The following is a 57,671-nucleotide window of genomic DNA, read 5'->3' on the forward strand; positions in this document are numbered from 1 at the left end:
GATAGCGCTCGGCATAGGGGGTGAGCTGCACCATATCGAGGGCGCGCGCGACACGGCGCGTGATCTCGGATTTGGCGATCTTGCGCATCTGCAACCCGAAGGCCAGATTCTGCGCGACCGTCATATGCGGGAAAAGCGCATAGGACTGGAACACCATGCCGATATCGCGTTCCTCGGGCAACTTGCGCGAGATATCACGCCCGTCGAACAGGATCTGCCCGCCGGTGATATCCTCGAACCCCGCGATGCAGCGAAGCGTGGTGGATTTACCGCATCCCGAGGGGCCCAGAAGAGAGACAAACTCGCCATCGCCGATCTCGAGCGAAACGGATTTGAGGGCGGGTGTCTTGCCATAGGTCTTCACAAGAGACTGGAGCGTTACCTGGGTCATCTGTTACCGGGGTCGGAAAAGAAAAAGCCTGCCCCAACGGGGTAAACCCGAAGGGACAGGAGAGGGGAAGGGGTCAGGCGCCGAAGATCTCGTTCCAGCGGCGCGCAATTTCTTCGGATCTGGAGTTCATCAACTCCCAGTCCCATTCGATAAACTGGTCCATGGCCGCCCCGAAGACAGGCACATCCTTTTGCAGGTCTTCCGGTACTTCAACGGTCTTGTTGACTGGCGAGACGAAGAATTCGCGCATCAACAGATCCTGACCGATAGGACCCAAAACGAAATCGAGATATTTATAGGCCTCTTCACGGGCAGGCGTATTGGCGCAGATACTGAAGGTCTGGTCCCACATCATCAGGCCCTCGTCGGGGATGATGCAATCGACCGGCAGCCCCTGCTCGCGCAGCCGCGCGATCTCGCCGAAATCGAACGGCGCGACGGCAATCTCGCCGGTAGCCATGGCCGTGCTCATGTTGAAATCTGTCTGGTAGACAGGACCCAACTCTTTCAGCTTGGCAAAGCCGGTTTCCAGATCGTCGATGCCCGAACCATAGATCTTGGACGCCAGCATCAGAAACATCTTACCCGCGGAGTTGACGATATTGTAAAGACCGAGGCGGCCTTTCAGCTCCTCGTTCTCCCACAGATCCTTCCACGAGGTCGGCGGGGCCGAAATCATATCGGTGCGGTAACCGATCCCGATAGGCGAGATCAGACCGACCGCGCCATAACCGTCGGAGGCCTTGGTCGCGACCGGATAGAGGTTCTGGTAGTTCGGCAGCAACGACTGGTCGAGCTTCTCGAAGAACCCCTCCTTGCGCAGCACCTGCGCATAGATCTCGTTGAACATCAGGCAGCCATAGGGCGGATCTTCCTTGCCAGCGGCCCGCATATTGGCGGTATAGACCCGGCCAAGCCCGATATCGAGCTTGGGGGTGATCCCGGTCTCCTTGGTGAAACCGGGGATCAGCGTATCACGCCAGAACTTCTCCCAGGAGCCACCATAGGTGGTGATCACCAACTCGTTGGTGGCCGCGTAGACGGCCGGAATATTGAGCACGGAGGCCCCGCCCAAGGCAACGAGCGCCGTGAGCAATTTGCGACGATTCAGATCAGTCATGGTCATGTCCCTATTGGTGCCTTGGTGGGTGCCGGATCTTGCCGCCCGGATCGCCTCAGGAGGCTTTTTTGCGGTAGTCGTAATTCTTGTTCAGACGTTCAAGCAAATAATCGCCATAGAGCACCGGCTCCATCTGCGCGGTCTCGCCTGCCTCGAGCATCGCCTCGGGGCATTCCACCAGCGCGCGCATCGACGGATCGTAGAAGAAGGGCTGCGAATAGCGGTCCTTGCGCGAGAGGTTACGCACGCGGTGGGGCGTGGACACAAACCGCCCATTCGACCATTTGGACAGGATGTCGCCAACATTCATGACAAAAGTGCCCTCGATCGGCGGCGCGGGGATCCAGTCGCCACGCTTGTTGCGCACCTCGAGCCCGCCGACATTATCCTGCTTGAGAAGCGTGATGAAGCCGTAATCGGTATGCGGAGCGGAGCCGAAGAGCTCTTCCTCATCGGGCTGTTCGGGATAATGCAGCAGGCGCAGGAACAGCGTCGGAGTGTCGAAATACTTCGCGAACCAGTCGCGCTCGAGGCCAAGCGCCTCGGCCAGCGCCTCGGCGATCCGCTCACCCAACCCCGTCATCTCGCGCATATAGGCCAGCGCGGTCTCCTCGACTTCCGGCAGGGAAGCGGGGAACTGGTTCGGGCCATGCATCGGCTCGCCTGCATAGGACGCATCCTCGGGCACATCATGCATTACCATGAGGCTCTCGGAACGGTTCGGCTTGGTGACCTTGGCCACCGAGGAGGTCACGATAGTCGAGGACGACATCGGCATATAGCCACGGTGGAACTCGTTGATCTTGAGCGCCATTTTCTCCTCCATCGGAAGATCATGGAAGGCCATGTTCATCTGGCGCATTTTCTCGACCAGATCCTCGGACACGCCATGGCCGGACAGATAGGCAAAGCCCGACGTCTCCAGAGCCGATTTGAGCGCCGCAACCGTCTCGGCGCGCGCCTCGGGGGTGGCACTCGCAGCCAAGGCGCTCAGATCCACGATCGGAATATTGTCGAATTCGCCCTTCATACTTTCCTCCAGTATTTTCTGTATACAGTATTCGAGACTTGATCTTTTGATGGAAGTGGTTTGCGATGGCATATCGCAATTTTCGGTATACCAATCCGGATATGCCCAAAGATGCATCACATTTATACCATCAATGCCGGAGTTCCGGTCACAAGGAGTATTCCATGGCGCTTCCCGTCATCATCGACACCGATCCGGGCCAAGACGACGCCTTTGCAATCCTGCTCGCTCTCGCGGTGCCCGAGCTGGACGTTCTGGGCCTGACGACGGTGGCCGGAAATATGGGGCTCGAGCAGACCACCGATAATGCGCGCCGTATTGTCGAATTGGCTGGCCTGCCCAAAACACCGGTCCATGCGGGCTCCGCCCGCCCGCTGATCCGCAAGCCGCGTCCCGTGCCCGAGATCCACGGCGAGACGGGGATTGACGGCTGGGACTGGGCCGAGGCCCGCTTCCCCCCCGCCAAAACCCATGCGGTGGATTTCATAATCGAAACCATCCTCGCGCATCCGCAAAAGGTGCAGATGATCTGCCTCGGCCCGCAGACCAATCTGGCGCTGGCCATCCGTCGCGCCCCCGAGATCTTGCAGAACATGGCAGGGATCAGCTTCATGGGGGGCGGCTTCTTCGAGGGCGGCAATATGACCCCTGCCGCCGAATACAACATCCTCGTCGACCCCGAGGCCGTGCGGATCGTGCTCTCCTCGGCGGGGGAGGCCGGAGTGCCGGTCACCGCCGTGCCGCTGGACTGCACCCATGCCTGCGCCGCACCTCTGGGCTGGTCCACGACCCTGCGTGAGACGGGCACGGAGGTCATGCAGGCCTGTGCCGGCATGATGGAATTCTTCGAACAATACGGGAACAAGAAATACGGCACAAAGACGCGGCCGCTGCATGATGCGGTGGCGATTGCCGCCACGATCTGGCCCGATCTGTTCCCCGGCAAGCTCTGCCCCGTCGATGTGGAATGCGCAGGCGAGCTGACCACCGGTATGACCGTCGTCGACTGGCTGCGCCAGACGGGCCGGCCCGATAACTGCCTGTGGCTCAATGGCTGCCATGATGCGGCGGAGGTCTATGCCCGTATGGCGGCGGCTCTTGCCACCCTTCCGGGCAACGTGCCCGCCTGAACGCAAAGGCCCTCCCCAAGGTGGGGAGGGCCAACACCCGATGGGCCTCGGGCGTATAACTCAGGCGAATTGCGGACAGTCACGCTTCATCTTGCGCACCATCGCGTCAAACAGCAGCGTCGCGAAGGACGAATTATCCTTCAACCGCTGTGCATCCTCGGCACATTTGCGTTTGATCCCTTCGGGCAGGGTGCTGTCCGGCCCCGGAATACCGGCGGTCGCGCATTGGATCTCGGCGGCACGCTGGACCGTCCACAACAGGAAGAAGGTCAGCGGAATATCGGCCTCGCAGACTGCGATCCCGTGATTGCGCAGAACGAGCACATGTTTGTCGCCCAGCGAGGCCAGCATCCGCTCGCGCTCGGTATCGTAGATCGTGATCCCCTCGAACTCGTGATAGGCCACGCGCCCATAAAGCTGCGCCCCGTTGAAATTGTCATGCGAGATCGGGGCCATCTTGCCCACGATGGCCGAGATCGGCGTGGTATGGGTATGGGCCACACAGCCCACATCGGGGCGATGCTCGTGGATCACACCATGCAGGGCGAAACCGGCGGGGTTGGGCTTATAGGGGCTCTCGCGTTTCAGCTTGCCATCCACGCCCACCACCAGCAGGTTCTCGGGCGTAACCTCGTCGTAATGCAGCCCCATCGGGTTCACCAGATAGGCATGCTCATCGCCCGGCAGACGCACCGAGATATGGTTGAAGATCAGCTCGGTCCAGCCCATGTAGCTGACAAGATGGTAGAAATCGGCAAGCTGCACGCGCAGCTCCGCTTCGGTCATTTCGGCAAGCGGCTTATGGATCGGGGTCAGGTCGTTCATGTCAGATCCTTTCCAGAGAAATGGTGTTCATGAGGGAATGTCGGGCGATCTGCGCCTCGGAGCCCGAGAGCGGCAAAGTGCAGTGGGTGTCGAGTGCGGCGAGAATGGCGGCGAGCGCGGGGTTCGGATGGCCTGCCGCCTCCGCCATCGCCATGGGCGCCCGGGCAATGGCATCCAGCTCGAGGGCGCGGCCCGCTCGGGCATCCTGCAGCATCGAGGTCGGGAAATCTCCGGCATCCACAATGAGGTCGATCAGCCAGTGGTTATCGGGTAGATCATAGCCCAAGCCCCGCGCCCATGCGCGGAACGGATCGGCCACGGCCGAAGCCAGCGCCGCGAGTTCGGGGGTCTGGCCGATAGTTGCCAGATGGTCTCCCAACAGCGCCGAGAGCGGGTTGGTGGTAATATTGGCCAGAAGCTTCACCAACACCTTCTGCCGGATGGTGGGCGTCACATCGGTGCGAATGCCCCCCGCCTCCAGCACACGGGCCAGCCGCGCGATCGCGGGGCGGTCATGCGCCCCCATCGCGGGTCCGAGCGACAGCGTCGGCGTATTGGAAGACAGCGCCTCGCCCGCCTCCATCCGCACGGTCATCAGGAGCACCGCCCCCAGCACCTGCTGCGGATCGAGATGGCGGGCCAGTATCGCCTCGGGATCGACGAAGGGCACCTCGGCCCCGCCCGCAAAAAACCAGAAGGGCAGACCATTGACCATCGGGATAACGAGCGTGTCCGGCCCGATCCCAGCGATGTTCTCGGCCACCGCCTGCGGCAGGGCTTGCGCCTTCACACAGAAGAACACGGCATCCTGCACCTGCTCCAGCGCCTGTTTCGCCTGCGGGCGGGCGCGGTGCCATGTGCCACGGTCACATAGCGCCACCCCTTGGGCGCGAATCTGCTCGAGCCGAAGCCCGCGTGCCGTAACCGTGACCTCGGCGCCGGAGCCTCCCAGAAGGGCGGCCATCGCCGTGCCGATATTGCCGGCCCCGATCACCGCGATTTTCATCCTGCTTTCCATGGTGCCCCCTCAGGTCAGGATCAGAACAAGCGTCGGGAAAATGGTCAGGATCGCGACCCGCACCACATCCATCGCCACAAACGGCCCGAGCCCGCGGAAGATCGTGCCCAACCGCACATCCGGCACCACCGAGCGCAGCACGAATGCGTTCATGCCCACGGGCGGCGTGATATAGCTGATCTCGGTGACCATCACGACGAAGATCCCGAACCAGATCAGGTCGATCCCCTGTGCCGCGACAATCGGATAGAAGACCGGCACCGTCAGCATGATCATCGACAGGCTTTCCAGCACACATCCCAGCACCAGATAGATGCACAGGATCACCAGAATGGTCACGATCGGCGTGGTGCCGAACAGGCCGAGGAAGCTCTGGATATCAGTCGTCATGCCCGACATGTTGACGTAATTGGTGAAGGTCAGCGCGCCGAACAGGATGAAGAACATCATCGCGGTGGTTTTCATCGTATCATAGAGCACATTGACGAGCCCCGCCCATGTGAAGCGCCCCGAGAGCACCACCAACAAAAGAGCACCAGCCGCCCCCATGCCCGCGGACTCGGTGGGGGTGAAAACGCCCAGATAAATGCCCCCCATCACGAAGACGAAGAGGACCAGCGCGCCTGCCGTGCCCTTGAGCGCGCGGATCCGCTCGCCCAGCGGCAGCTTTTCCTCGACCGGCAGATCGATGCCTTTGAGCGCGATGGTGATGCGCACGGCGATGGCGTAGCCGATGATCCCTAGAATACCCGGGATCAGCCCCGCAAGAAACAGCTTGCCGATATCCTGCTGGGTCATGATGCCATAGAAAACCAGTATGACCGAAGGCGGGATCAGGATGCCCAGTGTGCCGCCTGCCGCGATGGAGGCCGTCGAGAGTTGGTCGGGATAGCCGAAGCGCCGCATGGAAGGCAGCGCGATCCGCGTCATGGTGGCGGCGGTGGCCATGGACGAGCCGCAGACCGAGGAGAACGCGCCACAGGCCACCACGGTCGCCGTGGCCAGCCCGCCCTTGCGGTGGCGCAGCCATGCATAGGCCGCGTAATAAAGCTCTGTCGCGATCCCCGATTGCACCACGAAATTGCCCATCATCAGGAACAGCGGCAGCACCGAGAGCGAGTAATCACGCCCATTGTCGAAAAACGCCGAACCCATAAGCGAGAGCGCAGGCGTCCAGCCGATGATCGAGGCAACGCCCACGACCCCCACACCTGCCAGCGCAAAGGCGATCGGCACGCCACAGAGCAAAAGCCCCATCACCACCGCCATACCAATTGGCCAATATTCCATACTCTATCCCTTCGTGGCGCGCGTGATCAGCGCCTGAAATGGCACATAAACCGCCATGATCATCCCCACAGCGGTGCAAATGGCGCAGAAATAGCCCAGCGGGGCGATGGGGAGCAACAGGTTGGTCGTGGCGCCGCCATAGCCCGCGATCTGGTCCGCATAGACCCAGATCCGCCATGTCACGACCCCCAACACCACCGCCGAGAAAATCCCGCAGGCCATGCGCCGCCATGGCTGCCATCGGTCGGGCATCGCGTCGGTGACCAGATCGACCGTCACATGCTCGTTGCGCAATGCCACCGCCGGCAGGCCGAGGAAGATTGTGGCGCACAGCAGAAGCTCGGTGAGCTCTGCCGCCCCCTTGAGCGGCGCGTTGAACAGATAGCGGCCCACCACATCGACCACCGTCAGTCCCATCATCGCCATCAGCAGGATACCGCCAAGGACCGCCAGAACGGTATGGGCGGAGGGGAGCCCTGCCCCCTCCCCCGCCTGTTCGCCACTGTCCCGAAGGCTCAGATCGGCCGGTTTCATTGCGCGGCCTTCATCTCGGCCGAGACCGTCTCGATCTGGGCCTTCATCTCGTCATAGGCGGCCTGACCATCGACGCCCGTGCTCGAGACTTCGGCGATCTTGGCATCGATGATCGGCTGCAGCGCCTCATGCCACGCGGCCATCTGCTCTTTGGTGGCGGGCGTCACATCGATCTTGCCCTTCATCGCCTCGATGCCCTGCGCATCGGCACGGTCCCACATCTTGCCCGCCATACGCGCAAGCGCCTCGCCGGTCACGCTATCGATCTCCTTCTGCTGCTCGGAGGTCAGGCTCTCCCATTTCTTCTCGTTCATCACGACATAGAAGGAGGTGTTATACAGCCCGCCCGGCACGGAGATGCCTTCCGAGAGCTGCGGGATCAGCTTGAAGAAGTTGACCGATTCATAGGGGAAGAAGATCCCGTCGGCCACGCCCTGGCTCAGCAGCTCGTAGGATTTCGAGGACGGCCCTTCCACCGAGACCGCGCCCAGCTTGTTGGCCACCTCGTTGATGATGCCGCCGCCCACGCGCATCTTCTGGCCTTTCAGGACATCGGTTGCGCCCGCATCGCCCTCTTTCAGGAAGATCTCGCCCGGACCATGGGTAAAGACACCCAGCACATGCACGCCCTTATATTCGCCCGCAGCCTCCAGCTTGTCCTTGAACACGCGCCAATAGGCGACCGAATTGGCCTCGGCGCTATCGCCCAGGAAGGGCAGTTCGGCGATATTGGTGGTCTTGAACCGCCCCGCATTATAGCCCTGCACCCCGAAGGTGATATCGGCCACCCCATTGACCGCAAAGTCGAAATGCGCGGCAGGCGGCCCGAGCGGCGCAGGCAGGATATTGGCCGTCACCTCGCCATTGGTCGCTTTGGCGATCTCTTCGGTCAGCGGTTTGATCACCTCCGATACCAGCGGATGCGCGGGCGGTAGCCAGTTGGCCACGGTCAGCACGGTATTGGCCTGTGCGATGGCGGTGCCCGCCAGCAGAAGGCCCAGTGAAGTCAGTCCAAGTCGCATATTCATGTCGCGTTTCCCTGTGAAAAGTGGATGGCTTTGCCCCTCTTGGGCGGAGGCTTGCAGAATTATACGCGGCCCTCAGGAGGCCATCGCCAGCTGGTGGAAGTCGCGGTTGCACCAGACGAGCGTCTCGCAGGGGCCTTCAGCCAGCGCGATATCGCGGATCTCGCAGAAGAAGACCGAATGTGTGCCCACTTCCTGCCGCGCGCTGATCACGCAATCAAAGGCGGCAACCGCATCACCCAAGACCGGCGCTCCGGTGGCATGGGTGGACCAGAGCGTGCCCTCGAAGCGGTCCTCGAGCCCTGATCTGGCAAACCGTCCCGACAGATCGCGATGCTGCCCGCCCAGCACGTTCACACAAAGCGTGCCGTTCTGGACAAACATGTCATGGCTGCGGTTCGAGCGGTTGACGCAGACCAGAAGCGTGGGCGGCGTGTCGGTGACCGAGCAGACGGCCGAGGCCGTCATCCCGTGGCGGCCCGCCGGACCATCAGTGGTCAGCACGGTGACCGACGCCCCCAGACGCGACATGCCTTCGCGGAAAAGATCCTTGAGTTCCATGATGATCCCTCAGATGTCCAGCACGATACGTTTGCCACAGGCACGCGAGCAGCAGGCACAGATCTGGTCGCCCTCCTCGCGCTCCTCTTCGGTCAGGAACTGGTCGCGGTGATCGATCTCGCCCGCGATGACATCGGTGACACAGGTGCCGCAGATGCCCTCTTCGCATTTCACCTCGATCTTGATCCCTCCGCGGGCCAGCGCCTTGACGATGGTATCCTCGGGGCCGACCGTCACGGTGATACCGGAGGCCGCACATTCGACCTCGAAGCTGTCGCCCGTCACATCCACATCCGCCGAGAAATATTCGCGGTGGATGTTGGCGGGGGCGTAGCCCGCAGCCTCGGCACCCTTGATCACCCACTCCATGAAACCCTGCGGGCCGCAGACATAGATATGGGTGCCCACGGCCGCTTCGGGCAGATCACGCGCCAGATCAACCGGGCCCGCACCTGCGCCATCATCATGATGTAGAACGATTTTCTCGGCAAACGGGAAGCTCTTGATCTGATCGAGAAACGCGGTGCGATCTTGCGATCGCGTCGCGTAATGCAGGATGAAATCGGCCCCCTTGGCAGAGAGCTCCCACGCCATGGCCAGCATCGGAGTGATCCCGATCCCGCCTCCGAAGAGCACCGAGAACGATGCCTCGGCCAGCGGGAAATGGTTGCGCGGGCCTTCCACATGCACGCTTGCACCGGTTTTCAGCGTGTCATGCAAGGCCACCGAGCCGCCCCGCGAAGCCGGATCGCGCAGGATGCCAAGACGGTAGGCAGAGCGGTCCGAGGGATCGCCCGCCAGCGAATATTGCCGCCAGACGGGGCCTTCTGCGGTCTCCACCAGAAGGTCGATATGGGCGCCTGCGGTGAAGGCGGGCAGATCGCCCGCGCCGCGCAGCGTGAGCTGCATGATATCGCCCCGATCATCTAGGCGCTCGGCCACGGTCAGAACGAGGGCGTTAGACTGCATGTCCTTCATTGTCCTTACCTCATGAACAGGCCGCCATTGACGTCCCAACAGGCGCCAGTGACGAATTCGGCCTCGGGGGAGGCCAGCATGGTGACCATCTTGGCAACAAACTCGGGCGAGCCGAGCCGCCCGACAGGGATGTTATGCAAAAACCCCTCCATCCGGTCCTCTGGCACGATCCCATGCACCATGGGCGTATCCATCGGACCCGGAGAGATGGCGTTGCAGGTCACGCCAAACGCCGCCAGATCACGGGCAAAGACCTTGGTGAGCGTGAGGATCGCGCCTTTCGAGGCCGCGTAATGCGCCCCTGTCGCTGTGCCGCCATTCTGGCCCGCTAGCGAGGCCATGTTGACGATGCGCCCGTAGCCGCGTTCCTTGAAATGCCGCCCGAAGGTCTGGCATCCGGCAAAGACACCACCGGCATTGGTGGCCATCACCTCGTTGAACACATGCGGATCGATCTCCAGCACCGGTTTGGCCTCGGTGCGGGCGGCATTATTGACCAACACCTCGGCCGAGCCCCAGCGCTCGATGACCTTAGTCAGCACGGTCTGGAAATCTTCCGGTTTCGACACATCAAGCGTGGCTGTTACGGCGGTTTCCCCCGCCAGATCCAGCTCCAGCGCCAGAGCGCCTGCCGCCTCCTGGTCGAGGTCGGTGATCACAACACGGAAGCCCGCCGCATGGAGCGCACGGGTGGCCACCGCGCCAAAACCGCTGGCACCGCCCGTGATCACAGCCGTCTGGATAATATCAGGCAAAGGCTTCCCCATCAGAACAGATAGCTGATCGAGGTCAGCATTCCATCGGAATTGAGCAGGCGGATCACCTTGTCGCGGATCATCAGCCCCTCATCGGTCACCTTGAGCACCCATTCGACATTGGCGGCGAAGACGCGCTGACGACCGAATTTATCCTCGACGACATGCTGCGCCGCGCGGACCTTGAGCGTGGTCTCGTCGACCTCTTCCATCACGAAGCGCGAGAGCGTGCGCACCGATTCCGCAGGCGGAGCCGCAGAAATCGAGAAGCCCCCCTGCAGCCGGCGCACGCGCATCTCGCGCATGGTGGCATCGTCATAGGCGATGTTGAGCTGGTTGGCGAAATCATCGCCCTCCTTCTCGACGGGGATCACATAGTGACCCCCTTCGGCCCAGAGACCCAGTCAACGGTCATAATCGCGGGCGTCCAGCATATCGGCCTCGGCCCAGAGATACTCGGTCACCGCTTGCAGCGTGACTGTTTGGGTTGCGGGGAGATCCTTCATTGGTCCATCACCTTTTTCCACATTTTATAGGCCGAGCGCATGCCGGTTTCGGCGGAGATATCGCCCACCGGCAGACCGTTCTCCGAGGTCTTCTCGAGGCCCAGACCACGGTTGACCATCACATCCACATCGCCCGCACCGGCCGAGCCGCGCTGCACGCGCTCCCAGACCTCGGCATCATCGGGCGAGCCGAAGCCCATCGGCCCTTGGAAATGTTCGTGCAGGCGCAGACGCATCTGGTTGGCGGCCTCGGGACCGCCCTGCATGCCAAGCGCGATATGGCGGATCTCGGTCTCATGGACCGAGACAGGGCGCAGCACGCGGAAGAACGAGAGCGAGCAGGCCACATTGGGGAAGAGGTTGAGGTTGAAGCCGCAGCCGCCCACGGCGCGCACGATCCGCTTGACCTGCGCCTCGTCGTAATCGGCACGCAGGGTCTCGGCCAGTTCCTTGAACCGCTCGGGGATCGGCGCATCGGGGTCTTGGTCCAGATCGACGAGTTCCGGCATCATCACCATGACCGAATGGCCATTGCCCAGATCCTCCACATAGCCATCGTCGTCATCCATGAAGGAGAAGGTCTCGTTGGCCTCGCCGTCGAGCGATTGCAGGAAGGATTTATGCACGATCGGGAAGTGATAGGCGTCGGTGGTGTTCTCGAGCTGGATTTTCCAGTTCATCGGCACCTTGAACTGGTGCTCGCCCAGCGTCTTCACGGGGAAGCCGCCGCCCTGTTTCATGAAGAGGCGGATCCAAGGTTTGGCATTGCCGAGGAAATCCTCGAGCGGCTCGACATCCATGTTGAAGGAGGCAAAGATCATGCCTTCGAAAATCCCGACCTTCAGCTTTTTCAGACCGTAATTCTGCTTGTCGAAATCGGTCGAATAGCCTTCGGTATAGGGGATCGCGCGCAAGCTCCCGTCAAGGCCGTAGCCCCAGCCGTGATAGGGGCACTGGAAGGAGGATGTCTTGCCCTTTTTTACCTCGCAGACGGTCGCGGCGCGGTGGCGGCAGCGGTTCACGAAGACATGGACCTCGTCCTTGCGGTCGCGCGAGATGATGACCGGCTGCGTGCCGACCCAGCTGAGTTTGAAGTTGCCCTTGCCCGGCACTTCGGAGACATGGCCGACCCAGACCCAGACACGCCCGAAGATCTTCTCCATCTCGGCATCGAAAATCGCGGGATCCTCATACATGGGCGTGGCGACGCGGTCGCCTTTCATCAGCGCGTCCGTATCCATCGGACCGGCGGGAAACGTATCGAGAGACATGGTCTATCCTTTCACTGACCGACCGCCACGGGGCGGGGTGCGGGAATTTGCATGGGCGCGGTCCAGTCGCTGACCGGGCGCGCATAGAGGTTGCGGGTCGAGAAGCGGTGCATGCGCCATGCGCCTTCCTCCTGCCGGAAATCGATCTCCAGACGAGCGGCCATCAAAAAGCTCTGCCCGTCATGGAAGGTGGGGGTCTGCGCCATGATCCAGCGCCCCGTCACGCCCTCATCCGTGTGGTGGAGCGCCTCGGAGGAAAGGAAATGCGCGTTCATCGCGAAATGCGGGGGCGTGCAGAAGGTGGCGAGCCAGCCCACGATGGCCGCCCGCCCCTGATGCGCGCCGAAATCTTTGGCGTAGCGGTCGCCCGCCCCGCCCCAGACCGCATCACGGGTAAACAGCGCCCCCAGAGCCTCGAGATCTGTCGTCTCGTCCAATCGGTCACAGAGTTCCATGTAATCCGACAGGCATTTACGGCAGGCGCTCTCGGCCTCGAGGCGCTCGAGGCGTGAGGCAAGGGCGGCGAGATCGCTCATAGGTCGGGGATCTCCAGCGCGCGGCCCATACGGGCCTCGACGGTCATGTATTTCCACAGCCGGTCATTGCCCTCGCCCACCACGATGGTGCGAAGCAGGTTGCACGCGGCCTGCACATCGGCGCGGGTCGGGAAATCGGCCATGATATACCAGGTATAGGGGAAGCCCTGCGTCGCACCGACCAGCGTCTGATCGTCGTCAAAGGTGCCGACGATCTCGACGCCTTCCATCTTGTTGATGCCCGACATCAGTTCTTGGGTCGCCTTCCATACGGGGCCGATCTGATCGAAGGGGAGCGAGAAGAAGGTCGGGTGGTTGTTGAAGCACAAAAGGGTGCGGATTTTGGGGGTATCACTCATGTCACTGTCTTTCTTCGGGAATTTTGTTTGATTACGGGAAGCCGGGAGGCGTGTGCTGGCCAAACATGGCCGCCCCCGCAGCCGTCCATGTGCCCTCGCCCATGAAGGCATGCTGGGCCACACAGGCCGCATCGACCATCATCCGGCCCAAGGGGTGGCCCTGCATCATCGCGCCCGCCCCGCCCATCACGAAGGCCTCGCGGGCGACGGCCGCCCCATCATGGGCCGCCGAGGTAGCCGCCAAGCGCAGCTTCACATGCGTCTCGGGGGTAACGGCCTCATTATGGGCCAGCTCGTCCCAGGCCTGGGCCGTGATGTCATAGAATTGCGCGCGCGCACCGGCGAGCGTGGCCTCGGCGCGGGCCAGATGGGCTTGCACATAGGGGCGCTCGCCGGGATTTGGGGCACCGGTGATCGAGGCTTTCTGTGCCGCATCCGAGCGGATGAAATCGAGCGCCTCGCGCGCGGCCCCCAGCGCCACCACCGCCAGCACCTGCGCCGCCAGCGCCATGGCCGGATAACGGAAGATCGGGTCGGTCATTTCCGAGCGCGCGCCTCGAATAAACGTCCAGTCCTCCGGCACGATAACCTTGTGGGCTACGAGATCATGGCTGCCCGTGGCCTTGAGGCCGATCGTGTGCCACGTCTCGTCGATGGTCACCTTGTCGCGCGGCATGACGGCGGTGCGCGGCAGGGGCGTGGCATCGCCTTCGACCTTGATGCCGCCGCCCAGCAAATCGGCCCCCATCGAGCCCGAGCACCAAGACCAGCGGCCACTCACCTCGATCCCGCCCGCCACACGGGTGGCTTTCTGCGGCGGGAAAAGACCGCCTGCAAAGACCGTATCGGGGTTCTCGGTGTAGATATGCGCGAAGGTCTCGGGGGGCAGCGCCGCGAGATAGGTCGAGGACACGCCGAAGCTTGCCACCCAGCCCGCCGAAGGGTCGGCCGCCGAAATAATCTCGAGAAGGTTGAGGAATTCCATCGGGCTGATCGCATCGCCACCAAAGCGCGTGGGCACGAAAGCGCGATAGATGCCGATGCGCTTGAAACCATCGACGATATCCCGTGGGATATGGCGCAGCGCGTCGAATTCGGCACGGCGAGAACGGATATCCTCGCACAGCGTGGCCAGTTCGGCGGCCTGCGCGAGTTCGGGTTCGAAACGGGTCATGAAAGCATCTCCGGCATGGAACGGGCGGCCAGGGCCCGCGACAGATGTTCGGCAATGGCGCAGAGCGTGGCCTCGGCTCCTTTGCGACCCACCAGTTGCAGACCTGCGGGCAGGCCGTCTTTCGTGGTCAGCGGAAGGGTCAGCGCCGGATGGCCGGACAGGTTGAACGGGCGCACAAGGCGGGTCAGAGGCAAAAGCGCGCGCGGATCGGTGGCGTCGGCCAAGGTTGGCGGCACGCAGGGCATGGTGGGCAGCACGAGCGCATCCACCCCCTCAAGCGCCGCATCGACCTCGCGGGTGAAGACCGCCCGCACCGTTTCTGCTTCCGCCAGCGCCTCGGGCGTCACCGAAAGCGCCGCCTGGATGCGTGCCTTCACATCCGCCCCAAGCGAGGCATCCGAGCGCGCAAGTTGCCCGAATTCGGATGCGAGTTCATAATTGATGACGGTCAGACCCGCCTCATAGGACGCCCTGAAGCTTGGCAGGGAAATCGCCGGCACGTCATAACCCACGAGCGCATCCTCGAGCGCCGCCAGAATATCGGTATCTGTCTCAACATTGATCTGCTTGAGCTTCGGGGTATCGAGTTTGACGGGTGCGAAACTGGGTAGCATCATTGCTGCCGCACGGGTCAGGGCTTCGGCACTCGCGGCAAACGGCCCGATCACGTCGAGCGAGGAACCGCGCGGAATGGCGCCGCGCCGGTCGATTGCGCCGTAGGTCGGTTTGAGCCCGTAAACGCCACAGCAACAGGCCGGTTGGCGCACCGAGCCGCCCGTATCTGTGCCAACGGCAAAATCGCAAAGCCCCGCCGCAACGGCCGAGGCCGACCCCGAGGACGAGCCACCCGGAATACGGTCGGGCCAGTTCGGGTTGAGGGCCGTGCCTGCGAAGGTGTTCACGCCTGTTACCCCGAAAGCCAGCTCGTGCATCGTGACGGTGCCGGTGATGGCCGCACCCTGCGCAAGCAGATGGGCGACGATTGCGGAATGCTCCGTCTCGGGCGGCGCATCCTTGAACCCGCGCGATCCGCAGCGCGTGGTGAGCCCCGCAATCCCGAGACATTCCTTGATCAGAACCTGCGGCGCATCCCGACCCTGATCCCCCAATGCAAGCGGGGTGGTCACGGCGTTTATCGTCTTTTTATCAGACATCTGGCGTCCCTTGGGGTTGCTATCTTCAAAAGATCTTCTGTGCCGGAGCGCCCTTTTCCGCGATGGATGCTGGAGGGGCTGGCCGGTCCGGCTGGCGAGTTAATATGTGAAGATTACCGTAAATATTACGGCTGACCATAGGGTATATCGCGGCGCGCGGTGCATTTTGCGGGAACGGGCCTGTTCCGGCACGATTCCCGAGAATATAATCCATTATCACCAGTTATTTAACATATGATGCGTGAAATTTACGCAATTTATGTCTGGGAAATCCGTTTCCGGAATCGGTCCGCCCGGCGGATGCCGAGCCTTACCCCGCTTCAGGACAATCGCTCCAAAATGCGGAAATATACTATGTTGTTTTTACTATATTTTTATTTCTGACTTCACCGCAAGCACCCTGAGTCGCCTCGGCTTTTCGTCCTGCTTCATCCCTACGCGCAAATACCCATAGCCGCAGCGCAGCAATAGTCACATTACGTGAGTTTTTATATGATAATTCATCTAAATATGCCAAAGATTCATTCTTTAGGTGAATTTTCATGCTTCTTATTTGACCAAACCGTGTTTCCGCATCCCCGCAGGCACGATGGAGGATGCACCTCATGCCGAGATCACGGCATGAGTAGGGGGGTATTGACCCCTCTGGATCGGGTGGCAAGCGCCACAAAGACCCGCAACCGGATCATCGGACGATCCCGAGGCCCCCTATCCCTTCGAATCAAAAGGCCCGCCATGTTTCTCCGCTTTCCGCCCTTCGTGACCGCAGCGCTCGGCGCTCTGATCCTGACCGCCAGCCTTCAGCCCGCCGCCGCCAAGGAGGCCAAACTGGACCTCCAATCGGCATGGACGCTGACCCTGCCCGCCTCCGGCCAGAACGCCCAGCACTTCACCGACGAGATCAACGCCATTTCCGGCGGTCAGGTCTCGGTCAAACTCTATGACGCGGGCAAGCTGGTCCCGCCGCTGCAGATTTTCGATGCCGTCCAGCAGGGTACGCTCGATATGGGATATACCTCGCCGCTCTATGTGGCGGGCCGCTTCCCTGCCGTGCAGCTGTTCGGCGGCGTGCCCTTCGGGCCGGATGCGCAGGATTATATCGGCTGGATCTACAATGGCGGCGGGCTCGAAATCTGGCGCGAGATCTATGCCAAACAGGGCGTGGTCACCGTGCCTTGTGGTGTCATGGATGCCGAAGCCGGGGGCTGGTATACCTTCCCGATCGAAAGCGTCGAAAGCCTGAAAGGCAAGAAAATCCGCTTCGCAGGTCTTGCAGGCGAAATCATGAAGAAGATGGGCGCTTCGGTTGTGCTGCTGGCGGGGGGCGATATCTATCCCAATCTCGAACGCCATGTGATCGATGGCACCGAATTCTCGATGCCCGCCATCGACGAGGCCATGGGCTTCGAGAAAGTCGCCAAATACTACTATCTGCCCGGCTGGCACCAGCCCGCCGCGATCAACGAGCTGATCATCAACAAGGCCAAATGGGACAGCATGGATGATGCCCAACGCGGGCTGATCGAGACCACCTGCCGCGAAACCAATATCTGGTCGCTGACCTCCACCGCGCAGGCCAATGCCGCAGCCGTCAAGAAATTCGAGGCCGCCGGCACCGAGATCCGCACCTTCCCGCCGGAAGTTCTGGCCGCCTTCAAACAGGCGACAGACGAGGTGATGGCCGCGCAATCCGAACAGGATCCCGACTTCGAGCGCACATGGAACTCGCTGCAGGCCTATCGGGCCTCGGTGCAGGACTGGACCGAGCATAAGGAATAAGGCCGGAGGGCGGGGTCATACCCGCCCTTCCGTCTGAAAGGTGATCCATGATCCAATTCATCGACCGTTTCTGCGCCACGATCGGCAAGATAGGCGCCTTCTTCCTGCCGCTCCTGATCGTGACGATCCTCGTCAATGTCACCCTGCGTTATGTGTTTTCCATGGGCATGATCGAGCTCGAGGAATTGCAATGGCATCTCAATGCCGTAGCCGTCCTGCTGAGCCTCGCTTGGGCCTATCAATGCGAGGATCATGTGCGGGTGGACATGTTCCATGCCAAAATGTCGCCGCGCCGCCAGGCACTGGTGGAGGTGCTCGGGCTGATCTTCCTCTTCTTTCCCTTCATCGGGCTCGTCGCATGGAATGCGTGGACGATCTTCTCCTATTCATGGGCCCTGAAGGAAGGCTCGCCCATGCCTTCGGGTCTCCCTGCGCGCTATATCATCAAGGGGATCATGGGCTTCGGGCTGAGCCTGCTGCTTTTGCAAGGCATCGGGCTTTTCCTGAAAGCCGCCACACGGCTCTTCGGCCCTAACCGGAGGGCCGCATGATGGATGCGCTTTTCATCTTCGTCTTTTTCGCCACCTTCCTGTGTATCCTGTTCTCGGGCTTCCCCGTGGCCTTCGTGCTGGGGGGAGTGGGGGTGCTCTTTGCGGCCCTCGGCACGGTGATCGCCCCGCTCGACATCGCCGATGTGGCCGAGTTGCGGATGATCGGCTTTGTGGCCAACCGCGTCTTCGATACGGTCTCGAGCTATTCCCTGATCCCGATGTCGATGTTCATCTTCATGGGCTTCATGCTGGACCGTTCGGGCATTGCCGAGCGGCTCCTCAAGTCGATGCGGGCGGCTTTGGGTCCGGCACCGGGCGGACTGGCGATTGCCGTTGTGGTGATCGGGGTGGTGCTCGCGGCCTCGACCGGCATCATCGGTGCCTCCGTGGTTTTGCTCGCCACGATCGCCGTTCCCACCATGTTCGAGGCGGGCTATTCCCGCCGCGTGAGCCTCGGCACGGTAGGGGCAACAGGATGCCTTGGCATCCTGATCCCGCCCTCGATCATGCTGGTGGTGATGGGCGACCAGCTCCGCATTCCGGTGGGGGATCTCTTTATGGGGGCAATCCTTCCGGGAGCAGCTCTGGCACTGGCTTTCGTGCTCTTTATCGTGGTTACCGCCCTTCTGGTGCCCGGGACCATGCCCAGATACCAGCGCAGCGGTGCCGCCTTGCCCGTCACGGTGCTTCTGCGCGAATTTGCGGGCGCCCTGCTCGCCCCTCTGGCACTGGTGCTCGCGGTACTGGGCTCGATCATCGCGGGCATCGCCTCGCCTACCGAGGCCTCGGGGATCGGCGCAGCAGGCGCGACACTGCTGGCCGCGATGAACCGCAAGCTCGGCTGGCAGGACTTCCGCGAGGTCTGCTACCAGAGTGCCCGCACCACCGCCTTCCTCTATATGCTGATCTTCGGGGCGGCCTGTTTCTCGGTCGTGTTGCGCGGCTATGGCGGGGATGATGTGGTGGCAGAGGCGCTGCAGGCGCTGCCGCTCGGCCCGCACGGGATGCTGGCCTTCGTCATCTTTGTGGTCTTCCTATTGGGGTTCTTCCTCGACTGGATGGAGATCGTGCTGATCGTGGCCCCGTTGGTGATGCCAGTGTTGACCGGTTTCGGCTATGATCCGGTCTGGCTCGCGATCCTTCTGGCACTGGTGCTGCAGACCTCGTTCCTGACGCCTCCCGTGGGCATGGCGCTATTCTATCTACGCTCGGCCGTGCCGGGGGCAACCATCGGCGAGATCTATCGCGGGGTCATTCCCTTCGTGCTGTTACAGTTGGCGACACTGGCGATTGTGGCCGCCTTCCCCTCATTGGTGCTTTGGTTGCCATCACTCCAGAACTAGCACCAGTTATATGTGAACGATTTTCGAGCATGCTTATTTGACTATAAGCGTGCTTTCATTACATCAGAGAATGCGCATCCATTAACTCCGAACCGTATATTTCGGTTACCTCCTTATAGAGCGCCACCCCATAGCTTACTGACATCAGGTCATATTCTTGACTGTTCACATTTAAACAATCCACGAGGCTGAAATGTGCATATTCTCTCCGCCAAGGCATCAAATTATAACATTTTCCCCATTATCTTCTTGTTCTTATTAAAGTATTTAATGAACCCCGCTTCCAGTAAGCTCTCTAGCCGCTAGTTTGCGCATACATCACGATACGGTGACTTCGACGTTGGCAATATTGCGTCAAATTGAAACATTCTGAATGAAGCAAACTGTGACGTGTGAGGCAGAAAAGGGATTCTTTTCCCGTCATCCGCGTCGCGCTTAAATGGTTCAATTTCAAACTATCTGTGCCAGTGAGGACGGTCTCAGATGGTGCGACAGTCGGATCCCCGGTCCAACGTTCCGATGCCAAGGCGCAGGCGGCCCGTGCTCTACTGTCTCCCAAAAGCGATCCGTTGCTTGGCGAAAAGGCTCCCCCGACTTCGTCCGGCGCGGTCCCCCCGATACAAAAGAGAAAAATCATGACACAGACTTCAGGCCCGCATGTCGGGCGGCGCGGGTTCATGCTGGGCACAGCAGCCATCGCCACAGCCGCGGCACTGGGCTATCCGTTCGAGAGCGTCAGCGCGGCCACCGTACTCGATCAGGCAGCTCCGGATCTCGCCACCTATCAGCCCACCTTCTTCACCAAGGACGAATTCGCGCTCCTTTGCGCCATGGTCGACCGCCTGATCCCGGGTGACGGCGATGGCGAGAAAATCGGCCCCGGCGCCCTCGAGGCCAATGTTCCCGTCTTCCTCGATATGCAGGTCGGTGGCGATTACGGTCAGGACTGGTATCTCAAGGGTCCTTTCCCCAAGAACCCCGATCCGCTGATGGGCTACCAGATGCCCTATATGCCCGCCGAGATCTACCGCAAGGGGCTCGCGATGGCCGCCAAGGCCGCACAGGACGCGCATGGCAAGGCCTTTGCCGAGCTGACCGCAGACGAGCAGGACACCTTCCTGACCGATCTGCAGAAGGACAAGATCGATTTCCTCGCACAGGGCGAGGATTACCTGACCGCTGGCAATTTCTTCAGCCAGCTGCTTTCCGATACCCGTAACGGCTATCTCGCCGATCCGATGTATGGCGGCAACAAGGGTATGGGGGCATGGATCATGATCGGCTACCCGGGCGCCCGCGCCAGCTTCCGCGAATGGGTCACCCAGCACAATGTCAAATACCCGCTGGGCCCTGTCAGCGTCAAAGGCATGCGCGCGTAAACCGCGACAACGGAAAGAAGGAGATAGCAATGGCTATTGTGAATGATGAAGTGGATGCCGTTGTCGTGGGTCTGGGCTGGAGCGGCTCGATCATGGCGATGGAACTGGCCCGTGCAGGCCTGAAAGTGCGCGCGCTCGAGCGGGGCGAGGACCAGTCGAGCGAGGACTTCGCCTATCCCAAACCCGCCGACCAATATGGCTACGACAAGCAGTATAAAATCTTTGCCAAACCGAAATCGGCAGCGGTCACGGTACGTCACACCACTGATGACAATGCACTTCCGACCCGCCAATGGGGGTCATTCTGCCCTGGCAATGGCGTAGGTGGGGCCGGTCTGCACTGGACGGCAGTGATGCTGCGTCCGACGCCCACAGACCTGAAACTGAAGACCTATGCCGATGAAACCTACGCGCCCGGCCAGCTGCAGGAAGACATGCAGGTGCAGGATTTCCCCGTGACCTGGGACGAGATGGAGAAGCATTTCGACTTCTTCGAGAAAGTCTGCGGCCAGTCCGGCACCACCGGCAACCTCAATGGCGAGATCCAGCCGGGCGGCGACCCCTTCGAGGGCCCGCGCTCGAACCCCTATCCGCTGCCGGCACTGGAAGACACGCTGAACTGCTCGATGTTCCGCGAACAGGCCACGAAGATGGGCTACCACCCCTTCTCGAACCCCTCGGCAAACGTATCGCAAGCCTGGACCAACCCCTATGGCCAGAACATCGCGCCATGCAACTATTGCGGGTTCTGCTCGAAATACCCCTGCCTGAACTATTCGAAAGCCTCGCCGCAGACGACCATTCTGGATGCGCTGAAGCTGCACAAAAACTTCGACTACAAGACCAATGCCGAAGTGGTCCGCGTCGATCTGCATGACGACAAAAAGACCGCCAAGGGCGTGACCTATGTCAACGAGAATGGCGAGGAGGTCTTCCAGCCTGCCAAGATGGTCTTCCTGTGCTCGTTCCAGTTCCAGAACGTGCGCCTGATGCTGCTGTCGGGTATCGGCCAGCCCTATAACCCGATGACGGGCGAGGGCGTCGTGGGCCGGAACTATGCCTTCCTGTCGAATGGCGGCGTGACCATGTTCTTCAAGGACAAGGAGTTCAACCCCTTCGCGACCGCCGGCGCGACCGGTGTGATGTTCAACGATGTCTCGCCGCGTCCGGGCTTCGAGGATGGCGTGAAATACGGCTTCCTGGGCGGCGCGAAGATCCACTCCTCGCAATCGAACGGCAACCCGATCGGCACCGCCCTTCCCAAGGACGTGCCCGGCTGGGGCATGGGCTGGAAACAGGGTATGCGCGACTGGTATGGCCATTCGATGAAGATCTCGATCACCACGACCTGCATGTCCTATCGCGGCAACTACATGGATCTGGATCCGACCTATACCGACCATCTGGGCAATCCGATGGCGCGGATCACCTTCGACTGGAAAGAGAACGAGCTGAAGCTGCAGCAGTATCTCAAGGAGCTATGCAACAATATCGCCCGCGAAATGGGCCCCGATATCAGCCATGACAGCTTCCTCAAGCCCGACAGCCATTACGACATGCGCCCCTATGTCTCGACCCATAATGTGGGCGGTGCGGTGATGGGCGATGATCCCAAGACCTCGGCGCTCAACAAGTATCTGCAAAGCTGGGATGTGCATAACGTCTTCGTGCCGGGCGGCAATGCCTTCCCGCAGAACTTCCAGGCAAACCCGACCGATATGATCGGCGCGCTGACCTACCACGCGGCCGAAACCATCGTAAAGGACTACATCAAGAACCCCGGCCCGCTGGTCCAGGCATAAGGAGCGTTGGATATGAAACTCGTAATGATGTCCGCTGCCCTATCGCTGGGCGCAGGGATGGCCATGGCGCAGGATGCCGATCTGGTCAAACAGGGCGCCTATGTCGCGCGGCTGGGCGATTGCATGGCCTGCCATACCGCACCGGGCGGCGCGCCCTATGCCGGTGGCCTGCCGATCAAGAGCGATCTGGGCACGATCTACGCCACTAATATCACCCCCGACAAAGAGGCCGGTATCGGCAGCTATTCGGAGGAGGATTTCGCCAAGGCCGTCCGCAAAGGTGTCACCCCCGACGGGACGCATCTCTATCCGGCGATGCCCTACCCCTCCTATGCCAAGATGACGGATGCCGATATCAAGGCGCTCTACGCCTATATCATGCAGGATGTAGAACCGGTGGCCGAGAAAGCCCCGGAAACGCATCTGGGCTTCCCGTTCAACCAGCGTTGGGGAATGGCCCTGTGGAACCTCGCCTTCAGCGAAAGCGTGGGCTTCACACCCGATCCCAAGCTCTCGGATGCCGAGAACCGCGGGAAATATATTGTCGAAGGTGCAGGCCACTGCGGCAGCTGCCATACCCCGCGCGGGATCGGCATGCAGGAGAAAGCCTATGATAACGGCAGCGACGACTATCTCGCTGGCGGCGATCTGAACGGCTGGAGCGTGCCCTCGCTGCGCGCCGACGCAGACAGTGGCATGGGTGTCGCAGGCTGGACCGATCAGGAGATCGTCGACTATCTGGCCATGGGTCGCAATGACAAGGCGGCGGTGGGCGGCGAGATGACCTCGGTCATCGAGCACAGCACGAGCCACATGACCGATGACGATCTGGCTTCGGTCGCGGCCTATCTCAAGACCATGGCGCCCTCGGGTGATCTGGTCTCGTTGAAGCCTGCAGCCGATGCCCAAGCCACGATCGACACCCTGACGGCGGCCAAGGATCTGACCAATGGCGAGCGCGTCTATATCGACAATTGCGGTGCGTGCCACTTCGTCACCGGCAAGGGCGGCAAGGACATCTTCCCCGAGCTGGATGGCGCGAGCATCGTCAACGCGCCGAGCGCGACAGGTCTTGTGCATACCATCCTCGCCGGCGCTAAAACGCCCTCGGTCGAGAAGGCGCCTTCGGTCAATCTGATGCCGGGCTTTGCCAGCCGTCTGAGCGATCAGGATGTTGCGGATCTCGCAACCTTCCTGCGCGGCGCATGGACGAACAATGCCGGCAAGGTCAGCACGTCGGATGTGGCGTCGGTCCGCGCGACCCTGGCCCAGGACTGATCCGGTCCGCCAAAGACGGGTTATCCCTGACGGGGCGCATCCATGATGCGCCCCGTTTCAGTTGATAAGCAGGGTGGAATATAAGGATAGATAGATTCACTTTCGATTAAAGGTGAATCCAATCGCCATATTCTTGCCAGCTTTTTGGCAAGGCCGTTCCTTGCGGCTCGGGCAGTTTGCATCTGTCCTCCTCGCAGCGAAGACGCCCCGGGCGCCGCGCGAGCGCGTGCAAAATGCGCGCAATTCTGGCGGTGAATCCGCGTCCCTTTCGGCCAGTACAGGTATTTCCGGCGTTGTTACGGCCGTTATCCTGAAGGATTGCGTTTATGTGCACAATTTGCGGCAGCACAGATCATATTGCCCCGCTCATCGACATGGCGGCGAGCATTACATCCGATAGTGCATCCAGCGGCAAACCCGTCTGGAGTGTTCAGCAGATCGCGACCTATCTAAGCACCGGCTATTGGGCCGACAAAGGCAGTGCCGCGCATAAATTTGCGATCACCTCTTCCGGCACCCTGACGGTCAACCTGTCGGGCCTGAGCGACACCAGCGCCGCCTATGCCCGTGCAGCCCTCGAGGCATGGACCGATGCCTCGGGTATCCGGTTCAAGGAGACGACGGCGAATGCCCAGATCACCTTTACCGATAGCAATTCCGGCGCCTATACCTCGACAAGCTATTCGGGCTCCGTGACCAGCTCGGCCAGAATCAATATAAACGAGACGTTCGCCTCCAGCGCCTACATGCTGCAGACCTATATCCACGAGATCGGTCATGCGCTGGGGCTTGGCCATTCGGGCGATTACAACGGCTCCGCAAGTTTTGCGATCGATGCCGCCTATGCCAATGATACCTGGCAATATTCGATCATGTCCTATTTCTACCAGACCCTCAGCAGCGATACCGATGCCAGTTTTGCCTATGTCGTCACGCCACAGATCGCCGATATTCTCGCGATCCAGCAGATGTATGGCACCTCCTCTTCTGTCCATAGCGGCAGTACGACCTATGGGGATAGCGGGGTCGAACTTCTGGATGCGCGCGCCCAGACTATCGTCGATGCCGGCGGCACCGATACCATCGATCTACGCTCGCGCAGCGCGGACCAGAAGATCGACCTGACCCCGGGTAGCTTCTCGGATCTTGGCGGGCGCGAGAAAAACCTCGCGATCGCGCTCAACACGACCATCGAGAATGCCTATCTCGGCAGTGGCGATGATACCATCATCGGGAATGCGGCTAGGAATATCCTGTATGGCGGTGCGGGCAATGACGAAATCTCCGGCGGTGCGGGGGCGGATTATCTTGCCGGTCAGGACGGCAATGATGCGCTCTGGGGCGGCAATGGAAATGACAGCCTCTGGGGCGGCAATAATAACGACGTGCTGATCGGAGGGGATGGCGATGACTTCCTCAACGGGCAATCGGGGAATGACACGTTGATCGCAGGCTCCGGCAGCGACACCCTGAACGGTGCCGAAGGAGACGATACGGTCGTCTACGACCTGCAGTCGGAAGATGTTTTCATCTACTATTCCGGTTCTCAGCTTCAGATCAAACATGGCAGCGACATCGATTATCTCAACGGGATCGAAACCGTCGCCTTCAATGACGGAAGCTGCGCCGTGTCCGATCTGGCAACGCTGGCCAATAAAGGCTGGATCGATGCCTCGATCATCTTGGACGGAACGGCGCTGCAGACGGCCGCGAAAACGCAAACCAGCGTGACAGATCCTACCACCACCACGAGCACGGTCGCAGCCACGACCTCGGTCGCCTCGCATATGGAGGTTGGAACCACTAGCCTTGCGCGATCGGCCAAGAATGAAGGCTGGATCACGGTCAGCTTCGCCTCAGCAATCGAGGACGCAATTGTCGTCGTCGGCCCGATCACGAGTAATGGTGGCCAGCAGGTTGTGCCCGAGATCCGCAACATCACAAGTTCGGGCTTCGAGATCCGGCTGGCGGAATGGGACTATCTCGACGGAACGCATGTGCAGGAACAGATCTCCTGGATGGCAGGGAGCGCGGGCAGCTACTATCTGGCCGACGGCACCCAGATCACCTTCGGATCGGCCGAGATCAACGGCGCAAGAAACACGACCATCACGCTTGACGGTTTCGATAGTTCCGCCACGGTGACGGCCTATGGCAGCCTCGTGGGGACGGGCGATCAGGTTCTGACCCATCGTATGGCAAATATATCGTCCGATGGTCTGCAAGTCAGGATGCAGGCAGAAGAAGCAGAAAAAGGCACGGTTTCCACCGAGATCCGGACTTTTGACTATGTGGTGATCGAGAACGGTGGCACCCTGGTCGACAATAGTGCTCTCAACCTTGCGTCGAACTGGGGGGCAATCGGAGATACGGACAGTAACGCGGTCTTCGCGGACATGCAGACCTATCGGGGCGGCGATACGACGAGCCTGAGACAGACAACAGTCAAAGACACAACCTACTTGAAACTTGTCGAAGAACAGTCCTACGACGCAGAAACCAGTCATATGAACGAAAGCGTCGCCTATACCAGCCTCGAGACCGGAAGCTATAGTCTCCTGACATCCGACCCTCAGGAATACAACACCGTTGAAAGTGCCCTCGAGGTCGGAACGCTATCCCTGAGCCGCAGCAAATCGGACGATGGCTGGGTCCATGTCAGTTTTGGCGAGACGATCGCAGATGCCGTCGTCGTGCTCGGACCGGTGACAACAAATGGCGGCCAAGCCGTCACAACAGAATTGCGAAATATCACGGATGAAGGCTTCGATGTGCGCCTTTCCGAATGGGATTATCTGGATGGAGCCCATATAGTGGAAAGCCTCTCCTGGATGGCAGGCACCGAGGGCCAGCACATGCTGTCCGATGGCACCAAGATCACACTCGGCACCCAACAGGTCACGGGCAACCAGACCGCCGCGATTTCCTATGACGGCTTCGATGGCACGCCAACCCTCATTGCCTCGGTCTCGGGAGAGGGTAGCCAGATCGTCACGGAACGGATCGTCTCGGTCGGAACCGAGAGCGCCAAACTGAGGCTCGCCGCCGAGGAATCCGATGGCGGGGTCTCCAGCACGACCACCCGCGTCGTGCAATGGGCCGCCATCGAGGAAGCGCCCGGATCCTCGGTCTCCGAGGGCTCGGCCCTGATCAGCAGCACCGCCGCCAAGATTTCCGTCGACAGCACCTTGGCGCTATTTGCGGATACACAGTCCTATCGGGGAGCGGATACGATCGTCCTGCGCAGCCAAGAGACCAATGATGGCACCAAGCTCTATTTGCAGGAAGAACAATCCAAGGATAGCGAGACAGGGCATATCTATGAAACGGTCTCCTGGATCACGATTGGCGAAGGCCGCTATGAATTGATCGATCTTGACGATGCGGCTGCCGACGAGCCCGTATTGGCTGCTGCCGGTTCGGACATGACCTCCTTCGTGGATGATCTCGTCCTGTGAATATCCGCGGATCAAGGGCGCAATTCCGCCCGGGGAGTGCCTTCTGACAAGGCAGCCCCTGCGGATCAAGGCCGTGACAAGGCTCTCTTGGCCCTCGCCATAAAAAAACACCGGCACCCCTCGAGGTGCCGGTGTTTTTGATCGTGTGGATCAGAGACCGCCGAAATGGAAGGCTTTGGTCTCGAGATATTCCTCGATCCCTTCCTGCGCGCCTTCACGGCCCAGACCCGACGCTTTCACACCGCCGAAGGGTGCTTCGGCATGGCTGACCGCACCGGTATTGAGCCCCACCAAACCGGTTTCCAGCGCCTCGCCGAAGCGGAAGGCACGGGCCATATCGGTGGTGTAGAAATAGGCCGCCAGACCGAAGGGCGTGCCATTGGCGATTGCCAGCGCCTCTTCCTCGGTCTCGAATTTGAAGACCGGAGCAACGGGACCAAAGGTCTCTTCACCCGCACATTGCATATCCAGCGTCGCCCCCACCAGCACGGTCGGATCGGCATATTGCGCCGTCAGCTCGCGTTTCTTGGTCGCGCGGGTTGCGCCCTTGGACAGCGCATCCTCGACATGGCGGTTGATCTTGTCGATCGCGGCCGCATTGATCATCGGACCGATGGTCGTATCCTCGGCAGTGCCGGGGCCGACCTTCAGCGCATCGACCTTCTCCGCGAGCTTGGCAACAAAGGCGTCATGGATCCCCGATTGCACCAGCAGACGGTTGGCACAGACGCAGGTCTGGCCACCATTGCGGAATTTCGACGCCATCGCGCCTTCCACAGCCGCATCCAGATCGGCATCATCGAACACGATGAAGGGCGCGTTACCGCCCAGTTCCAGCGACATCTTCTTCAGCGTCGGCGCGCATTGTTCGGCCAGAAGTGCGCCCACACGGGTCGAGCCGGTGAAGGACAGCTTACGCACAACAGGGCTTGCGGTCAGCGCGCCGCCAATGGCCTCGGGTCGACCGGTCAGGCAGTTGAGCACACCTTTGGGGATGCCCGCACGCTCGCCCAGCAGGCACAGCGCCAGCGCCGAATAGGGTGTGAAATCAGAAGGTTTGATGACCATCGTGCAGCCTGCCGCCAGACCCGGTGCCACCTTGCGGGTAATCATCGCGGTCGGGAAGTTCCACGGCGTGATGATCGCACAGACACCCACCGGCTCTTTCATCGCGAAGATTTTCTTGCCCTTCACGGGGCTCGGGATGATCGAACCGTTGATGCGGCGGGCCTCTTCGGCAAACCAGCGGATAAAGGAGGCCCCATAGACGATCTCGCCCTTGGCCTCGGCCAGCGGCTTGCCCTGTTCGGCGGTCAGGATCAGCGCCAGATCATCGGCATTCTCCAGCATCAGATCATACCACGCCATCAGGATATCGGCGCGCTCGGCATGGGTCTTGGCCTTCCACGACTTCATCGCCTCGGCTGCGGCGGCAATCGCCTCCTCGGTCTCGGCGGCGGTATTGTCGGGCATATGGCCCAGAACGTCGCCGGTCGCGGGGTTCACGACGGGCATATCTGCCCGCGCGCGCCACTCGCCATTGATCAGCGCCGCCTCGATGAAGAGGGCGGGGTCGCGCAGCTGGGCGCGCAGGTCGAAGGTTTCATGCACGGTCATATCAGGCCTCCAATGCGGCTTTCACGGCCGCGGTGATTTCATCGGTCGAGCTGGCGCCCGGACGGGTGCCGATGCCCTTGGCAGTGGCGGCCTCGATGGCCGACAGAATTGCGGTTGCGGCGGTTTTCTCGCCCAGATGGTCAAGCATCATAGCGCCCGACCAGATCGCGGCAATCGGATTGGCGATGTTTTTACCGGCAATATCGGGGGCCGAGCCATGCACCGGCTCGAACATCGAGGGCACCGACGGATCGGGGCAGATATTGGCCGAGGCCGCAAAGCCAAGCCCGCCCTGAATGGCCGCACCCAGATCGGTGAGGATATCGCCAAAGAGGTTCGAGGCCACGATCACATCCAGATCCTGCGGCGCCATCACCATCTTGGCGGCCATCGCATCGATATGCATATGGCTGACGGTCACATCGGGATATTCAGCGGCGATCTTGTCGGTCATCTCGTCCCAGAACACCATCGAGTATTTCTGGGCATTGGATTTGGTGACAGAGGTCAGATGCTTGCGCCGGGCCCGCGCCTGCTCGAAACCGAAACGAAGGATACGTTCGACGCCCTTGCGGGTGAAGATCGCAACCTCGGTCGCCACCTCGTTATCCTGCCCCTGATGCACGCGGCCACCGGCACCCGAATATTCCCCTTCGGTATTCTCGCGGATGCACAGGATATCGAAGCCTTCGGCCTTCAGCGGGCCCTCGACGCCCGGCAACAGACGGTGCGGGCGGATATTGGCATATTGGGTGAAGGCCTTGCGGATCGGCAGCAGAAGCCCGTGCAGCGACACCGAATCCGGCACCGTTTTCGGCCAGCCCACGGCACCCAGATAGATCGCATCGAAGGGGCGCAGCTGCTCGATCCCGTTCTCGGGCATCATTTTGCCGGTTTCCACATAATATTCGCAGGACCACGGGAAGGTGGTGGGCGCGAGAGCGAAGCCGAATTTGGCCGCCGCCACATCCAGCACCTCCATCGTGGCATCCGTTACATCGACACCGATCCCGTCACCGGGGATGAGGGCAAGCGTATAGGTCTTCATCGTCACTCCTTTGGTCGATCACAGATCGATCAGCACAGATTTCGTGCGCCGGTTGGCGCGGTAGGCCTCGCGGCCCAAGTCCTTGCCGAGCCCCGAGGCTTTCCAGCCCCCCGTCGGCAGAATGTGATCGCGCGAGCGGCCATAGCGGTTGATCCAGACGGTCCCCGCCTCGAGCCGCCCGCCCAGACGCAGCGCGCGGCTGAGGTCGCGCGTAAACAGCCCCGCGCAAAGACCATAGGTGTCATGGGCGGCCTGCGCCATGGCGTCTTCCTCGCTCTCAAACGTCTGGAAGGTCGCCACGGGGCCGAAGATTTCCTCGGTCACGGCGGGGTTGGTCTCGTCCACGCCCCCAATGATGGTTGGCTGATAGAAGCTGCCCTCGCGGTCAAACGCCGCGCCGCCACAGAGGATCTCGCCGCCCTGTGCGCGAGCCGCCTGCACGATGGAATCGATCCGCCCCATCTGACGGGCCGAGATGATAGGCGAGAAGCCCACACTGCCCGCATGGGTCACGTCGGGAACCTGCTTGGCGAACTCCACCATCAGCTTGGCGGCCAGCTCATCAGCCACCGATGCCGCCACAAGGATGCGCGAGCCCGCCACACAGAATTGCCCCGCATTGGGCAGAATACCCCGCGCCAGACATTCGGCGGCCTTATCCAGATCGGCATCGGCAAAGACCAGCATCGGGCTTTTGCCGCCCAGCTCCAGCGTCATCGGCTTGATGCCATGGCGCGCGATATTTTCCATGATCGCGGCGCCTGCGCGGGTCGAGCCGGTGAAAGACACCTTGTCGATGCCCGGATGGCCGGTAATCGCATTGCCGGTAGTCGGACCATCGCCCAGCACCACATTGATGAGCCCCGCAGGAATGCCCGCACGCACCGAGAGTTCCGCCATATAAAGCGTGGTATAGGGCGTCATTTCGGAGGGTTTGATCACTACGGCATTTCCCGCCGCAAGCGCGGGGCCAAGCTTCCAGCCCGCCATGGAAATCGGGAAGTTCCAGGGCGTCACGGCCCCGATTACCCCATAGGGATGATCCGAGATATAGCCAAACTGGCTGTCAGACGTCGGCACCAGATCGCCGCATTCCTTATCGGCAAATTCGGCAAAAAAGCGGATCTGCTCGGCGGTCACCATCACATCGCCCGCGAGCGCCTGCGCATAAGGGCGCGAGGAACAGATCGCTTCAAGCTGTGCCAGATAGGGCGCCTCGGCCTCAATGAGATCCGCCCATTTATGCAACGCCTTGGCACGGTCGCGGGGCGCAATCCCGCCCCAGTTCGACAGTTTCAGCGCCTGACGCGCCGCCCTGACAGCACGATCCACCATCTGCGCATCCGCACAGGCAATCGCACCGATACGTTGGCCGGTCGAGGGAGAGATGACCTCGATCGCCTCGGGGGCCGCAACATATTGCCCGCCGATGAAATGGCCCGAAGGGAGGGCAACGGTGGAAGGGTCGAATGCGAAACTCATACTATCCTCGTCTTTCTTCGCCCCAGCCTAAGCGGGACTGGCGCATCAATTCTGATTAAAACGGCCCTCTTCGCAGCATTTTCCACTGCGCGGGCCGCTTTGCGGCAGATTATGCCGCGTCAGAATTTTGAAACCTTGCCCCATTGGCTCTCGTTAAAGCGGGAGAGCCTGTATTGTGCGATCTCGGTGATCGGCGTCCGTCCCAGAAGCATGTCGGCCACCAGATGCCCGACCCCTGGCCCGATACCGAACCCGTGGCCCGACAGCCCTGCGGCCAGCGTCAGACCGGGCAGGCCGGTCTCGGTGTCGATGACGGGCACACCATCGGGGGTAGAATCGATGAAACCCGCCCATGTTGCCTGAACCGGCAGCGCTTTCAGCGCGGGTAGCAGCGCACGGGCGCGGCTCAGCGTCATATCGATCAGTCCCTTTGCGGGCGTCGGATCCAGAACCCGCATCCGCTCCATCGGCGTGATCCGGTCGAGCGCCCAGATCTTGCGGGTCTCGAACCCTGCCTTCCATGCCTGCAACCCGCCCGGGCCGAGGCTTTTCCAGCGCTTGGTGAACATCGGCAGGAAATGTTTCGCTTGAACGATCATTCCGGGCGTGGGGTCCACGGCGGCCTTGCCCGAGATGGCAAGCGTATAGGCGCCGTCGCCGCGCCGCGTCACCGATACGGCGGCGGTATGGAGCGCATCGGGCAGCCCCTCGGCCCCCGGCGCAACGGAAAGGATTGAACTGCGCACCGAGGCCTGCGGGAAGGCCAGCCCGTATTGATGCAGGAAGCTTGACGCCCAAGCGCCGCCCGCCATCACCACCTGCGCGGTCCGTATGGTACCACGTTCGGTCACGACGCCGCTGACCCGGCCGGCACTGGTTTCCAGCCCTCGCGCGGCGCAGTTCTGCAAGACGACCCCGCCATGTTTGATCACGCCCTTGGCAATCATCGGCGCCGCGCGCGAGGGATCGGCGGTCCCGTCACTGGGTGACCAGACCCCGCCTGCCCAAGTCTGGCCGGTTGCAGCGCCCCGTTCGGCCGCTTCCGCCGCCGTCAGCATCCGTGTATCGACCCCTTCGCCACGAGCGAAACGACCCCACTTGGCCCAGCCCTCGATCTCGGCCTGATCTTTGGAGAGATACAGAAGCCCGCAGCGCCGGAACCCCATATCCTCGCCAATGTCGACAGTCATCTCCTCCCATAGTTCCAGAGACTTCGTCGAAAGCGGCAACTCGCGCGCATCACGGTTTTGCTGGCGACACCAGCCCCAGTTGCGGCTCGATTGCTCGGCCCCGATCCGGCCCTTCTCCAACAGCACGACTTTCTGGCCCGCGCGCGCCAGCCAATAGGCCGCACTCACCCCCGCGATCCCTGCCCCGATCACCACGCAATCGGCATGGGTCGGCAGATCGGCGGGGGTATCGAATGTGAAAAGCGGTGCGGGCATGGGGGTCTCCTCGATCGTTGGCCCCACGCTACACGTCACCCCGCAGCCACATCTGCCAAATCTCAACCATTTGTGGCATATCATGTTGTATACCGGATGCCGCATGCCCTTCCTTGCGCGGAAAAATCCGCTATGACTAGGGCAGGTAAAGGCGCAGGAACGAATATGAGCACGGCTTATAAACTGGACAGGATCGATCTGAAGATTCTGGCGGAGCTGCAGCGCAATGGCCGGATCACCAATGTGGAACTGGCAGATCTCGTGGCACTTTCGCCCTCGCCATGCCTGATGCGGGTGAAAAAGCTCCAGCAAGCGGGCTATATCAGCGGATATGCCGCCCAGATCGATATGACAAAGCTCGGTGAGACGCTCACCGTCTTTACGGAATTCACCCTGAAAAACCACCGCCAGATCGATTTCGCCCGATTTCAGGAGGCGCTCGAGAAGGTCGATAGCTGTGTCGAATGCCATCTGGTCTCGGGCGGATACGATTATCTGGCGAAATTCGTCACCGCCTCGATCGGCGATTACCAGACCATCCTTGAGGGGTTGGTGGACCGCGATATCGGGATCGACAAATATTTCAGTTTCGTGGTGATGAAGACGCCCTTCGTCAAAACCCAGATCCCGCTGACGCGGATCTTCGCTGACAGGCTATGAAAAAGCCCCGCCAAGAGCGGGGCTTTTTGTTCAACGATTGGCGAATTTGGCGATGAGCTCGGGATCCTGTTCCAGCGAATTGAGCCAGTTGGTATCGAGCTGCGGCACCGAGGAGATCAGGAGCCGCGAATAGGGATGCGTCGCCTCCGCGCTCATCTTGGCGGCAGGCAGCGCCTCGACCACCTCGCCCTTATACATCACCAGAACCTCGTCGCAGATGGCCTCCACCGTCGAGAGGTCATGGCTGATGAACATATAGCTCAGCTCCAGCTCGCGCTGCAGCTCCTTGAGGAGTTCGATGATCGCCGCAGCCACCACCGTATCGAGCGCCGAGGTGATCTCGTCGCACAGGATCAGCTCGGGCTCGGCGGCCAGTGCACGCGCCAGATTGATCCGCTGTTTCTGCCCGCCCGACAGCTCGCCCGGAAGACGGTGACGCAGCGCCGCAGGCAGCCGCACCATATCCAGAAGCTCGATCACCCGCTTCTCGCGCGCCGCTCCGCGCATGCCGTGATAGAAGGTCAGCGGACGGCCAAGGATATTGCCGATCGATTGCGCCGGGTTGAGTGCGGTATCGGCCAGCTGGAATACGATCTGAGCGCGGCGCAGCTGCTCCTTCGAGCGTTTGGACAGATCCCCCGGCATTTCCTGCCCGTCCACCAGAGTGTAGCCGCGATAGGGCGGCAGGATCCCTGCCACAGCGCGCGCGAGCGTCGATTTGCCCGAGCCGGATTCCCCGATCACCCCCAGATTGCGCCCGCGATCCAGCGTGAAATTCACGTTTTTCAGGATCTTGGCCGCAGGAACCCCGTCGCGCAGCGTGCCATAGCCTGCACAGAGATCGCGCACTTCAAGGATCGGCGTATGTTTGGCACGATCCGGCACACCCGAAGGCTCATGAACCACCGGCTCGAACGCCGAGAGAAGTTCCTTGGTATAGGGATGGGCGGGCTGATGCAGGATCTGCTCGCAGGTGCCCTCTTCCTGAATCTCGCCGCCCTTGAGCACGATGATCCGGTCCGCGATCTGGGCCACGACGGCCAGATCATGGCTGACATAGACGCCCGCCGCACCCACCTCGGCCATTGCGCGCTTGAACGCGCGCAGAACCTCGATCTGGGTGGTCACATCAAGAGCGGTGGTGGGCTCGTCGAAGATCACCAGCTTGGGGCTTCCGATCAGGGCCATTGCCGCTGCGAGGCGTTGCAACTGTCCACCGGAGACCTGATGGGGATAGCGCTGACCGATCGTATCGGCATTGGGCAGCGCCAGCGCGTGGAAGAGGCTCACGGCCTTCTTCTCGGCCTCCTCGCGCGACATGAGGCCATGGATGGTCGAAATCTCGACAACCTGATCCATGATCCGTTGGCTGGGGTTGAAGGCCGCCGCCGCCGATTGCGGCACATAGGAAACTTCGGTGCCGCGGATCGTGGCGCGTTGTTTCTCCGACAGGGCGGTAACCATATGCCGGTCGAGCCGGATATCGCCGCCGGTGATCTTGCAGCCGGTGCGGGTATGGCCCATCAGCGACAGCGCGATGGTAGTCTTGCCCGAGCCCGACTCGCCGATCAACGAGACCATCTCACCCGGCGCGATATCGAAACTCACGCCCTTGATGATCTCGATCTTGCGGCCCGCATCCGTGGTGGCGCCGATCCGCAGATCACGCACCGATACAAGCGCCTTGGTGTCTTGTGCGAAATCCTTCATGGCTCAGCTCCTGTCGCGGATTTTAGTGGGCAGGTTATCGATGAAGAGATTCACCGAAATGGTCAGCGAGGCGATGGCGAGGCAGGGGAAGACCACCGCGGGCGCGCCCAGCGACAGACCTTCGATATTCTCGCGCACAAGGCCACCCCAATCGGCATTGGGCGGCTGCACACCAAGCCCGAGGAACGACAGCCCCGAGAGCACCAGCACGATGAACACAAAGCGCAGACCCAGATCGGCCAGCACGGGACCGAGGATATTGGGAAAGATCTCGCGGGCGATCAGATAAGGGGTGCGCTCGCCACGGGCGCGGGCCACGGTCACGAAATCCATCGTGTTCACATTGACCGCCAGCGCACGGGCAAAGCGGTAGGCGCCGGGCAGGTAGATCACTGCAAGCGTGCCCACCAAAACGGGGATCGACGAGCCGATCGCCGCCACCGTCACCAGACCGAACAGGAGCGAGGGAATGCCGTTGAGCGCATCAAGGAAGCGCGAGAGGCACATATCGAACCAGCCACCGGCCACGGCAGCGACCATGCCGAGGATCACCCCGCCGGTGCAGGCGAAGAACACCGCCGCCAGCGAGATGCCCACCGTGTAGCGCGCCCCGATCAGCACACGCGAGAACACATCGCGGCCCAGATAATCGGTGCCCATCCAGAACTTGTTCGTGACCGCGCCGAAATAGTCCCAATCGACGATTTCACCCGGCGGGTGCGGCGCGATCAACCCGCCGAAGATGGCAACCACGGCCCAGAAGAGGATGATGGCAAGGCCGATCCGGCCCACCCAGTTGAAGGAATAGCCAAGGTTTTTCGGCGTCGGAAGGCGGAAACTCGAAATATTCATCAACGGCGCAGCCTCGGATTGGACAGGATTGCGGTCAGATCGGCCAGCGTGATCAACAGCAGATAGCTGATGCAGAAGATCATCGCGCAGGACTGGATCAGCGGCAGATCGCGGGTGGAGACGGCATCGACCATCAGCTTGGCCACGCCCGGATAGTTAAAAATGGTCTCGACGATGATCACGCCGCCAACCAGATAGCTGAGCGAGAGCGCGATGGCATTGGCGATGGGACCGAGCGCATTGGGCAGCGCGTGTTTGAGCACCATCCGCTTGCGCGAGGCCCCCTTGAGGAGCGCCATCTCGACATAGGGGGTATTGATCGTCTCGATCACGGCGGCCCGCGTCATGCGGATCATCTGCGCCGAGACCACGAAGGTCAGCGTGATCACCGGCATCGCATAGGCCTTGAGCATCGCGCCGAAGGTGGTGGCATCGGCAGCCCCATAGCTCAGCGCCGGCAGCCAGCCCAGCCAGACCGCGAAGATCAGCACCGAGAGCGTCGCCACCATGAATTCGGGCACCGAGATGACCGAGATCGTCAGGATCGACACGATGCGGTCGAACCACGAGCCGCGCCACATGGCCGCCCCGATCCCCAACGACAGCGCCACGGGCACCGAGATCAGCGTCGTGATCCCCGCCAGTTTCAGCGAATTGACCAAACGGCCACTGACCAGATCGGCCACCGCCATATGGTTCACATAGGATGTGCCCAGATCACCACGCAGGAACCCGAAAAGCCAGCTCAGAAAACGCAGGATCGCGGGCTCGTCGAGCCCCATCGCCTTGCGCAGGCCCGCAACAGCTTCGGGTGTGGCCGCCTGCCCCAGCAGGATCTGCGCCACATCGCCGGGGAGCAGTTCGGTGGCGAAGAATACGGCAAAGGATACGATGATCAGCGTCAGTATCGCGATACCGAGCCTTTGTAAGACAAGGAACCATGGCATGAGCGATTGGGGCAAGGAGCACCTCCCGTCGGAGAAATCTTAAAAAAGCGGGCTGCGCCTGCACGGCGCAGCCCCAGTCGGGGGATATTCTTTAGGCGTTCAGCCAGACATATTCGAGGAAGGAGAAGCCCATCAGCGCGCCCAGCGGGTTGGCACGCATGCCACCGACCTTGTCAGACAGACCATCCACGTTGGAAATAAAGGCCGGAATGATGGTGCCTGCCTCGTTGGCAACCATTTCCTGCATGTCCCAATAGATCGAGGTCCGCTTGTCCTCATCGAGCGAGCCCCGCGCCTCGAGCATCATCTTGTCGAATTTCTCCGACTTGTAATGGCTCTCGTTCCACGGTGCATCCGATGCATACAGCAGCGAGAAGAGGATATCGGGCGTGGGCCGCGGGTTGATATTGCCGAAATGCACGGCCGATTTGAGCCAGTAATTCGACCAGTAGCCATCGGGCGGAACCTGATCGACCTTCAGCTTCATGCCGATCTGCTGGCCCATCTGCTGGATGATCGTGGCCATATCGACCGAGGAGTTGGCCGCCGAGGAGGCCACCATCGGGATCTCGGTGCCCAGAAGGCCGGATTTCTCGAAATGGTGTTTTGCCTTGTCGGGGTCATAAGCGCGGGGCTTGAGGTTGGGGTTATGGTAGCGGTTCGCGCTGGAAATCGGCTGGTCATTGCCGATCTCTGCCATGCCACGCAGGATCGATTTCTGGATCGCTTCGCGGTTGACCAGATATTTCATGCCCTCGACGAAATCGGCCTTCGAGCCCGGCTCCATATCCAGACGGATATTGAGGTCCGTATAGCTGCCCGAGGTGGTGATCGAGGTGGTCACACCCGGTTTGCCGTCCATCAGACGGACAGAGCGCGGGTTGAGCGAGGCACCCACATGGATATCGCCCGACAGAAGCGCGTTCACACGGGCATTGGTATCGGCAATCGCGAAGAACTCGAACCCGTCGAGATAGGGGCCTTCGGATTTGAAGTAGTTCGGGTTTTTCTTGCCGATCGAATGCACGCCGGGTTCGAAGGCCTCACAGATGAACGCACCGGTGCCGTTGGCTTTGGTGAAATCGGTGGTGCCATCGGCGATGATCATGAAGTGATGCATCGCGAAAATGGTCGGCAGGTCGGCATTGGCGCCCGACAGCACGACTTTCACGGTCAGATCATCGATTTTGGAGATCTCGGACATCTGGCCTGCCATTGCAGCTGCCTTGGAGCCCACGGCCGGATCGAGGTGACGCTTGAGCGAATAGACCACGTCTTCGGCCACAAGCGCCTTGCCATCATGGAAGGTCACGCCGGATTTCAGCTTGATTTCCCATGTTTTCGCATCGTCCGTATTGATCGTATCGGCCAGCTCCATCTGCACCTGACCCTGTTCGTCGAGGAAGGTCAGACGGTTATAGAAGGCACAGCAGTTCACATAATCGGTCGAGAGCGACGCTTTTGCCGGATCGAGCGTATCAGCGGTCGAGGACGACCAGCCCGCGGCTTTCAGCACACCGCCCGAGACGGGGGTCGCGGCTACGGCCTTGTTGGCGCCGAGCAAGAGCGAGCCACCGGCCGCCATGCCTACACCCGAGGCCATCAGCATCTTGAGAAGGTCACGCCGCGAGGCTCCGCGACGGATCATGTTCTCGACCATCGCGTCATCGCGACCGGTCCAGTTGGTTGGCTTGAAAGTCATAATCTGGTCATCCCTGTCTGTTGTGCCCGAAGGCTTTGGTTAACGATGGCCTTTTAGGTGCCAATTTGGCTCGGGCGGTCTTATGGCCGCCCTGAGCCGGGTTCAACGTGCCCGCACATGGCTTGCAAACACTTCAGCAGACGTTATGCCTCAAAGGCTTTCTCGGCGGCTTCCGCCAGCTCGATCAGCGCGTGGAAGTGGTAGTCGGGCTCGGTGAATTCCTTGGGCTCGATGGTCCCGCCATAGCCGTTCTGCGCGTGCCGGCGCTGGATCCAGGCATTGGTCATACCCAACTCGCGCGAGATGCCGATATCGTGGTATTGGCTCTGCGCGGTATGCAGGATGTCGTCCTTGGAGCCACCATCCTTTTCCACATAGGCGAAAACCTGATGGAAGTAATCGGGGTTCGGCTTCTCGCAGCCGGTATCATCGGTGGTGAAACCGGCCCAGAAGGGCTGACCCAGTTTCTCGGCATATTTCTCGAAGGCCCAGCGGCGGGCATTGGTCATCGCCACCAGCTTGTAATGCTTCTTCAGCGTCGCCATGGCCTTCACGCTATCGGGGAACGGCTTGGCCTCGCCCACAGTATCGATCATCAGCTGGCGATATTCCTCGGTATCGGGCAGATCAAATGCGGCCGCGATACGCGAATAGCAGCGCCCCAGATCATCGGGGAAGCGCAGCGCGCCCGGCTCGTAGCGCGCGTCGCGATAGACCGAGAGGGCAGCTTCGCCGTCGATCGTCACGCCTTCTTTGGCCGCGATCGCGTTGAGGCCGTCTTTGATCGCGCCCTCGAAATCGATCAAGGTGCCGACAACGTCGAAAGTGACATAGCTAAAAGCGGTCAGCGGTTTGGTGGCGGTTGTGGTTGCCATCTTTGGCAGTCCTTTCTGCGGATATGCCGGAGGGAGAGGTCCGGCGAAACATTCTGCGGGCAAGCACCGGTATCGAGGCATCTATGCCCCGAAATGCGTGTGTCTCTTGGGCTTTTGCTGCGACAATTTCTGTCTTCGTAGGATCAGTGTGCCGCTAAAAAACAGCCCTGAGGCACCGAATATCGAAGCTTTGCGGCATAATGTTCTGTATCCCACCGGCCAGAGACAGAATTTAATGCTGTAAAAAAACCGGCCCTAAGGCCGGTTCCTGAAGGCTCAGTAGCCTTTCTTCTGATCCACCTGTCCTGGGATCGGATTTCCTGCAGCCGAGGCTTGCATCACCGCCAGAACATGGCGCGCGCCCTCCTCATAGCCGGTGCGGGCCGCGATATGGGGCGTGATGATCAGACGGCTGTCGGACCATGCCCAGTGATCTGCCGGGAGGGGTTCGGGGTCGGTCACATCCAGCATGGCCGATGTGATCTGGCCCGCATCGAGTGCGGCACGCAGCGCCGCCAGATCGAGCTGTGCCCCGCGCCCCGCCTGCACGATCCGCGCGCCTCTGGGCAGCTTCGCAAAGAATGCCGCATCCATCAGTCCGCGCGTCTCGTCCGTCAGCGGCAGCAGGCACACCAGAATATCCGTGCGCGCCAGGAACGCGTCGAGGCCTGCCTGATCATAGACCGGACAATCCTCCACGGGCCGCCCCGAACGTGACCAGCCGGCTACCTCGAAATCGAGGCTCTTGAGGGTCTGCGCCGTCAGCTGACCGATGCGGCCCATACCCATGATGCCGACCCGCGCGCCCTTGGCTGTGTTGGGCGCATGCTGGACCCATTCCCCACGGGTAGCCTGATCGAGATAGACAGGCAGATCGCGATGGGTGGCCAGAACCCCCATCACGCACCAGTCACGCACCATCTTCTCGATACTCTCGGCCAGCGTGCGCGACAGCGCCACCCCTTCGGGCAGCGGCGGCATATGGTCGACACCCGCCCCCACCGAGATCAGCACCTCGAGATTGGGATAGCGCGCAATATCCTCGGGTGGCTCCCAACAGGCGATATGGGTAATCGAGGCGGGGTCCGTGACCGCCGCCTCGCCCATGATCATCTCGATTCCATGCGGAGCGAGGACCTCTTTCCAGACCTTCTCGCGCTCGGGGATGGAGAGATAAAGGAGCTTCATCCTTTCAGTGCCGCGCGCACATCCGCATCCTCGAGCGTCTCGTCGAGCACGGCTTTGGTGCGGGCAACGATCATGTCGATCTCTTCCTCGGTGCAGCACAGCGGCGGCGCATAGCCGAAGATGCCCTGCGCGAAGGAGCGCACGATCAGACCCTTCTCCCACGCACGGTCAAACAGGCGGGTGGCCGGTTGCACCGAGGCCGGAAGCGGGGTCTTGTTCTCCTTATCGACGACCAGCTCGATGGCGGCGAGCATGCCGCGACCGCGAACATCGCCCACCAGCGGATGGTCGGACAGGCCCTTGAGACCTTCCATCAGTCGCGCACCAACCTTGCGGCCATTCTCCAGCAGGCCACCCTCGTAGAGCGACAGGACTTCCAGAGCGACCGCCGCCGAAACGGGATGCGCCGAATAGGTGAAGCCATGACCCACGGCCTTGGCGCCTGCGCCCTCGGCGATGGTTTCGTAGACATGATCGGACATAAAGACCGCGCCCATCGGCACATAGCCCGAGGTCAGGCCCTTGGCGGTGGTCATCAGATCGGGGACGATGCCCTCGTCTTCACAGGCGAAAAGCGGGCCGGTGCGGCCGAAGCCGGTGATGACCTCATCGGCAATGAAGAGGATCTCGAGTTCCTTACACACATCGCGCATCGCCTTGACCCAGCCTTTCGGCGGGACCAGCACGCCGCCCGAGCCCTGGATCGGCTCGAGATAGAAGGCCGCGACCTTCTCAGGCCCGATGGCCTCGACCTTGGCTTTCAGCTCGTTCACCGACGCTTCGATGATCTCTGCATCGGTCTTGAGCGGATTACGATAGGTGTAATGCGACGAGATCTTGTGCTGCCAGCTATAGGGCACGCCGAAGCCCTCATGGAAGCCGCCAAGTGCCGTCAGGCCTGCGCCCATCGTGGTCGAGCCATGATAGCCCTGTTCGACCGAGATGAACTGGTCGCGGTTCGGCTGGCCTTTCGAGTGCCAGTAATACCGCACGAAGCGGATCGTGCTATCGACCGCATCCGAGCCACCGAGCGAGAAATAGATATGGTTCAGATCGCCCGGTGCGCGCTCGGCCAGTTTGGCGGCAAGCTTGATCGGAGCTTCGGCGCCGAGGTCGAAATAGCCGGTGGCATAGGGCAGTTTGCGCATCTGCTCGGCGGCAGCTTCCACAATGCTTTCATGGCCATAGCCCGCATTCACGCACCACAGGCCTGCAAACCCGTCGATCAGCTCGCGGCCTTCCGCATCCGTCACCCGCGCGCCTTTGGCCGATGCGAGCACCCGCACGCCACGCGCTTCGTGGCCTTTGAACGAGGATACGGGGTGGATCAGGTGCTGGCGATCCATCTCGATCAGGGAATTGGTCAACATTGACAGTCTCCTAAGATCAGCCCAGGGCCTGCGACACGAGGGCATAGGTTTTCAAATCGGGGTTCGCAGGACGGGCGGCAACCGCCCCTTCCCGCAGCATGGCAACGCCGCCGCCCACATGGGCAAGCCCCAGCGCTGCTGCATGGTCTTGCAAGGCACGCTCCGGCGCGAAATCGACGCGCAGGAACCGGCCTCGGGTGCGGCAGGCGGCTTCGGACAGAAGCGCGCGCGCCGCGATATCGTTTTGGGCCAAGATCGGGCCGATCACATATCCGCGCCCGAATGCGCGCAGCATGGCAAAGCCGCCCGCAGTCACAAGAACCTCGCCCTGAGCGGCAATATCCGTCAGGAGCTTGGCACGATCCATGCCGGTTGCGACACGATCTGCGGCAATCAATTGCGCGAGCTCTTCGGCGCTGGCCTCATGCACCGGCTGTTCGGGCGTCTGCGCTACGGCCACGCCTTGATACTGCATGACCTCACCTTGGGCCTTGAAGCCCAGTTTCTGATAAAGCGGCAGACCATCGGCGGTGGCCACAAGGCGCAGCTCCATCGTGGCCGCACGGTCCAGCAGCGCCTGCATCAGCCTGCGTCCGAGCCCCTGCCCGCGCATGGCTTCATCGACAATGATCATGTTGAGTGTGCCGACATCGCCCAACAATGACAGGATCGCAGTGCCCACGACTTTTTCGCCCTGCAGCGCCACAACGCCCTCGGACACACCCAATACCAACGCCCAATCCTCGGGCCGGTGCGGCCACGAGACTGCCTGCGACATCCCATGCGCCTGCGGGATATGCGAAAGCTCCATCGGGGCGATGGCGATCTGCGCGGTCTCGGTGCTGGAAACGTCGGTCATAGGGGCCTCTTCGGTCTTGTTACCTTCAGGCTAATGCCTGGCAGGCGGCAGTTTCACTTTGTTCACGCAATCATGCCGCAGGAGTAAAGGAATTCCTGCGGCATGACAGCATTTTATGCTGAACACCTGACGACGAGCGCCAGAACCATGGCATGGGCGGCCTCCAGCTCGGAGCGCGTCAGATATTCCTCGGGCTTATGCGCGCGGGCAATATCGCCCGGCCCGCAGACGATGGCGGGAATACCCGCCTGCTGGAACAGCCCGGCTTCGGTGCCGAAGCTGACCGCCCCTTGCGCCTGATGGCCCGAGATCTCCTCGGCCAGCGCCACGAGCGGATCACCCGCATCCAGCGCAAGAGCCGGATAATCCGACAGGAATTCGGCAGACACGCCTTCGGGGAGATCCGCGCAGATCTCTTCGAGGATCGCGCGCGGCGACACGCCTGCAATCGCCCGTGCCTCGATCTGTGCCTCGGCCAGATCGGGGATGATATTGACCGCCTGCCCGCCCGCGATCGTGCCAATCTGCACCGAGCTATAGGGCGGCGCAAAACGTGCATCCTGCGGGCCGGTGGTAAGGTCATGGGCGGTCTCGCAGATCCGTGCCAGCACCGGCACAAGGGTCTGGATGGCATTCACGCCCAGATCAGGGCGCGAGCTATGGCCAGACACACCCCTGGCCACAAGGCGCAGCGCGGCCTTGCCCTTATGCGCCAGCACCGGCACCAGCCCCGTCGGCTCGCCAATGATCGCGGCCTCGGGAAGCGCGCAAAGCGACGGCAGCGCCGCCAGCAGATGCGGCACTCCCTTGCACCCCGCCTCCTCGTCATAGGAGATCGCGATGTGGATAGGCTTTGCCAGATCAGCCTCGCCCATGGCGGGGGCCGCCGCCAGCACGGCTGCCACGAACCCCTTCATGTCACAGGCCCCGCGCCCGATCAGGCGCTGGCCTTCATGGCGCAGGACAAAGGGATCGGCGAGCCATTCCGGCTCACCCGCAGGCACCACATCGATATGGCCCGAGAGCACGATCCCCGCCACGTCCCGCGGTCCGAAGCTGGCGAAAAGGTTCGACCGGTCCCCTTCGGGACCGGTCAGGATATCGACCTGCGCACCAAACCCGCGCAGATAAGTGGCAATATCCTCGAGAACCGCGCCATTAGGCGTCCCGACCACGGTCGGAAACCCAACGAGCCGAGCGAGGAGATCTTCGGGGCTCATGAGGCGATCACAAAGATTTTCTTCACGGTTTCAACGGTATGCCAGGTGCCTACAAAACCGGGCTTCATGATGAAACTATCACCTGCGACAAATTCATGCGCCGCGCCACCCTCTTCGGAGATGATGCAGCGACCCGCGAGGATATGGCAGAATTCAAATGTCTCGCCCTTCATCGATACCGTTTTACCGGGAGTCGCTTCCCAGATGCCGGTGCGGATCTTGCCCCATTTGGCCGCCTCCGCCATAGCGGTGTCCAACTCCCATGTCTTATAGGCGGGCGCACCTTCGATCAAGCGCTCGGGAGCGGCCACGTCCTCGCGCGGGCAGAACTGGGGGGAGGTCTCGACGGGGATAAGAAGCGACATGTAAGGCCCTTTCAAGGCAAGTGAGAGTGACCCTTTTATGCCCCTGCCGGTGCGGGACGTGCCGTCAAAAGCGTGTCCGGCACCGCAGGCCCTGCCGAACTCGCGCCCCGAAACGGTATTTCCTGCGCCTGATCGCGCAGATGCGGCAGCACCCGTGCGCGCAACGGGTTCAGGCTGGGGCCACACGAGAGATCCCGGAGATACACATGACCTTCCGCCCGAAATTCATCACCTTCGACTGCCACGGCACGATGATCCACTTCGACATGGCAGGTGCGGCCCGCCACCATTACGGTGCCCAGCTCTCCGAGCCAGCGATGGAAAAGTTCATCCGTGATTTCTCGGCCTATCGTCTGGACGAGGTTCTGGGCGCATGGAAACCCTATGCGGAGATCGTCCATAACGCGGTCGAGCGCACCTGCAAACGCAACGGGATCACCTTCGATCCGGCGGTGGCCGCAGACATTTATGCGCGCGTGCCGACCTGGGGCCCGCATGCCGATGTGCCCGCAGGGCTTGCCCGTATCGCGCCGCATATCCCGCTGGTGGCGCTGACCAATTCGATGAACGAACAGATCCCGCATAATATCGCCAAGCTCGGCGCGCCCATCGCGCATGTGTTTACCGCCGAGAGCGCAGGCGCCTACAAGCCGCAGATGCGGCCCTTCGAATATATGCTCGACGAGCTGGGCTGCGGGCCGGAAGATATCCTGCATGTGTCCTCAAGTTTCCGCTATGACCTGATGACTGCCCATGACATGGGGATCAAAAATAAGGTCTGGGTCAACCGCGCCCATGAACCCGCCAACCCGTATTACGGCTATACCGAGGTCAAAGACATTTCCGGTCTGGCCGAAGTCGTCGGTCTGTAAAAGGGTGCGAAGGGGAAGAGAGATGGAATATAAATCCTATTGGCACGAAACCTCGACCCCTTTCGCCCATGGCGAACAGGGGCCTGCCGAGGGGCAGTTCGATGTGGTCGTCATCGGTGGTGGCTTCACGGGGCTCAACGCTGCGCGCAAACTGGCGAAATCCGGCGTCTCGGTGGCGCTTCTGGAAGCCTCGCATGTGGGCGCGGGCGGATCGGGGCGCAATGGCGGGCATCTCAATAACGGGATCGCCCATGGCTATGCGGATGCCAAAGCGCATCTGGGCGCGGATCAGGCCCATCGGCTTTACAAAGCCTATGACCGCTCGATCGATATGATCGAGGATCTGGTGGCCGAGGAAGGCATCGATTGCAGCTTCCGTCGCTGCGGTAAGCTGAAACTGGCCTCCAAAGAAAGCCATGTGGCGGGACTGCGGGCGAATTTCGAACTGATCCACCGCGAGGTGGACCCCGAGACCCGCTGGATCGACCGCGCAGGTCTGAAAGACGAGGTTGGCTCTGAACAATTCCACGGCGGGATGGTCTACGAAAAGACCGCCATGATGCATATGGGACGCTATGTGAACGGGCTGGCCGAGGCTGCCCATAAGCATGGCGCGAAAATCTGGGAAGCCACGCCCATGACCGCCCGTCGCAAGACCGCCAATGGCTGGGAGATCACCACACCGCGCGGCACGCTACAGGCCAACCGGATGATCGTGGCGACCGGCGCCTATGCGGGGGCCGCGCCCGAAGCGCCGCTGTCTTTCTTCCGCCGCCGGATCATCTCGGTGGGCTCCTTCATCATCGCGACCCGTCCGCTGACGCCCGAGGAAGTGGCCCGCACCGTGCCTGGCAACCGGACCTTTGTCACCTCGATGAATATCGGGAACTATTTCCGCCTCTCGCCCGATAACCGGCTGATTTTCGGGGGCCGTGCGCGGTTCTCGGCGACCTCCGATCAGGCATCGGATGCGAAATCGGGCGAGATCCTGCGCGCCTCGATGGCCAAGATCTTCCCGCATCTGGCCGATATCGAGATCGATTATTGCTGGGGCGGGCTCGTGGGCATGACCAAGGACCGCTATCCCCGCGCAGGCGAAACCGATGGCATGATCTACGGCATGGGCTATTCGGGCCATGGTGCGCAGATGTCCACGCTGATCGGTCAGGCGCTGGCCGATATGGCAATGGGCGTGAAGGACACGAACCCGCTTGCCGGGCTCGACTGGCCGACCATCCCCCTGCATAGCGGCAAGCCGTGGTTCCTGCCACTGGTCGGGATGTATTTCAGCCTCAAGGACAAGATCTCGTAAGAAAGGGGGGCATTGCCCCCCTTTTTCATTCCGGTAGTGCGGGGTATCAGCCCAGTGAATGCGCCGACAGACCCCAGACTTGGATACCCTCCTGCGGGCGCCGCATCCGGCCATTCCGCATCTCGGTCACCGTATCATAGACCCCCATTCCCGCCGAGGCGAGGAAGGCCGCGAAGTGCTCGTTCTCGACAGGCGTATCAAGCCGTGTGAACCGACCCTCATTGGCCTTGATGAGTGGCGCGGCAAGCTGCATCGCAATCCGCTCGTCACCGGCCACCAATGGCCCGATGACACTCCCTTTGCCGAAGTCGCGGCTGAGCGCATAGCCGATGATCTTCCCGTCGCGCAGCGCGACCACACCCTGTGACATGTTCAGCAAAAGATCGAGCATCTCGCGGCGCGGCGCCCCATACCCCACCGCATCGAGCGCATGGACCTCGCCGAGATCACCGGGCGCCAACGGTCGGATCTCGACCCCTGAAACCGGCGAGGGCTGCCGGATCGGGCGTGCGACGCCCTGATGCTGCCAGATCGTCCCGACCGGCACGAAACCGGCATATTCATAGAGCCTATAGGCGGCGCGGGTGGCCGAAAGCCGCAGATCGCGCCCCTCGCAATCACGCATGATGCGCCGCAACAGCCGCGCGCCGGTGCCATAGCTCTGCAGTCGCGGCGTCGTTACCATCATGCCAAACATGGCATAATCGTCCCCAACCGGAAAATACATGGCCGAGCCCAGCGGACGGCCGATCTCGTCCATCGCCAGATAACCGCGCCCCAGCGCCAGAAAGACCTCGAGATCGCGCGCCCGATGCGGCCAGAAGACCGAAACCGTCAGCTCGTGCATCGCCAATAGATGTTCGGGCGCGATCTCGACAATCTGCGCTTTGTAACTGTCGATCTGCATATAATTTTCATCGGTCGTCTGCGCACGCGCCATGAAATCAAGATAGCGCGCACGGGCACCTTGAGGCATCGCATCGGAACACGGACCAATCGCAATATTTCGGCTCATGCACCTTTCCCATCACTAGACCGTAATCAGATATAATAGAAATATCGGAGGGATTTATACCGTATCTCGCGGGCAGTTGATAGATTCTGCTGCAGCCCCATCGAAAACATGCAGGTTTTGGCACCATTTCCACCAGAGTGGCACGTCAATAGCAAAGGCGCCTCCCAAAAGGAGACGCCTGCAACTTTTCTGGCCAGTTCGAGAACCGCTTCAGTTTATCCGCTTAGTTCACGAGCCGTTGTTTGGCGGTATTTTCGAGGTAGCGCTGGTAGGCTGCGGGGCGGTTCGGGGCGTGGCCTGTGGCGGGGACGGCGACGTCCCAGAAATGGCCTGCCTCGCCGGCCGTGGTTTCGATACCGGTGCCGGGGAAGTCTTTCGCGGTGGTGTCGATCACGATGACGGTGGGGATATCGCGCGTGCGGGCGGCCGCCAGCTGCGCTTCCAGATCCTTGATATCTTTCGCCTTCACCGCATGGGCGCCCATCGAGGCCGCATGCATCACATAATCGATCTGCGGCTGCGCCTCGATATTGCAGTTCACATACATGTTGTTGAACGGGTTGCCGCCACAGCCCAGCGTCTGCAGCCGGTTGATGCAGCCATAGCCCGCATTATCGGTCAGCACCACGGTGAAGGGGATGCGGCGCATGACGGCAGTGGCCAGCTCGGAATTGGCCAGCATATAGGAGCCATCGCCCACAAAGCAGATCACCTCGCGGTCGGGGTTCGCGAGCTTCAGCCCCATCCCGCCCGCGACCTCGTAGCCCATGCAGCTATAGCCGTATTCCATGTGATAGCCGCCTTGAGTGGGCTGCCAGAGGAGCTTCAGCGCGCCCGGCATGGTGCCAGCGGCACACATCACAACGGCCTCGGGGGCCGCGCGCTGCACCGCGCCGATCACCTCCGCATCGAGCGGCAGCTCGCCCGCGCCCCGCTCCTCCGAGCGGTCGCGGCAGTGATGGGTCACGGCCTTCAGCCAATCCTCGCGCGCGCCCTGATCGGCATCCTCGGCGCGGTAGGCGCCGAGGCCTTCGGTCAGCGCTTCGAGCGCCACTTTCGCATCGGCCATCAGGGGCTCGGCGCCGTGCTTCATGGCATCATAAGCGGCCACGTTGATCGAGAGGAGTTTCGCTTGCGGGTTCGCAAAGAGCGTGCGCGAGCCGGTGGTGAAGTCCTGCAGGCGCGTGCCCACACCGATCACCAGATCGGCGCGCTGGCTTGCGGCATTGGCCGCCGCCGAGCCGTCGACGCCGCTCGCCCCGAAGTTCATCGGGTGGAATTGCGAGAGCGCCGATTTGCCCGCCTGCGTCTCGACCACGGGGATGTTGTGGCGGCTGGCGAATTCGGCCAGCGTGGCCTCGGCCTGCGAGTAGATCACCCCGCCACCGGCCACGATCACCGGGGCCTTGGCCGCACGGATCATCGCGATGGCCTGCTCCAGCTCGCGCGCATCGGGCGCGGGGCGGCGGATATGCCAGGTGCGGGGCGTGAAGAACGCTTCGGGGTAATCGAAGGCTTCCGATTGCACATCCTGACAGAAGGCCAGCGTGACAGGGCCTGCCGAGGCAGGATCGGTCATCGTGGCCAATGCGCGGGGCAGCGCCGTCAGGAGATGCTCGGGCCGCGTGATCCGGTCATAATAGCGCGAGACAGGGCGCAGGCAGTCATTGGCCGAGATCGTGCCATCCTCGAAGCCCTCGACCTGCTGGAGCACCGGATCGGGGCGGCGATTGGCGAAGACATCGCCCGGGATCAGAAGGATCGGCAGACGGTTCACATGCGCCAGCGCCGCCGCGGTGACGAGGTTCGTCGAGCCCGGCCCGATCGAGGAGGTCACCGCATGCGCGCGGGTGCGGCCCATGCCCTTGGTATAGGCCAGACCCGCATGCGCCATGGTCTGCTCGTTCTGGCCGCGCCAGGTCGGGAAGGCCTCGCCGATCTCCTCGAGCGCCTGACCCAGACCCGCCACATTGCCATGGCCGAAGATCGCCCAGATCCCCTCGATATACCGTTCGCCCTCGGGCGTCAGCTGAACGCTCAGCCATTTTACCATGGCCTGTGCGGCCGTCATGCGGATCGTGCCCATACTCTTCTTCCTTTGTTATACGCCCCGCCCTGTGGGGGGCCGCGCCCTTGGCGGCATCGAGCCACCTGCGGGCGCGCATCGCGGGCTGCGCCCGCGATGGGGCGCGCCGGTCCTTTCGATTATTCGGCAGCCACAGAGGTCGCTGCCGCGCGGGCCTTGTCCCAGATCCCGGCCAGACGGGTGTAGCGCGTGGCCATCTCGGCAACCGCCTCCTCGTCATCCATCCGCCCCGCCAGCCAGTCGCGCGCCACCGACCCGAAGATCGTCCGGCCCACGGCAAAGCCTTTCACCAGCGGGAAGCCTGCGGCCACCTCGAAGCTTGCCGCCAGTTCCGCCTCCGGCGCATCCAGCCCCAGAACCACGATCCCGCGGGTGTGGCGGTCATGCTCCTCGATGGCATCGCAGGCCTTGGCCCATCCGGTCTGCGATGCCATCGGCTCCAGCTTCCACCAGTCGGGATAGATCCCTTCCGCATAGAACCGCCGGATCAGGATAGCCGTGGTGTCATCGGTCACCGCAGCCACCTTGGAGGGGATGATCTCGAGGAGGAACTCGAGATTGTTGCGGCGCGAAGCCGCGTAGAGTTTCTTGACGCTGTCGAGCTGCCAGGCCCAGGTCTGCGCATCGTCATCGGGATGGCAGAACACCAGAACCTTCACCACATTCTCGCGCGCCCATTCCTTCAGGCCACCGCAATCATCGCCCAGTTCCGGCTCCAGCGTCAGCGGACGGGAACCAGGCCATTCGCAGGGACGCCCGATCCACAGGCCCGTGCCGGAGGCCGCATGCAGCGCATGCCGCCCGATGCGGTTGTCGCACAGGATCCCATAGCCCGGACGGCCATCCTGCACCTTGAGTGCGGCCTCGAGGCACAGCTCCTTGAAGGCCCCGCCTTTTTTCAGCGTATAGCCCTCCATCTCCTCGAGCTGCATCCGGTGATCGAAGGCGAACACCCGCATCTCGGAGAAGTCGCCGCCATGGCTGCGATGGCGGTTGGTCGCCCAGTGGATCTGCTCGAGCTCGGCATCATTGCGCAGATCGGGCTGGATCACGCCGCGGCTCAGGAAGAACTCCAGCTCCTCGAGCGAGGGATAGGCCGGCGTGCAGCCATGGCGCGAGACCGCAAAGGCCCCGCAGGCATTGGCATATTCGAGCGCCTTCGGCCAGGTCTCGCCATCGAGCCAGCCCTTCAGGAGGCCGGAGAAGAACCCGTCGCCCGCGCCCAGCACATTGAACACCTCGATCGGGAAGCCCGGGCCCGTCTGGCCCTCGTCAAGGCTCTCGGGGATCGCGCCTTCAAAGGCCGCAGCCCCCGCCGCCCCGCGTTTGCAGATCAGCGTCGCATTCGACACCGCCCGCACCGCCTTGAGCGCCGCGATCGTATCCGTCGTGCCGCCCGCAATGTGGAACTCTTCCTCGGTGCCCACGATCAGGTCAAAATAATGCAGGCTCTTTTGCAGCTTGGCCGTCACCTCGGCGCTTTCCACAAAGCGGCTCTCGCCATCGCCATGGCCCGCAACCCCCCAGAGATTGGGGCGGTAATCGATATCGAGCGCCGTCTGCGCACCATGTTTGCGCGCCAGCGCCAGCGCTTTCAGCGTCGCCGCTTCCGTCTTGGGGTTCGACAGATGCGTGCCGGTCGCCACCACCGAGCGCGTGCGCCCGATCAGATCTTCCGAGATGTCATCCTCGCACAGCGCCATATCCGCGCAGTTCTCGCGGTAGAAGATCAGCGGGAACTGCTCCTCGTCGCGGATCCCCAGAATCACCAGCGCCGTCAGACGCTCGGGATCCGTGGTCACACCCGCCACATCCACACCGTGGCGCACCAGCTCCTCGCGGATGAACCGCCCCATATGCTCGTCGCCAACCCGCGTGATCAGCCCAGAGTTCAACCCAAGACGCGCCGTCCCGCAGGCGATATTCGTCGGAGACCCGCCAATATATTTCTCGAATGACCCCATATCCTCCAAACGACCCCCAACCTGCGAGCCGTAAAGGTCAACGCCAGCGCGACCAATCGTAATTACATCCAATGGTTTCGACATAGGTATTCTCCGTCCTCGGGTCGCATCGCGGACATGATGCGCAGGGTCATTTCAGGCAGCGGGGTTGATCGTCTCGAAGGTCAGGCTCTGGTGGAACTGTTCGTGATAGGCGATGAAGTCCTTGGTGTAGGACTGTTCCATATGGAAGGCATGCGCGGCCTCATCGACCCAGGATTCCACGAAGACCAGCTTGTCGGGATCATCCGTGCAGGTGAAAAAGTCATAGGAAAGGCAACCCGCCTCGGCGCGGGTGGCTGCCTGTGCAGCCGGGGCGCGCTCGAGGATCTTCTCGCGCGTGCCGGGCTGGCAAAGGATCGTGATGATGAACTTGTACATGGTCTTGGTATCTCCAAAGCCTGTCCCGTTCGGATGCGCCCTTCCATGTGGCCGGAGGGGGAAGCTCCGGCCACATCCTCGGGAGGAAGCAGTTAGCGGATGATGGTCGCTTTCAGCGCATCGATGGAGGACTGGATACCCGCCTCGGTCGACATGGTGAAATCTTCCATCTCGAGGCTGACCCAGCCATTATAGCCCATCATGCCGACAACGGAGAAGAACTCCTTCCACCATTGCAGGTCACGGCCAGCGCCCACGGCGACGTAGTTCCAGCTGCGGTTCGCGACATCGGTCACGTCTTTCAGCTCGAGAAGGCCGTTCACGTCGCAGACGCCGCGCTCGATGCGGGTGTCCTTGCCGTGGCAGTGGTGGATCGCCTTCCCCAGCGCGCGGGCAGATGCGATCGGCTCCGCGCCCATCCACATCAGGTGCGAGGGGTCGAGGTTCATACCGACCATCTCGCCCACTTCGTTGCGCAGACGGAACAGGGTCTCGGGGTTCCAGACCAGCATCGCCGAGAAGTTTTCCAGCGCGTAACGCTTGATGCCAGCCTTCTTGCCGAAATCGACCAGATCGTGCCAGAGCGGGAAGGCACGGTCTTCCCATTGGTAACGGTCACGCTCGGGCATCTCGTCGGGCCAGGACTTGGTATAGACCAGCCAGTTCGGGACGGTGTCACCGGGCGCTGCCTCGGGCAGACCCGACATGGTGACGATGGTTTCGACGCCGATCTCGCCTGCAAGCGTGATGGTTTCCTTCATCTCTTTGAGATGACGGGTGCCCATCGCGCCCGGATCGAGCGGGTTGGCCGAGCAGTTGAGGGCGGCGATCTTCAGGCCACGAGCCTCGATCTCGGCCAGCTTCTGCTTCAAGAGGCCTTTATCAGCCAAAAGTTCATCGGCGCGGAAGTGGGGGCCTTTCGACCAGCCACCGCCCGTCATCTCGATGCCTTCCACACCCAGCTCGACGCATTTGTCGAGCATATCCGTGAAGGACAGATTGCCCATCACATCGGTGCAAATCGAAAGTTTCATGCATTTTCCTCCCGCAGCGCCTGGCCGAGGCTGATACCATCGGTGTAAAGCGCGGGTTTTTCAATCATCGTGACAGGCTCGAGCACACCGCTCTCCACTGCGCGCAGGGCTGCATCGGCGACGAGCGTCGCGGCGTAGCCATCCCATGCGGACGGGCCGGTTGCGGTGCCCTCGCCCGCGGCCACGATCCATTCGCGGAATTCCTGATCATAGGCTTCGATGAAGCGCTCGCGCCAGTCGGCCGGCAGTGCCTGACGGTAGCCATGCGCGTCCGAGATAACAGTCGCCGGACGGTTCGGCAGCGCGGCAATCCCTGCCTCGCAGCTGACTTCCCCACGGATATCATAGCCATAGCCGATATTGACCGAGATCTCGACATCGACGATGGCCCCCGAGGCGCAATGCAGCAGCACGATATGGGGGTCACGCAGCTCGCCGCCTTTGGAGGAGCGGCGCGGCAGACGCACCTCGACACCCACGACCTCGTCGCTCAGGAGCCAGCGCGAGATATCCGCATCATGGACCAGCGTGTCATTGAGCGGCATTTCCGAGGTGTAGAGCCCCTCCGGCACCGATGCGTTGCGGTGGCAGGATTTATACAGAAGCGGTGCGCCCAGCGTGCCGCTGTCGATCACGGCCTTCAGGCGGCGGTAATCGGCATCGAAACGGCGCATGAAGCCCACCTGCACCAGACGGCGACCGAAAGCGACCTCGGCTTTCATCACGCGCAGGGCCGCCTCTTCCGAGGTCACCATCGGCTTCTCGCAGAACACGGGCTTGCCGTGGGCGATGGCTGTCAGGAGCTGCTCCTCATGGGCAGGGCCCCAGGAACAGATGACGATGGCGTCGACCTTGTCCGAGGCGATCAGCGCCTCGGGGGTCTCGAAGACTTCCGCGCCAGCGGGGGCGGCGGATTGTGCGCGGTCAAGCGCGATGTCGGTGACGGCGGTAATTTCCACCCCCGACAGGACCTGGGTCAGACGACGGATATGGTCCTGACCGATCATGCCGGTGCCGATGACTCCAACCTTGAGTACCATGGCGTGTTCCTTATTTGTAATGCTTGTCGAGATAGCGTTTGGTCTCTGCGAGCATGAAGCGCGCGCTGTCCTCGGCGCGGTCCTCCCATGCGAAGACGCAGTTCGACAGAACGCCATCGAATTTCATATCTGCGAGGGTCGAGAAGAACAGATCCCAGTTGATCTCGCCCTGACCGTAATCGAGGTGCTGGTGAACGCGGACCTTGGATTCCGGCGGGTTCACGATGTAGCGCAGCTCCGACGACTTGTTATGGTCATAGGTATCGGCCAGACGGACATGCTCCAGAAGGCCTGCGGTCGCGCGCAGGTTGGCTTCCATATCGGGCCCGTAGAAGAAGGTATGCGGCGCGATGAACGAGGCGCGGACCATCGGCGAGTTGATCGTCTTGATGATGTCGATCGCCGGATGGATCTCCTCGACCCAGTCCTCGGGATGCGCTTCAAGCGACAGCTTGATGCCCTCTTTCTCCAAGAGCGGCACGATGATGTCCATCGCACGGAAGAACTGCATCTCGCAGGTCTCGGGGCGGTGCAGGCCCGAACGGTCGTTCAGCGAGCGGTTCGGCGAGCCACCGCGGCCGAATTCGGAAACGAACATCGGGCATTCCAGCTCGACGGCGAACTCGATCGCGCGTTTCCAGTTGTCGATCGCGTTGTCCCATTCGTCCTGATAGGGGCTGGCCCAGCGATACATCGGCTGGATCGTCGCGAGGCCGACATTGTTGTCGCGCAACGCCTGTTTGAAGCTCTTGATACGCTCCGGGTAAAGCTTCGGTCGGGTCCACCATGCGAAGAAGTCGGGACGGGGCGACATTTCGACGTAGTCATAGCCCAGTTCGGCGACCTTGCGCACCGTGTCTTCCAAAGACAGGTGACGGATCATATGCGGGTCGAGCGTGTGTTTCATGGTCAGGACCTTTAAGAAGCGTTCGAACGGGGCGTCCCTCCTCCGGACGCCCTATCCATTTTCATAGGGCTCAGGCGACAACCTGCGGCGGATGGCCGTCATGGGTTGCCATATGGCTTTCCATTGCCTCGCCCAGATCGGCCAATGCCTCACCGCCTGCCATCAGGTCGGTAATTTCCTCACGGGTTTTCTCGCCGCGTTTGAAGTTTGCGGCAACCGCGCCGCGGATCAAAACCGCGTAATGATCGCCAACGGCCATCGCGTGGGTCACCTGGTGGGTGATGAAGATCACCGCGATGCCGCGACGCTTGGCTTCCATGATGATGCGCAGGACGTGGCTTGCCTGTTTGACACCAAGGGCTGCGGTCGGCTCGTCGAGGATAAGGACGCGGGCGCCGAAATGGACGGCGCGTGCGATGGCGAGCGACTGGCGCTCCCCGCCCGACAGACCACCGATCAGACGGTCGCCATCATCGATACGGGTGATGCCGAAGCTCTGGACCGCTTTGACGGCAACTTCATTCGCGGTCTTGCGGTCGAAGAACTTGAAGGGGCCGATCTTTTTGACGGGCTCGACACCCACGAAGAAGCTGCGGCCGATGGTCATCAGCGGGAAGGTGCCGCCGAACTGGTGCACCGTGGCGATCCCGCGATCGGCGGCGTCCTTGGGCTTGTCGAAGCTGACCGCCTCGCCATCCATGAACATCTCGCCGGTGGTGGGCTTATGGACCCCTGCGAGCGTCTTGATGAGGGTCGATTTCCCCGCACCGTTATCGCCCAGCAGGCAGAGCACTTCGCCCGCTTCGACTTTGAGAGAGATATCGTGCAGCACGTCGATCGGACCGAAGGACTTGTTGACGTTGCGCAGTTCCAGAACCGGGTTGGTCATGATCCGTGTCCTCACTTCTGAGTTTTCTTGGACGGCGCGCTCAGCGCCAGTTTACGGAAGCCGTTATTCATCAGGACGGCCACAAGCAGCATCGCGCCGAGGATCAGGCTCGACCAGTTGCGGTCGATATCGGTGAAGTAGATCCCCTGGCTGACGATGGCGAAGGTAATGGTGCCGACGAAGATCCCCATGATGGAGCCGAAGCCACCGGTCAGAAGGACGCCACCCACAACCACGGCCACCACCGCGTTGAAGATATAGTTCATACCACCGGACACCTGCGCCGAGTTGAACAGGATCGCCCCGCACATGCCGACAAAGGAGGCGCTCACAGCCGAGAGGATGAAGAGGCCGATCATCAGGCGGTCGGTGGGGATACCGGCGTTACGGGCCGAGACCTTGTCGCCACCGAGAGCAAAGATCCAGTTACCGCGGCGCGAATGGTGCAGCACATAGACGAAGCCGATGGTCATGGCGATCCACCACACGATGATCACCTGGTAGCTGCCGCCGATAAGCTGGCCGAAGAGGAACTTGGCCCATGCCGGCGATTGCAGCGCGACCGAGGCGGAACCGGTGAGCAGCACGGAGGCCGAGAGCACGATCCCCTGCATGGCCACCAGCGTGCCCAGCGTGATGATCAGCGTCGGCACCGTGGTGCGGGTGGCCAGAAGGCCGTTGATGGTGCCCACGATCACGCCGAGACCGATGGAGCCAGCCATGCCGACCCAGATCGGCAGGCCGTAATAGCCCGAGAGGATGGCGACGGTCATCGAACCCGCGGGGATCATCGCGCCAATCGAGATATCGAGCTCGCCTGCGATCATCAGCAGACCCATCGGGATGGCGACGATACCGAGATTGGCCGCGAAGTTGACCCAGGAGGCCGAGCCCACCAGATTGCCCAGATTGACACCGCCAAAGATCACGAAGAAGGCGAAGACGGCAATGAGGCTGAGGACGGAGCCCGCTTCGGGGCGGCGGAGGAAGTCGGAAAAGACAGAGTTTTTCATCAGATCACACTCACTTCTTCTTCGTCGCGTAGCTGAGCGCAAGCTTGCGGAAAGTATCGTTCATCAGAACCGCGATCAGGAGAAGCGCACCGATGATGACAGACCCCAAGTTGGCATCAAAGCCCGTGAAGTAGATCCCTTGGTTCACCATGGCGAAGGTGATGGTGCCCAGAACGATCCCGAGGATGGAGCCGAAGCCACCGGTCAGAAGCACGCCACCGATCACGACACACATGATGGAGTTGAAGATGAAGGACTGGCCACCGGCGACCTGCGCGCTCTGGTAGACGATTACCTGGCTGACGCCGACGAAAGCTGCGGCAAAACCCGAGAGCATGAAGAGCGAGATCGTCACTTTCTCGGTGGGGATACCGGCGTTGCGCGCCGAGATCTTGTCGCCACCAAGCGCATAGATCCAGTTGCCCCAGGGCGAGACGTGCAGGATATAGGCCAGCACCACCGCGAAACCGATCCACCAGAAGATGGTGACCTGGAACATGTAGGCGACGAAATGACCCAGCAGCGTGGTGGT

General features: G+C 61.6%; 53 protein-coding genes (2 of these 53 only partly in view). 11 read left to right on the forward strand and 42 right to left on the reverse strand.

The window, feature by feature from the left end; translation table 11 throughout:
• From WDB91_RS18610 to WDB91_RS18620, 3 genes are all read right to left on the reverse strand, one after another.
• Window positions 1-391 carry the start of an ABC transporter ATP-binding protein gene (locus WDB91_RS18610; RefSeq protein WP_339115161.1) on the reverse strand. It extends 656 nt beyond the left edge of the window, so 391 of the gene's 1,047 nt are visible here — the first part of the coding sequence; it begins with the start codon at window positions 389-391; its stop codon lies off the left edge, out of view.
• 73 nt (window positions 392-464) lie between these two features.
• The gene (locus WDB91_RS18615) at window positions 465-1,511 is read right to left on the reverse strand and encodes an ABC transporter substrate-binding protein (protein ID WP_339115162.1); all 1,047 of its coding nucleotides are present in this window, start codon (window positions 1,509-1,511) and stop codon (window positions 465-467) included.
• A 55-nt stretch (window positions 1,512-1,566) separates the two neighbouring features.
• Window positions 1,567-2,541 (reverse strand): 2-oxoglutarate and iron-dependent oxygenase domain-containing protein, encoded by a 975-nt coding sequence (locus WDB91_RS18620; RefSeq protein WP_339115163.1) that lies wholly within the window; start codon window positions 2,539-2,541, stop codon window positions 1,567-1,569.
• A gap of 164 nt (window positions 2,542-2,705) precedes the next feature.
• Between WDB91_RS18620 and WDB91_RS18625 the strand changes: the two genes are divergently transcribed.
• Window positions 2,706-3,671, forward strand: a complete 966-nt coding sequence (locus WDB91_RS18625) for a nucleoside hydrolase (protein ID WP_339115164.1) — start codon at window positions 2,706-2,708, stop codon at window positions 3,669-3,671.
• Between the two features lie 60 nt (window positions 3,672-3,731).
• Here the strand turns inward: WDB91_RS18625 and WDB91_RS18630 are convergent, their stop codons facing one another.
• From WDB91_RS18630 to WDB91_RS18695, 14 genes are all read right to left on the reverse strand, one after another.
• Window positions 3,732-4,496, reverse strand: coding sequence for a class II aldolase/adducin family protein (locus WDB91_RS18630; protein WP_339115165.1), 765 nt, complete (start codon window positions 4,494-4,496; stop codon window positions 3,732-3,734).
• Window position 4,497: 1 nt separating this feature from the next.
• Complete coding sequence (locus WDB91_RS18635; RefSeq protein ID WP_339115166.1) at window positions 4,498-5,514, reverse strand: ketopantoate reductase C-terminal domain-containing protein; 1,017 nt, start codon at window positions 5,512-5,514, stop codon at window positions 4,498-4,500.
• A gap of 9 nt (window positions 5,515-5,523) precedes the next feature.
• Window positions 5,524-6,804 carry a TRAP transporter large permease gene (locus tag WDB91_RS18640; RefSeq protein WP_339115167.1) on the reverse strand — a complete coding sequence of 427 codons (1,281 nt, stop codon included), beginning with the start codon at window positions 6,802-6,804 and terminating at the stop codon, window positions 5,524-5,526.
• Window positions 6,805-6,807: 3 nt separating this feature from the next.
• Entirely contained in the window at window positions 6,808-7,338 is a 531-nt protein-coding gene (locus WDB91_RS18645; RefSeq protein ID WP_339115168.1) for a TRAP transporter small permease, read from the reverse strand.
• Window positions 7,335-8,366, reverse strand: coding sequence for a TRAP transporter substrate-binding protein (locus WDB91_RS18650; RefSeq protein ID WP_339115169.1), 1,032 nt, complete (start codon window positions 8,364-8,366; stop codon window positions 7,335-7,337). The genes WDB91_RS18645 and WDB91_RS18650 overlap by 4 nt, the downstream gene beginning before the upstream one ends.
• Window positions 8,367-8,438: 72 nt before the next feature.
• Window positions 8,439-8,924, reverse strand: coding sequence for a flavin reductase (locus WDB91_RS18655; protein ID WP_339115170.1), 486 nt, complete (start codon window positions 8,922-8,924; stop codon window positions 8,439-8,441).
• 9 nt (window positions 8,925-8,933) lie between these two features.
• Entirely contained in the window at window positions 8,934-9,893 is a 960-nt protein-coding gene (locus WDB91_RS18660; protein ID WP_339115171.1) for a PDR/VanB family oxidoreductase, read from the reverse strand.
• Between the two features lie 14 nt (window positions 9,894-9,907).
• Window positions 9,908-10,669 (reverse strand): SDR family NAD(P)-dependent oxidoreductase, encoded by a 762-nt coding sequence (locus WDB91_RS18665; RefSeq protein ID WP_339115172.1) that lies wholly within the window; start codon window positions 10,667-10,669, stop codon window positions 9,908-9,910.
• Window positions 10,669-11,061, reverse strand: a complete 393-nt coding sequence (locus tag WDB91_RS18670) for an aromatic-ring-hydroxylating dioxygenase subunit beta (RefSeq protein ID WP_339115614.1) — start codon at window positions 11,059-11,061, stop codon at window positions 10,669-10,671. The genes WDB91_RS18665 and WDB91_RS18670 overlap by 1 nt, the downstream gene beginning before the upstream one ends.
• 98 nt (window positions 11,062-11,159) lie before the next feature.
• A complete protein-coding gene (locus tag WDB91_RS18675; RefSeq protein ID WP_339115173.1) occupies window positions 11,160-12,434 on the reverse strand; it encodes an aromatic ring-hydroxylating dioxygenase subunit alpha in 1,275 nt (424 codons plus the stop codon).
• Window positions 12,435-12,445: 11 nt separating this feature from the next.
• The gene (locus WDB91_RS18680; RefSeq protein ID WP_339115174.1) at window positions 12,446-12,970 is read right to left on the reverse strand and encodes a nuclear transport factor 2 family protein; all 525 of its coding nucleotides are present in this window, start codon (window positions 12,968-12,970) and stop codon (window positions 12,446-12,448) included.
• Window positions 12,967-13,329 (reverse strand): hypothetical protein, encoded by a 363-nt coding sequence (locus WDB91_RS18685; RefSeq protein WP_339115175.1) that lies wholly within the window; start codon window positions 13,327-13,329, stop codon window positions 12,967-12,969. Before WDB91_RS18685 ends, WDB91_RS18680 begins: the two co-directional genes overlap by 4 nt.
• A 31-nt stretch (window positions 13,330-13,360) precedes the next feature.
• Entirely contained in the window at window positions 13,361-14,503 is a 1,143-nt protein-coding gene (locus WDB91_RS18690; protein ID WP_339115176.1) for an acyl-CoA dehydrogenase family protein, read from the reverse strand.
• Window positions 14,500-15,657, reverse strand: coding sequence for an amidase (locus WDB91_RS18695; RefSeq protein ID WP_339115177.1), 1,158 nt, complete (start codon window positions 15,655-15,657; stop codon window positions 14,500-14,502). Before WDB91_RS18695 ends, WDB91_RS18690 begins: the two co-directional genes overlap by 4 nt.
• Before the next feature lie 735 nt (window positions 15,658-16,392).
• Here WDB91_RS18695 and WDB91_RS18700 point away from each other — a divergent pair.
• The 7 genes from WDB91_RS18700 (at window position 16,393) to WDB91_RS18730 (ending at window position 27,247) form a co-directional block, all read left to right on the forward strand.
• The gene (locus tag WDB91_RS18700; RefSeq protein ID WP_339115178.1) at window positions 16,393-17,436 is read left to right on the forward strand and encodes a TRAP transporter substrate-binding protein; all 1,044 of its coding nucleotides are present in this window, start codon (window positions 16,393-16,395) and stop codon (window positions 17,434-17,436) included.
• Between the two features lie 47 nt (window positions 17,437-17,483).
• Window positions 17,484-17,987, forward strand: a complete 504-nt coding sequence (locus WDB91_RS18705) for a TRAP transporter small permease subunit (protein ID WP_339115179.1) — start codon at window positions 17,484-17,486, stop codon at window positions 17,985-17,987.
• Window positions 17,987-19,330 (forward strand): TRAP transporter large permease subunit, encoded by a 1,344-nt coding sequence (locus tag WDB91_RS18710; protein WP_339115615.1) that lies wholly within the window; start codon window positions 17,987-17,989, stop codon window positions 19,328-19,330. The genes WDB91_RS18705 and WDB91_RS18710 overlap by 1 nt, the downstream gene beginning before the upstream one ends.
• A 635-nt stretch (window positions 19,331-19,965) precedes the next feature.
• Entirely contained in the window at window positions 19,966-20,709 is a 744-nt protein-coding gene (locus WDB91_RS18715) for a gluconate 2-dehydrogenase subunit 3 family protein (RefSeq protein ID WP_339115180.1), read from the forward strand.
• A 29-nt stretch (window positions 20,710-20,738) separates the two neighbouring features.
• Complete coding sequence (locus WDB91_RS18720) at window positions 20,739-22,511, forward strand: GMC family oxidoreductase (RefSeq protein ID WP_339115181.1); 1,773 nt, start codon at window positions 20,739-20,741, stop codon at window positions 22,509-22,511.
• A 12-nt stretch (window positions 22,512-22,523) separates the two neighbouring features.
• Complete coding sequence (locus WDB91_RS18725) at window positions 22,524-23,789, forward strand: cytochrome c (protein WP_339115182.1); 1,266 nt, start codon at window positions 22,524-22,526, stop codon at window positions 23,787-23,789.
• A gap of 326 nt (window positions 23,790-24,115) precedes the next feature.
• Entirely contained in the window at window positions 24,116-27,247 is a 3,132-nt protein-coding gene (locus WDB91_RS18730; protein WP_339115183.1) for a M10 family metallopeptidase C-terminal domain-containing protein, read from the forward strand.
• A gap of 150 nt (window positions 27,248-27,397) precedes the next feature.
• Here WDB91_RS18730 and WDB91_RS18735 read toward each other — a convergent pair whose 3' ends face one another.
• The 4 genes from WDB91_RS18735 to WDB91_RS18750 form a co-directional block, all read right to left on the reverse strand.
• A complete protein-coding gene (locus WDB91_RS18735; RefSeq protein ID WP_339115184.1) occupies window positions 27,398-28,864 on the reverse strand; it encodes an NAD-dependent succinate-semialdehyde dehydrogenase in 1,467 nt (488 codons plus the stop codon).
• A gap of 1 nt (window position 28,865) precedes the next feature.
• A complete protein-coding gene (locus WDB91_RS18740) occupies window positions 28,866-29,912 on the reverse strand; it encodes a tartrate dehydrogenase (protein ID WP_339115185.1) in 1,047 nt (348 codons plus the stop codon).
• 18 nt (window positions 29,913-29,930) lie between these two features.
• Window positions 29,931-31,394: an aldehyde dehydrogenase family protein gene (locus WDB91_RS18745; protein WP_339115186.1), complete on the reverse strand. Its 1,464-nt coding sequence runs from the start codon at window positions 31,392-31,394 to the stop codon at window positions 29,931-29,933.
• Window positions 31,395-31,513: 119 nt separating this feature from the next.
• Entirely contained in the window at window positions 31,514-32,839 is a 1,326-nt protein-coding gene (locus WDB91_RS18750; RefSeq protein WP_339115187.1) for an FAD-binding oxidoreductase, read from the reverse strand.
• Window positions 32,840-33,004: 165 nt separating this feature from the next.
• Between WDB91_RS18750 and WDB91_RS18755 the strand changes: the two genes are divergently transcribed.
• A complete protein-coding gene (locus tag WDB91_RS18755) occupies window positions 33,005-33,499 on the forward strand; it encodes an Lrp/AsnC family transcriptional regulator (protein WP_339115188.1) in 495 nt (164 codons plus the stop codon).
• A 30-nt stretch (window positions 33,500-33,529) separates the two neighbouring features.
• Here the strand turns inward: WDB91_RS18755 and WDB91_RS18760 are convergent, their stop codons facing one another.
• The 11 genes from WDB91_RS18760 to WDB91_RS18810 all read right to left on the reverse strand — a co-directional run bounded on the left by WDB91_RS18760 (window position 33,530) and on the right by WDB91_RS18810 (window position 44,793).
• Window positions 33,530-35,209, reverse strand: a complete 1,680-nt coding sequence (locus tag WDB91_RS18760) for an ABC transporter ATP-binding protein (RefSeq protein WP_339115189.1) — start codon at window positions 35,207-35,209, stop codon at window positions 33,530-33,532.
• 3 nt (window positions 35,210-35,212) lie between these two features.
• Window positions 35,213-36,061, reverse strand: a complete 849-nt coding sequence (locus tag WDB91_RS18765) for an ABC transporter permease (protein ID WP_339115190.1) — start codon at window positions 36,059-36,061, stop codon at window positions 35,213-35,215.
• Window positions 36,061-37,008: an ABC transporter permease gene (locus WDB91_RS18770; protein ID WP_339115616.1), complete on the reverse strand. Its 948-nt coding sequence runs from the start codon at window positions 37,006-37,008 to the stop codon at window positions 36,061-36,063. The genes WDB91_RS18765 and WDB91_RS18770 overlap by 1 nt, the downstream gene beginning before the upstream one ends.
• 91 nt (window positions 37,009-37,099) lie before the next feature.
• Complete coding sequence (locus WDB91_RS18775; protein WP_339115191.1) at window positions 37,100-38,710, reverse strand: ABC transporter substrate-binding protein; 1,611 nt, start codon at window positions 38,708-38,710, stop codon at window positions 37,100-37,102.
• A gap of 143 nt (window positions 38,711-38,853) precedes the next feature.
• Window positions 38,854-39,585 carry an HAD-IA family hydrolase gene (locus tag WDB91_RS18780; protein ID WP_339115192.1) on the reverse strand — a complete coding sequence of 244 codons (732 nt, stop codon included), beginning with the start codon at window positions 39,583-39,585 and terminating at the stop codon, window positions 38,854-38,856.
• Between the two features lie 276 nt (window positions 39,586-39,861).
• On the reverse strand, window positions 39,862-40,773 hold the full coding sequence (locus WDB91_RS18785) for an NAD(P)-dependent oxidoreductase (RefSeq protein WP_339115193.1): 912 nt from the start codon (window positions 40,771-40,773) through the stop codon (window positions 39,862-39,864).
• Entirely contained in the window at window positions 40,770-42,143 is a 1,374-nt protein-coding gene (locus tag WDB91_RS18790) for an aspartate aminotransferase family protein (RefSeq protein WP_339115194.1), read from the reverse strand. Before WDB91_RS18790 ends, WDB91_RS18785 begins: the two co-directional genes overlap by 4 nt.
• A gap of 16 nt (window positions 42,144-42,159) precedes the next feature.
• A complete protein-coding gene (locus WDB91_RS18795) occupies window positions 42,160-43,002 on the reverse strand; it encodes a GNAT family N-acetyltransferase (RefSeq protein WP_339115195.1) in 843 nt (280 codons plus the stop codon).
• Between the two features lie 113 nt (window positions 43,003-43,115).
• Window positions 43,116-44,222 (reverse strand): acetylornithine deacetylase, encoded by a 1,107-nt coding sequence (gene argE / locus WDB91_RS18800; RefSeq protein WP_339115196.1) that lies wholly within the window; start codon window positions 44,220-44,222, stop codon window positions 43,116-43,118.
• Entirely contained in the window at window positions 44,219-44,587 is a 369-nt protein-coding gene (locus WDB91_RS18805) for a cupin domain-containing protein (RefSeq protein WP_339115197.1), read from the reverse strand. The genes argE and WDB91_RS18805 overlap by 4 nt, the downstream gene beginning before the upstream one ends.
• Before the next feature lie 35 nt (window positions 44,588-44,622).
• Window positions 44,623-44,793, reverse strand: a complete 171-nt coding sequence (locus WDB91_RS18810) for a hypothetical protein (protein ID WP_339115198.1) — start codon at window positions 44,791-44,793, stop codon at window positions 44,623-44,625.
• Here WDB91_RS18810 and WDB91_RS18815 point away from each other — a divergent pair, their 5' ends adjacent.
• The gene (locus WDB91_RS18815; RefSeq protein ID WP_339115199.1) at window positions 44,794-45,459 is read left to right on the forward strand and encodes a haloacid dehalogenase type II; all 666 of its coding nucleotides are present in this window, start codon (window positions 44,794-44,796) and stop codon (window positions 45,457-45,459) included. It begins immediately after the preceding gene.
• A gap of 22 nt (window positions 45,460-45,481) precedes the next feature.
• Window positions 45,482-46,771, forward strand: coding sequence for an FAD-dependent oxidoreductase (locus tag WDB91_RS18820; protein WP_339115200.1), 1,290 nt, complete (start codon window positions 45,482-45,484; stop codon window positions 46,769-46,771).
• Window positions 46,772-46,817: 46 nt separating this feature from the next.
• Here the strand turns inward: WDB91_RS18820 and WDB91_RS18825 are convergent, their stop codons facing one another.
• The 10 genes from WDB91_RS18825 to WDB91_RS18870 all read right to left on the reverse strand — a co-directional run.
• On the reverse strand, window positions 46,818-47,786 hold the full coding sequence (locus tag WDB91_RS18825) for a GNAT family N-acetyltransferase (protein WP_339115201.1): 969 nt from the start codon (window positions 47,784-47,786) through the stop codon (window positions 46,818-46,820).
• A 223-nt stretch (window positions 47,787-48,009) separates the two neighbouring features.
• Complete coding sequence (iolD, locus tag WDB91_RS18830) at window positions 48,010-49,872, reverse strand: 3D-(3,5/4)-trihydroxycyclohexane-1,2-dione acylhydrolase (decyclizing) (protein WP_339115143.1); 1,863 nt, start codon at window positions 49,870-49,872, stop codon at window positions 48,010-48,012.
• A 119-nt stretch (window positions 49,873-49,991) separates the two neighbouring features.
• The gene (gene iolC, locus WDB91_RS18835) at window positions 49,992-51,920 is read right to left on the reverse strand and encodes a 5-dehydro-2-deoxygluconokinase (protein ID WP_339115202.1); all 1,929 of its coding nucleotides are present in this window, start codon (window positions 51,918-51,920) and stop codon (window positions 49,992-49,994) included.
• Window positions 51,921-51,971: 51 nt separating this feature from the next.
• Window positions 51,972-52,256 carry an antibiotic biosynthesis monooxygenase gene (locus WDB91_RS18840; RefSeq protein ID WP_339115203.1) on the reverse strand — a complete coding sequence of 95 codons (285 nt, stop codon included), beginning with the start codon at window positions 52,254-52,256 and terminating at the stop codon, window positions 51,972-51,974.
• 92 nt (window positions 52,257-52,348) lie between these two features.
• Window positions 52,349-53,290, reverse strand: coding sequence for a sugar phosphate isomerase/epimerase (locus tag WDB91_RS18845; RefSeq protein ID WP_339115204.1), 942 nt, complete (start codon window positions 53,288-53,290; stop codon window positions 52,349-52,351).
• Window positions 53,287-54,330, reverse strand: a complete 1,044-nt coding sequence (locus WDB91_RS18850) for a Gfo/Idh/MocA family oxidoreductase (protein WP_339115205.1) — start codon at window positions 54,328-54,330, stop codon at window positions 53,287-53,289. Before WDB91_RS18850 ends, WDB91_RS18845 begins: the two co-directional genes overlap by 4 nt.
• 10 nt (window positions 54,331-54,340) lie before the next feature.
• Entirely contained in the window at window positions 54,341-55,237 is an 897-nt protein-coding gene (locus WDB91_RS18855) for a sugar phosphate isomerase/epimerase (RefSeq protein ID WP_339115206.1), read from the reverse strand.
• Window positions 55,238-55,307: 70 nt separating this feature from the next.
• The gene (locus WDB91_RS18860; RefSeq protein ID WP_339115207.1) at window positions 55,308-56,126 is read right to left on the reverse strand and encodes an ATP-binding cassette domain-containing protein; all 819 of its coding nucleotides are present in this window, start codon (window positions 56,124-56,126) and stop codon (window positions 55,308-55,310) included.
• Window positions 56,127-56,137: 11 nt separating this feature from the next.
• A complete protein-coding gene (locus tag WDB91_RS18865; RefSeq protein ID WP_339115208.1) occupies window positions 56,138-57,139 on the reverse strand; it encodes an ABC transporter permease in 1,002 nt (333 codons plus the stop codon).
• A gap of 10 nt (window positions 57,140-57,149) precedes the next feature.
• A protein-coding gene (locus WDB91_RS18870) for an ABC transporter permease (protein WP_339115209.1) crosses the window boundary here: on the reverse strand, window positions 57,150-57,671 show its 3' end. Its footprint extends 522 nt past the window's final position; only the last 522 of its 1,044 coding nucleotides appear in the window; its start codon lies off the right edge, out of view; it ends in the stop codon at window positions 57,150-57,152.

It is taken from the genome of Thioclava sp. GXIMD2076 (assembly GCF_037949795.1).
GTDB classification, from domain to species: Bacteria; Pseudomonadota; Alphaproteobacteria; order Rhodobacterales; family Rhodobacteraceae; genus Thioclava; species Thioclava kandeliae.

Excerpts from the sequence above, each read along its gene's own strand:
- WDB91_RS18675 (WP_339115173.1), bottom strand. The coding sequence starts at position 12,434 with ATGTCTCTCGATACGTTTCCCGCCGGTCCGATGGATACGGACGCGCTG.
- WDB91_RS18695 (WP_339115177.1), bottom strand. The coding sequence starts at position 15,657 with ATGTCTGATAAAAAGACGATAAACGCCGTGACCACCCCGCTTGCATTG.
- WDB91_RS18655 (WP_339115170.1), bottom strand. The coding sequence starts at position 8,924 with ATGGAACTCAAGGATCTTTTCCGCGAAGGCATGTCGCGTCTGGGGGCG.
- argE (WP_339115196.1), bottom strand. The coding sequence starts at position 44,222 with ATGAGCCCCGAAGATCTCCTCGCTCGGCTCGTTGGGTTTCCGACCGTG.
- WDB91_RS18720 (WP_339115181.1), top strand. The coding sequence starts at position 20,739 with ATGGCTATTGTGAATGATGAAGTGGATGCCGTTGTCGTGGGTCTGGGC.
- WDB91_RS18745 (WP_339115186.1), bottom strand. The coding sequence starts at position 31,394 with ATGAGTTTCGCATTCGACCCTTCCACCGTTGCCCTCCCTTCGGGCCAT.
- WDB91_RS18730 (WP_339115183.1), top strand. The coding sequence starts at position 24,116 with ATGTGCACAATTTGCGGCAGCACAGATCATATTGCCCCGCTCATCGAC.
- WDB91_RS18690 (WP_339115176.1), bottom strand. The coding sequence starts at position 14,503 with ATGACCCGTTTCGAACCCGAACTCGCGCAGGCCGCCGAACTGGCCACG.
- WDB91_RS18715 (WP_339115180.1), top strand. The coding sequence starts at position 19,966 with ATGACACAGACTTCAGGCCCGCATGTCGGGCGGCGCGGGTTCATGCTG.
- WDB91_RS18820 (WP_339115200.1), top strand. The coding sequence starts at position 45,482 with ATGGAATATAAATCCTATTGGCACGAAACCTCGACCCCTTTCGCCCAT.
- WDB91_RS18620 (WP_339115163.1), bottom strand. The coding sequence starts at position 2,541 with ATGAAGGGCGAATTCGACAATATTCCGATCGTGGATCTGAGCGCCTTG.
- WDB91_RS18775 (WP_339115191.1), bottom strand. The coding sequence starts at position 38,710 with ATGACTTTCAAGCCAACCAACTGGACCGGTCGCGATGACGCGATGGTC.
- WDB91_RS18640 (WP_339115167.1), bottom strand. The coding sequence starts at position 6,804 with ATGGAATATTGGCCAATTGGTATGGCGGTGGTGATGGGGCTTTTGCTC.
- WDB91_RS18860 (WP_339115207.1), bottom strand. The coding sequence starts at position 56,126 with ATGACCAACCCGGTTCTGGAACTGCGCAACGTCAACAAGTCCTTCGGT.
- WDB91_RS18815 (WP_339115199.1), top strand. The coding sequence starts at position 44,794 with ATGACCTTCCGCCCGAAATTCATCACCTTCGACTGCCACGGCACGATG.
- WDB91_RS18705 (WP_339115179.1), top strand. The coding sequence starts at position 17,484 with ATGATCCAATTCATCGACCGTTTCTGCGCCACGATCGGCAAGATAGGC.
- iolD (WP_339115143.1), bottom strand. The coding sequence starts at position 49,872 with ATGGGCACGATCCGCATGACGGCCGCACAGGCCATGGTAAAATGGCTG.
- WDB91_RS18645 (WP_339115168.1), bottom strand. The coding sequence starts at position 7,338 with ATGAAACCGGCCGATCTGAGCCTTCGGGACAGTGGCGAACAGGCGGGG.
- WDB91_RS18765 (WP_339115190.1), bottom strand. The coding sequence starts at position 36,061 with ATGAATATTTCGAGTTTCCGCCTTCCGACGCCGAAAAACCTTGGCTAT.
- WDB91_RS18865 (WP_339115208.1), bottom strand. The coding sequence starts at position 57,139 with ATGAAAAACTCTGTCTTTTCCGACTTCCTCCGCCGCCCCGAAGCGGGC.
- WDB91_RS18650 (WP_339115169.1), bottom strand. The coding sequence starts at position 8,366 with ATGAATATGCGACTTGGACTGACTTCACTGGGCCTTCTGCTGGCGGGC.
- WDB91_RS18735 (WP_339115184.1), bottom strand. The coding sequence starts at position 28,864 with ATGACCGTGCATGAAACCTTCGACCTGCGCGCCCAGCTGCGCGACCCC.
- WDB91_RS18825 (WP_339115201.1), bottom strand. The coding sequence starts at position 47,786 with ATGAGCCGAAATATTGCGATTGGTCCGTGTTCCGATGCGATGCCTCAA.
- WDB91_RS18755 (WP_339115188.1), top strand. The coding sequence starts at position 33,005 with ATGAGCACGGCTTATAAACTGGACAGGATCGATCTGAAGATTCTGGCG.
- WDB91_RS18615 (WP_339115162.1), bottom strand. The coding sequence starts at position 1,511 with ATGACTGATCTGAATCGTCGCAAATTGCTCACGGCGCTCGTTGCCTTG.
- WDB91_RS18840 (WP_339115203.1), bottom strand. The coding sequence starts at position 52,256 with ATGTACAAGTTCATCATCACGATCCTTTGCCAGCCCGGCACGCGCGAG.
- WDB91_RS18770 (WP_339115616.1), bottom strand. The coding sequence starts at position 37,008 with ATGCCATGGTTCCTTGTCTTACAAAGGCTCGGTATCGCGATACTGACG.
- WDB91_RS18740 (WP_339115185.1), bottom strand. The coding sequence starts at position 29,912 with ATGAAGACCTATACGCTTGCCCTCATCCCCGGTGACGGGATCGGTGTC.
- WDB91_RS18625 (WP_339115164.1), top strand. The coding sequence starts at position 2,706 with ATGGCGCTTCCCGTCATCATCGACACCGATCCGGGCCAAGACGACGCC.
- WDB91_RS18850 (WP_339115205.1), bottom strand. The coding sequence starts at position 54,330 with ATGGTACTCAAGGTTGGAGTCATCGGCACCGGCATGATCGGTCAGGAC.
- WDB91_RS18780 (WP_339115192.1), bottom strand. The coding sequence starts at position 39,585 with ATGGCAACCACAACCGCCACCAAACCGCTGACCGCTTTTAGCTATGTC.
- WDB91_RS18680 (WP_339115174.1), bottom strand. The coding sequence starts at position 12,970 with ATGAGCGATCTCGCCGCCCTTGCCTCACGCCTCGAGCGCCTCGAGGCC.
- WDB91_RS18760 (WP_339115189.1), bottom strand. The coding sequence starts at position 35,209 with ATGAAGGATTTCGCACAAGACACCAAGGCGCTTGTATCGGTGCGTGAT.
- WDB91_RS18630 (WP_339115165.1), bottom strand. The coding sequence starts at position 4,496 with ATGAACGACCTGACCCCGATCCATAAGCCGCTTGCCGAAATGACCGAA.
- WDB91_RS18635 (WP_339115166.1), bottom strand. The coding sequence starts at position 5,514 with ATGGAAAGCAGGATGAAAATCGCGGTGATCGGGGCCGGCAATATCGGC.
- WDB91_RS18795 (WP_339115195.1), bottom strand. The coding sequence starts at position 43,002 with ATGACCGACGTTTCCAGCACCGAGACCGCGCAGATCGCCATCGCCCCG.
- WDB91_RS18790 (WP_339115194.1), bottom strand. The coding sequence starts at position 42,143 with ATGTTGACCAATTCCCTGATCGAGATGGATCGCCAGCACCTGATCCAC.
- iolC (WP_339115202.1), bottom strand. The coding sequence starts at position 51,920 with ATGTCGAAACCATTGGATGTAATTACGATTGGTCGCGCTGGCGTTGAC.
- WDB91_RS18685 (WP_339115175.1), bottom strand. The coding sequence starts at position 13,329 with ATGAGTGATACCCCCAAAATCCGCACCCTTTTGTGCTTCAACAACCAC.
- WDB91_RS18700 (WP_339115178.1), top strand. The coding sequence starts at position 16,393 with ATGTTTCTCCGCTTTCCGCCCTTCGTGACCGCAGCGCTCGGCGCTCTG.
- WDB91_RS18805 (WP_339115197.1), bottom strand. The coding sequence starts at position 44,587 with ATGTCGCTTCTTATCCCCGTCGAGACCTCCCCCCAGTTCTGCCCGCGC.
- WDB91_RS18750 (WP_339115187.1), bottom strand. The coding sequence starts at position 32,839 with ATGCCCGCACCGCTTTTCACATTCGATACCCCCGCCGATCTGCCGACC.
- WDB91_RS18785 (WP_339115193.1), bottom strand. The coding sequence starts at position 40,773 with ATGAAGCTCCTTTATCTCTCCATCCCCGAGCGCGAGAAGGTCTGGAAA.
- WDB91_RS18725 (WP_339115182.1), top strand. The coding sequence starts at position 22,524 with ATGAAACTCGTAATGATGTCCGCTGCCCTATCGCTGGGCGCAGGGATG.
- WDB91_RS18710 (WP_339115615.1), top strand. The coding sequence starts at position 17,987 with ATGGATGCGCTTTTCATCTTCGTCTTTTTCGCCACCTTCCTGTGTATC.
- WDB91_RS18665 (WP_339115172.1), bottom strand. The coding sequence starts at position 10,669 with ATGGGGAAGCCTTTGCCTGATATTATCCAGACGGCTGTGATCACGGGC.
- WDB91_RS18845 (WP_339115204.1), bottom strand. The coding sequence starts at position 53,290 with ATGAAACTTTCGATTTGCACCGATGTGATGGGCAATCTGTCCTTCACG.
- WDB91_RS18660 (WP_339115171.1), bottom strand. The coding sequence starts at position 9,893 with ATGCAGTCTAACGCCCTCGTTCTGACCGTGGCCGAGCGCCTAGATGAT.
- WDB91_RS18855 (WP_339115206.1), bottom strand. The coding sequence starts at position 55,237 with ATGAAACACACGCTCGACCCGCATATGATCCGTCACCTGTCTTTGGAA.